Genomic DNA, 57,671 nt, shown 5'->3' with positions numbered 1-57,671 from the left:
TGTAGTTGAAGTAGGGAGTAATGGCTCGAATGAGCGAGCAGATAACCGACCAACAACTGGTCGAAAAAGTACAGCGTGGCGATAAAAATGCGTTCAACTTGTTGGTAACTCGTTACCAACATAAAGTGATGCATCTCGTTTCTCGCTATGTGAAAAATACCGGTGACGTTGCTGATGTAACGCAAGAAGCGTTTATCAAAGCATACCGTGCCTTACCTAATTTTCGTGGCGACAGTGCATTTTATACTTGGCTTTATCGCATTGCGGTAAACAGTGCCAAGAACTATCTTGTATCTCAAGGTCGCAAGCCGCCTGCAAGCGATGTCGATGCTGACGAAGCAGATTTCTACGAGGGTAGTGATGCATTAAAAGAGCAATCTACACCCGAGCGAAGCCTGTTATCTGAGGAAATTGAAGAAACCCTGTTTAAGGTAGTTGAGAAGCTGCCGGACGATTTACGTATGGCGATAACGCTGCGTGAAATTGAAGGGTTGAGCTATGAAGAAATCGCGAACGTAATGTCGTGTCCTGTGGGTACGGTGAGATCCCGTATTTTTAGGGCTCGCGAGGCGATTGATAAAGTTATTCAACCGTTGTTAGAAAATTAAAAAGAAATAAAATCAAAAAAAGATGAACTTTCTTTTTTCCACGATGACTAACAGCTGTGTTAGGGTAGTTAACGATCACTTTGATCTGGAAATGAATATATGACGCAACAGCAAGAAAAATTGTCCGCATTCATGGATGGTGAGATAGAAGGCAATGACATCATCGATGCGATTAAGCAAGATGAAGCGCTTCAGGCCAAATGGCAACGTTACCATGTGTATCGCGGTGCAATGCGAAAAGAAGCAAGTGTTGCTCCACAGTTGGACATCACCGCAAGCGTAGCAGCTGCGCTTGAAAACGAGCCAGCTATAGTCGCACCTAAACGCTCGCGCTGGCAGTCGATACCATTGATTGGCAATGTTGTTCCTTTTGCGAAGCAGTCAGGCCAGTTTGCAGTAGCCGCGTCGGTGGCAGTGGCAGTTATCTTTGGTGTTCAATACACTAATCAAGAAGCGCCTACCGAGCCATTTATGACAGCGCCAACGATTGCTCCTCAAGGTGGATTGTCTCCAGTGAGTTTGGAACAAACCAGAACGTTACCACGTAACGACATGAATGAAATGCTTGAGAAAAAGCGCAAAATTAATGCATTGATTGCTGATCATGAGCAGCAAATAAAGCTTAAGCAAGCGCAAGAGGAAGAGGGTGAAAGCGAAACAAGTGGACCAGAGCGCCCATAAGTTATCGCAGCCAGTCAACATTAGTTGGAATGTGCTTTCGCAAGTAAATTGCGACTGACATACATTTCATATTTTAATCATACCAGCATATACTGCTGGTATGTTTGTTTTAAGGCAGGAAAAAATGCGCTGTAGTTCTATCCTTGCACTTTTTTTCATTTCGGGCGCGGCTATTCAGCCCACTATTGCCCAAACTACTTCGCTGAGCGAAGAAACGAAAGCTCCTATTGCCCCAGTCCAAAACGTGAATGATGGCGACGTTGAATTAGACGCTAACTCAGAATCAAACACGAGGGCTGTTCGACTAGGTGAAGCCGATCAAGAAGAAGCAGTGCGAGAAGACGTGATTCAAGAGCAACTTGAACAAAGTCGAAGCGAGCAAAATGCATCTGCTTCTCGCTCGCGCGCGCCTCAATCGGCCAATCAGTGGCTAGCTGAACTTCAAAACATTATAACCAATGCCAATTTCCAAGTGTCTTTTGTGCAAACTATTGCAGGAAAGGAAACCGTTCCATATTTATGGCGCCACGGGATAATGGAAGATGGTTCTGAATTAGAGCAGTTAAATCTTCAAAATGGACCAGGCCGCGAGCTTATTCGTGTGAACGATGTGGTGAGTGTATTTGAGCCAGATGTACAACCCTATAGCTTGCGTTCAAAGCATATCAACGGTCCAATACCAAGTGTATTATTGTATCATCCTGAACAGCTTGCCGAAGCCTATGAGTTCGTCGCTGTGGGAAGAGCGCGGGTGGCAGGACGTTCAGCGCAACAAATTCGAATAGTCAGCCGAGATAACACGCGATTTGGTTATCAACTGTGGCTGGATGAGTCGTCTGGTATGTTGCTCAAACTGAACATGCTTGATTTGCAAGGGGCGCTATTAGAGCAGATTCAGGTCACGGCCTTTGCGATATCGCCAGAGCCTGCTGATTATTTCTCACGAATTAATTCTGCGTCGTTACCCGCGCCCATGGCGCTGAGCAACACGCCAAATCGTGCACACAAATGGGATGTCACCTATTTGCCGGCTGGCATGCGAGAAATAAAGCAAGATACAAGACGATTGGCCTTAACAGGGCAAATTGTAGAATATAAACTCTTTTCAGATGGATTGGTTGACGTATCTGTGTATGTTCAGCCTGCGGAAGATGCGTTAGGTGAAACGCTGGCGCTGCGCAATGAAGTGAGTACGTTCTTAACGTTGACAGACGGCAAAGCCCAGGTGACAGTGGTGGGAGAAATACCTTTGCAAACCGCTAACGCTATTGCTACGTCTTTACGCCCCGTCAGCAGTGTAAGTGAATAACCGCGCAATTGAGTAACAATGATAAGAGAAACCGCCACCGTAGTTGCCGTTAATGGTGATACGGTCACCGTAGAAGCAGCGATTAAATCGACCTGTAACGCATGCCAAGCACAAAGTGATTGTGGTACCGGCGTTATTTCTCGTGCGCTTGCACCGAAAACGCAGCAGTTGACGCTGCGTACTCCCATGCCTGTGCGGGTTGGCCAAGAAGTGACTGTAGGCATACCGGAAGCAGGTATTTTAAGTGCATCGGCTTGGTTGTATTTGCTACCGCTTATAGCGTTTATCGGGGCATATTCGGTGTCGATATCATTACTTAGTAGTAACGGATTTACTCACGAGTTATGGGCCATGCTACCAAGTGGGTTAGCAACCTTCTTTACCTATAAGCTAATTGCTTACAAGTTGCGTCGTGTAGAACGTACGAAATATCAACCTGTCCTATTGGGTCAACAAGAGCACAGTGCAGTAGAACATTGATTTTTTGAAGGGCTTTACGCTGCTCAATGGTTTAATACAGGACTGCTCCATACGAGGCCGTTTTATACGAGGCCAATTTATACGAGATTATAGTGTTAACTCACGCTCATCAATGTAGCCAAGTTTTGAGATAGGCCGAGGAAGTCACGTCAGGTTGCCACTTCCATTCGTTATGTTTCTTGAAAGTAATAAATTTTCCACCACGCCAATTCGCTTTTCGCGCAAGAAATGGGTAAAATCCGCACGCGCTGCGTATAACCCTTTAAGCAAGGCAAGCAGCATTTTTTGTTTAATGAATTTTTCTGCAGGTAATTTCCAGCATTATGCAACAATCGCACATTCGTAACTTCAGTATTATCGCCCACATCGACCACGGTAAGTCTACGCTGTCAGACCGTCTAATCCAGCATTGTGGAGGGCTAACAGACCGTGAAATGGCTGAACAGGTTCTCGACTCAATGGACCTGGAAAAAGAGCGCGGTATTACTATCAAAGCGCAAAGCGTAACGCTGAACTACGAAGCGCGCGACGGTGAAACTTATCAGCTTAACTTCATCGACACTCCCGGACACGTTGACTTTACCTATGAAGTATCTCGTTCTCTTGCTGCCTGTGAAGGTGCGCTTTTGGTTGTTGATGCAGGTCAGGGCGTAGAAGCACAGACATTGGCAAACTGCTATACCGCCATCGAGATGGATATGGAAGTGGTGCCTGTACTAAATAAAATCGACCTGCCTCAGGCTGAACCAGACCGCGTTGCAGAAGAAATTGAAGATATTGTTGGTATCGATGCGCTGGACGCTGTGCGCTGCTCAGCAAAAACCGGTATCGGTATTGAAGATGTACTTGAAGTTATTGTAAATAAAATTCCGCCGCCAGAAGGTGACCGCGAAGCGCCACTTAAGGCGTTGATTATCGATTCTTGGTTTGACAACTATCAAGGCGTTGTTTCACTGGTACGTATTGTCGAAGGCCAGTTGACTAAGAAAGACAAAATTCAAATTATGTCAAACGGTCAAACGCATCAGGTTGACAAAATTGGTGTATTTACGCCTAAGCCACTCGATACAGGCACATTAAGAGCCGGTGAAGTAGGCTTTATCATTGCAGGGATTAAAGATATCCAAGGCGCGCCTGTGGGCGACACCATTACCTTGGCGCGTGAGCCAGCTGACGCAATGCTTCCTGGCTTTAAAAAGGTTAAACCTCAGGTTTATGCCGGTATTTTCCCAATAAGCTCTGATGACTATGAAGACTTCCGCGACGCCCTTGCGAAACTAAGTCTGAACGACGCTTCACTATTCTATGAGCCGGAAAGCTCTGCAGCGCTAGGTTTTGGATTCCGTATTGGTTTCCTTGGCATGCTGCACATGGAAATCATTCAAGAGCGTTTAGAGCGTGAATATGACTTGGGTCTTATCACTACTGCGCCTACCGTAATATACGAAGTAGAAACGACCAAGGGCGAAACCCTTACCGTAGATAGCCCAGCTAAATTGCCTCCGGTAAATGATATCGCTGAAATTCGTGAGCCTATGGTTGAAGCCAATATTCTTGTGCCACAAGAGTATCTAGGCAACGTAATTACACTTTGCGTTGAAAAGCGCGGTATGCAAACCAACATGACATACCACGGTAAGCAAGTGGCGGTAACTTATGAACTGCCAATGGCAGAAGTGGTGCTCGATTTCTTCGACCGTTTGAAATCTACGAGCCGTGGTTTTGCATCGCTTGACTACAACTTTAAACGTTTCCAGACATCAGACATGGTGCGTGTTGATATTCTAATTAACGGTGAACGTGTAGACGCGTTAGCGGTAATTACGCACAGAGAAAACTCTCAAGGCCGTGGTCGTGAGCTGGTCGAAAAGCTTCGCGAGCTTATTCCACGACAAATGTTCGATATCGCTATTCAGGCGGCTATCGGTAACCATATTGTTGCAAGAAGTACAGTTAAACAGCTACGTAAAAACGTAATCGCGAAGTGTTACGGCGGTGACGTAAGCCGTAAGAAGAAACTACTTCAAAAGCAGAAAGAAGGTAAAAAGCGAATGAAGCAAGTGGGTAATGTTGAATTGCCACAAGATGCGTTCCTTGCAGTATTGAAGGTGGGCAAATAATGGCGAATTACTTCTCCTTGATTTTGGTGGCACTCACCTTAATAACAGGATTAATCTGGCTAGTGGATAGCCTAGTGTTTGCACCAAAGCGAAAAGCACGTTTACAGGCTGCGGCAACCGCAGAAGGAGCGGGCTATGGAGAAGATCCTCAACTGCCGTACCTTGTTGATACTTCGCAACAGATTTTTCCTGTTATTGCTTTCGTATTGGTATTACGTTCGTTTTTATATGAACCATTTCAAATTCCTTCAGGCTCAATGATGCCCACTCTGTTAGTGGGTGACTTCATTTTGGTTGAAAAGTTTGCCTACGGCGTGAAAGACCCGGTTTTCAGAAGTAAGCTTATTGAAACTGGCGTTCCAGAGCGTGGTGATGTGGTGGTTTTCAAGTACCCTGAAGAGCCTTCAATAGACTACATTAAGCGCGTGATCGGTTTACCGGGCGATACTGTGGTTTATCAAAACAAACAGGTTTATATCAAACCGAAGTGTGAGACTGGCAACAACTGTCCTAAATTGAAAGCCGTACCGCTTACGTTCCAAGAGCGTGGTGAGTTCGTACAGGACATGGCGCAGCTTATGCGTTACACCGAAGATTTAGGCACAGTAGAGCACGACATTTTGCGCCACCCAGTACGCGAGATATCGCCGGTTAATTTTTATACCCAGCCTGGAACGCGCAGCAATGAGTGGATTGTGCCAGAAGGTCAGTATTTCGTGCTAGGCGATAACCGTGACAACAGCCGCGACAGCCGTTTTTGGGGTTTTGTGCCAGATGCAAACTTGGTTGGAAAAGCGGTGGCGATTTGGATTTCATTTGAATTTGAGCGCAGCCCGTCAGACTTCCTTCCAACTTGGGTACCAACAGGTGTTCGATTTGAGCGAGCAGGTGGCATTCATTAATGCAGGGAATTGATAAATATCGTCGTCTGTACAAGGCGATAGGCTACACATTTACCAATGAAGCTTTATTGGAACAAGCGCTTACTCATCGCAGTGCGGCTAAACAGCACAACGAACGTTTAGAGTTTTTAGGCGATGCTATTTTAGGCATGATTGTAGGGGAAACACTGTTTAAACGTTTTCCGACGGTGCCTGAAGGCAAGCTTACCCGCATGCGCTCTACCTTGGTAAAAGGAGACACGCTGGCAGAACTTGCAAAGGAAGCCAGTGTGGGTGAACTACTTAACTTAGGGCCCGGTGAGCTCAAAAGCGGTGGTCATCGTAGAAGTTCGATTTTAGCCGATGCAGTTGAAGCTATTTTAGGGGCTATTTATCTCGATTCCGGTATGGACGAGGTACGAGGCGTTATAGACCGTTTATGGGAAACCCGCATTAACAAACTAGATCCTAATGCCCACCCTAAAGACAGCAAAACTCGTCTTCAGGAGTTTTTACAAGGCCGTAAACAAGCGCTACCAACCTATGAAGTGCTGTCTATTTCAGGGAAAGATCACGCACAAACATTTGAAGTTAGCTGCAAGGTAGAAAGCTTACCAGAAGCCGTAGTGGCATCTGGCAATAGCCGCCGAAAAGCAGAACAAGAAGCTGCTCGTTTAACATTGGAGAAGCTTGATGACAACGCATGATGAGTCGAATTTGCCAGAAATGCCTGATATTCAAACTCGCTGTGGCCTAGTTGCCATAGTAGGTCGCCCTAATGTGGGTAAATCGACCTTGCTCAATCGCTTGCTAGGTCAAAAAGTAAGCATTACGTCGCGTAAGCCGCAAACCACGCGCCACCGCATTCTTGGTATAGACACCGATGGTGACTATCAAGCGATTTACGTTGATACCCCAGGGCTTCACCAAGACGAAAAGCGCGCGATTAATCGCTACATGAACCGCGCGGCATCAAGCTCTTTGGCTGAAGTTGGCCTTGTGCTTTTTGTTGTCGAAGGCGATCGATTCAACGCCGAAGATGAAATGGTATTAAGTAAGGTTAAACAAGCGAACCTTCCTTGCTATCTCATCGTAAACAAGATGGATAAGGTTGAAGATAAAGAAAACTTTATGGTTCACCTTAAAAAGCTTGGCGAAAAGCACCCGTTTGAGCACATGATCCCTATCAGTGCTAAACAGGGCCGAATGGTTGACGAAATTAGAGAGTTAGTGGCCAAGTCGCTACCTAAAAGTGAGTTTTTCTTCCCGGAAGATTACATTACTGACCGCTCAAGCCGCTTTATGGCTGCTGAAATCATTCGCGAAAAGCTTATGCGCTTTACCGGCGATGAACTGCCTTACTCTACTACTGTGGAAATTGAGCAATTCAAAATGGCAGACAATGGTGTTTATCGTATCAGCGGTCTGATTTTGGTAGAGCGTGAAACCCAAAAACGCATGATCATCGGCAAAGGCGGAAAGCATTTGAAAACCATTGGTGAGCAAGCGCGTAAAGATATGGAAAACTTGTTCGACAACAAAGTATTTCTAGAACTTTGGGTGAAAGTGAAACAAGGCTGGGCAGACGATGAACGTGCTCTGCGCTCTCTAGGTTACGGTGACGACAGTAACTTCTAGTTCACGCTAATATTATCTTTATAACGCTAGTTAGCTGTAACTGGCGTTATATTAGCACGTTATATTAGCAAAGAGAGTGAGTCAGCATTTTCGCCAAGTGGTGTAGCTGATGGCTTGTGGGCAACTACCTCAGTTAGATGCGCTTATGCGAGCATTTACACGGTGGTTTATTTACTCGGTTTCAACATCACTAGCAGGCACAACAACTTCTTTTTAGGAGCGGTATATGGCAATTTCAGATATGCGCAGGCAGTACTCAAAGGGCAGTTTGAGTGAGTCAGATATTACTTCAAGTCCATTTATCATGTTCGATAAATGGTTAAAAGACGCCATAGACGCCGGAATTCCTGATCCTACTGCAATGACGGTTGCCACCGTCGATGCCAGCGGCCAACCCTCTCAGCGTATCGTTTTGTTAAAAGATGTCAGTGAAAAGGGCTTTGTGTTTTTCACTAACTTAGGCAGCCGTAAGGCACAAGAGTTAGCGGTAAACCCTAAAGTGTCGTGCCACTTTCCCTGGTTTTTTATGGAGCGTCAGGTTCGCGTATGTGGCAGCGTTGAAAAGCTTTCTGTTTCTGAGAATGCTGCTTATTTCTTTTCGCGACCGAAGGACAGTCAGCTAGCAGCGTACGCGTCAAAACAAAGCAAACCTATTGGCAGCAGGGAGCTTCTACTGACCCAGTTTAAGCAGTTAAAAGATAAGTTTGCTAACAAAGAGCTTCCCGTGCCGGACTTTTGGGGCGGTTTCAGGATCGTGCCTCATCAAATTGAGTTTTGGCAAGGTGGAGAAGATAGGCTACATGACCGCTTTGAATACAACAAAACTGAAGATGGCGCGTGGGTAACACAGCGCCTTATGCCGTAGGGAATACGTTCACCTTTCGTTCCCGCTAAAGTACTTCACTAGAATGTGAGCCCGCTTAACTATTGAGCTTGTAGATAGCGTGCGGCGAGATAGGTAACAAGGAGGCACCTAAGCCGTGATTGATAGTCATTGCCATCTCGACTTACTTGCACAAAAGAAAGATCTTAGAGTTGCATTAGAAAGCGCCAAAGCCGCAGGGCTTACCCGCATCATGGCGCCTAGCATTACCCCCGAATCTTGGCAGGCGTTACAAGCGCTCAATGAACGCTATGAAAGCCTTTTATCTATTGATACTGCGCTTGGACTCCATCCTTATTTTTTAACTGGCAGTGAGCTTGAAAAGCCAGAGCAAACACTCAAGAAGAGTCTTCGTCAACTTGAGGACGCTACGGCTAACTTGCACCCTTCGGTAAAAGCCGTGGGGGAAACAGGTATCGATGGGCATATAAGCGTGCCATTAGCGCTTCAAAAGGAAGCGCTACATAACCATTTGAAACTTGCCGATAAAGTATCGTTACCCGTAATTTTACATCACAGAAAAAGTCATCACCTGCTAGTTGAAGCATTGAAGCAAACCAAATACCAAGGTATAGGCGTTGTACATGCTTTTTCAGGAAGTATTGAAGCGGCCAAAGGGTATATTGAAAGAGGGTTTTACCTAGGTATAGGCGGTACGATTACCTATGAGCGTGCTCAAAAAACACGAAACACCCTTGGGTTTTTGTTAGAACACCATTTTGATAAATTGCTTTTAGAAACGGATGCCCCTGATATGCCCATGTGCGGTAGACAAGGAGAAGCAAACGAACCTCGTTATTTATCAGATGTCGTTGATGTTATAAGCGACCGCTATGGCATGTCACATAAAGAAATAGTGTCCACCACCACAGCGAACTACACTCGACTATTTAATATTGATGCTGGAAGTGAAGCATAGACTTCCAAACTAGCTATCTAGCGCTTCTCTTTATTTCTTTTTGATTCGATTACCTGAATAAACCATGGACGAGATTTATAAAAGGCCCGGGTTAGGTAAATACCTAGCATGAGCGCTAAAAAGACGAGAATACATGCAATAAGAGCAAGCTGGTAACGCAATGTCAGTGGACTCTCGAGGACAGCCTGCGTGTTCATGTGAATATTCACATAACCTAGTAAATTTTCATTATCGTCAGTGATAACGCCAACATAGGTTAGCGGCGTTACACTTTGCGACTGACTCATCGACACCACACTGGCAATTTGAGGCAAAGGAGCAATATACCTCCCGTCCTTATCAAACACAGACAAGGCAAGAATGTGTGGCTCGTCGACCAAAATAGAGGCGACACTTTCAATATACTCCCGTTGAGTGAGAGTATCAGATAGCGCGGAATCTACATTGTTCTCAGTTTCCGGATTCGAAAGTGCGTCAGCGATAAAGGCAGGTTGTAGCAGTTTTGCATACTGCCTTGCTATGCTCTCACCAGAGAAGCGAGTTTGAACGGTAAGCCAGTCGTTTTGGTATTGTTGGAATAACAGAAGCAATACCACTATCAAAGCAAACACCGCACTCACTACTATTGTGTGGAACAATCGCTTTAGAACTGTGTACAACGAATGCGAGTCATTCTTTGTTTGTGAAGCTGCTTTGCTTAGCCCGTCTACCAATTCGCTTTTCCATAAAGTCACGAGGGTTGCCTAACAGTAGGATAATTCGAAATAATTTAAAAGGAGATATTTTATTAGTTAGCCTAATTGGTTAGCATTAGAGCACCATTTGCCAATCACCGCAGTTTCTGTGTGCGTTATGAAAGACACTCTTCTTAATAATATCGATAATGACGATATCCATTTAGCTTCTTTTTTGTCTCATGTAGTTAGCAATAGTCACAACGACAGTGCGTATTCACATACGTTAACCGTTATTGGTCAAGCTGTAACACCTTATCTACTGCACAGCGTTTTAATTAAACTCAACGATGTGTTTACTCCTTCTAGCGCTGCTTTCCATCATTTACACAAGCAAATGGGGGATGATGTAATAGAAATTAGAGGTGCTTTGCAAAACACTGAGCTTGAGCAGATTAAGCCACTGCTGGGCGACGTATCCAAGGCATATAATGTTGATGTTGGTTTGCAGGGCTCTCGCCCCTCATTGTCTGAGCCAGGACTACTGGTCATGGACATGGATAGCACTGTCATCGCGATTGAATGTATCGATGAAATAGCTAAATTGGCGGGTGTTGGCGAGCAGGTGGCAGAAGTTACCGCTAAGGCAATGCGTGGAGAAATTGCGTTTAATGATAGCTTAACGCATAGAGTGGCCTGCTTGGAAGGCGTGCCAGTTAGTCACCTTAATCAAATTCGTGACAGCATACCTATCATGCCCGGCATTCAAGCCTTGCTCACTCACTTGAAACAGTACAATTGGAAATTAGCGATCGCCTCAGGTGGGTTCACCTTTTTCGCTGACCACCTAAAAGCAAGGCTTGGACTCGATTTTGCCATTTCTAACACGCTTGCGGTGAAAAACGAGCAGCTGACTGGAAAAGTAGAGGGTGAAATTGTCAATGCAGACGTTAAGGCGCGAACCGTAAACGCCCTTGCTGAGAAGTGGCAAATTTCAGCCAAACAAACCGTTGCTATGGGTGATGGAGCTAACGATTTGGTAATGATGGCTGAATCAGCGCTAGGCGTGGCGTGTCACGGTAAGCCACTGGTTAATGAAAAGGCAGATGTGGCAATCCGCATTGGCAGTTTACATAGCCTTCTGTATTTTCTAGACAAGTAGTTAGCGAGAGTCTGTAATACAAGCGTTAGTTTTGGGGCAATAAAACTAGCGCTTCACACTTTATCGGTTACCTTTCACCAGCCACAAGTTTCCAAAATCTTGTGATTAAAATCCTCCCGTGATGGGTCTTAACCTACGGGCTCATTTAAATTGATAAGCTTTGCGATTTCACTACGCGTTGCGCGCAATGGCCTTAGGTTGAACCGCACTTTTTAACGTTTTATTTGCCGTGATGTCTTCCACTGTAAAGCCGTATCTTATAAGTACTTCATCTGTGACATCGACTAGATGAGAGCACGCTGCAATACTCCACATTTTCTTCTCTAGCTCACGGGCTCGGTGCATGGCGTACATGGTTACGTAATTGATTTCCGTTTGCAGCATGGTCATGTCTGGCTTGCCGGTTGTGGTTAGCATGACATGAATAGCTACGAACTGGCCGCGAACCATAGCTTCTCTAATAAACGCTCGGCGCTGCTCGTTAGTTTCGAATTTATCGGAATAGCGAGGAATGATCGCCATTCGCGGCTCTTTTTGTGATGCATCGAATGAGATAAATAATTCCTGTCGCAACGGCATATTTTCAAGCTTAACGGCCTTAATGCCACTTTGTACAAAAGGTATATCTTGTTTTCTGTCTCTAAAGAGAAACTCTAAATTCACTTGACCACGTTCGGCGTATTGCGTGGTTAGCGTGGTTATGCGTTCGTCCTGCTTTCCGACAATACAAGCCTGTGGAGTGTAGCGAACACCTTCCTTACTCATTAAGAAGGATAGGGAAGTAGCGTTTCGCGCATTAATACAACGAAGCGCCTGTCCCATGCCTGGTACTTCTTCTTCGTCGTTCTCTACTTTAAGGCTGCCTTTGTTCTTTTTAATCAGTTCTTCAAAGAAGTTTCTAGCACTTTTGCCTTCGTCGCCCGGCATAGTTTTTAAATGAAGAATGTTCTTGTCGACGTTGTGATAAATGATTTCGTATTGCAAATGCATGACATCAAAGGAACTGGCAATTTCTTGCAGACGAGGGAAGGCGACTTCTACTTTGCCCTCTAAATTACCTTTATATTCTTTGCTCAACTCTATACGAAGTCCAAGTCCATGCACCGAAATATCTTCGCTGATCCCTTTGTGCACCAGTTCTTCATTATTGAAGCGAGCTTCAATTTGGGTTCTCAGCTGATAGCGACTTTCAATGCGTTGCTCTTCATATTTAAACCTGACAACCTGAACATTCGAAGGAGCGCGATTGCGCGGATGCCCAAAATTTCGCAGATGAGAGAGGTTTTCTCGATTAAACTTAAACTCGTTGTAGGTCTCTTGCCCTGTTACTGAGGTTACATCGGTTACGTGTGCCAAGAACCGCAGGTTTTTCAGCTTTGACATTAGTCGAGCCGATGGCGGAGTGTTCAGTTTTTTAACTTTATTACCTACAGAATCCGGAATGGAAAGCGGAATATGGGCCTGCTCAGGGTCAACCTCTGTTAAGGTTATTTTAAATACCCGCCAACTCGCTTTTTTAGAGCCAAACCCTAAAAATACTCGGGTTAGTACGTCTTTTTGCAAGAGTTCCTCGTAAGACGCTGAGTAAAAGTAGACCTTGTCGTTCTGCAAATGAGTAAAACTAAATACGAAAATCTCTCTTACTTCTTCTGACTTCTGCAATAAGCGCATAAGCCTTTCCTGGGTGAGTAAGAAGTTCAATCGACAGTTATCGTCTTCGTCTTGCCAATACTGCACGGTTTCGCGGTTCACTTCGTTAACCATAGCAAACCGGGGAACCAGCGTTTTATTAATGACGTCTATATACACCGGCAGCGTGGGGCTACGCGGCGAAAAGTACTGCTCACAAATCTTACTGGTAATCGCCTCAATCGTATTGCTCATATTAACTTTATATCGGCGTTTATTGCCGTGTATAAAGCTTTCTAAGAATTTGTCGAATGCGGGGCTTGGCTTTTCTTTATCTCGTTGCAAGGCAAGATAGTTAACATCGTTTTTAGTTATTATCTTTACGAGCTTATATGCAATGCCATTCTTTTTGTCCATGGCAAATTCATTCTCTAAGCCCCTAAAGAATATAAACAGCGTTTCTCCTTTTTTGAAAAACGCGTCTTTAGAGAGTTTTACCTGTAAGCCTTCAAGAGATATATCAACACTCAAACCGCGCATTGATTGATTGGCGCTATTAAATAATTCTACCGCCACAGCGAAGTTCATGCGTTCAGTGTTGCGCTGTCTGTAATCAAGCAGGTTTACGGTAGGAACTTTAAACTGCTCCAATACTGCTGAGCGCTTTTTGAGTTCAGGATTTTCTTTATCAGCGCGTTCTTGTGCGAGTTCTTTTTCGCGCATTAAGCGAAAGTTGTTTTCGGTGTTTTGTACCGCTTCGTAAACACCGTAAGTATATCGGCCAAATACCCTCAACTGCTCTTCAAACTTGTCAACAGCGACGTCATCCATGTAATGGCTACGTCCTTCGTGTACATATTTATTGCACTTTCCGTCAACATGACCACGCAAGTCTATGGTGCGCATACAGGGTTTGGCTAGGCGTTTCACTTCCATTTTGATGAGGAAGCGCTTTTCTTTCGGCACATCAGATGCAGTTTGAAGCAATACCTGGTTAAACTCAGGCTCATTAACCATGGGCTTTAGCTGTTCAATAATATCAGCATATTGCTTTAAATCTTGACTCATGAATGCGCAACTTTGTTGTTTAGTATCATTATTTTAGTTGTTATCGGCAAATCAGCAAAACTCATTAACCCGTAAAATCGTTATACTTTTGTACCAGTTTTACTGGAGGAGAACTGACCTTAGGTTTGTGCTTAATTCACCGTTGTTAAGTGTTAGAATACTCTTTTTAAGCAATGGATAAAACTGGAATATGGCAAAACGTAAAACTGCTTACGTGTGTTCTGACTGCGGTGCAGAGTTCCCTCGCTGGCAAGGTCAATGTTCAGAGTGTAAAGCGTGGAATACGATAAGTGAGTTTGTGGTTGCAAGTGCCAAAAGTGTCGCACGCCAAACCACGTCAGGCTATGCTGGGCAAACCGCTGCCAAAATTGAGACATTAAATGCAATAGATCTCGAATCACTACCGCGTTTCTCGTCAACATTTAAAGAGCTAGATAGAGTGTTAGGGGGCGGAATAGTCCCTGGGGCAGCTATGTTAATTGGTGGATCGCCAGGAGCGGGTAAGAGTACGCTTCTGCTTCAAGTAATGTGTCAGATGGCAAAAAGTGAAACCGCGCTTTATGTCACGGGGGAAGAGTCGCTTCAGCAAGTCGCCATGCGAGCAAAGCGCTTAAATCTACCTGACGACAAGCTGATGATGTTAGCCGAAACAAACGTGGAAACTATCTGCGATTTAGCCCTTACGAAAAAGCCTAAAATTATGGTTATCGACTCTATTCAGGTGATGCACGTGTCAGACGTTCAGTCTGCGCCAGGCAGTGTGTCGCAAGTACGAGAAAGCGCGGCGTATTTAACACGCTTTGCCAAGCAAAATCATATTGCTATGTTCATTGTTGGCCATGTAACAAAAGACGGTAACTTGGCGGGTCCGAAAGTTCTTGAGCACTGTATCGACAGCTCTATGATGCTGGAAGGAGAAAGTGATGGTCGCTACCGTACGCTTCGAAGTCATAAAAACCGCTTTGGTGCGGTAAATGAGCTCGGCGTGTTTGCCATGACAGAAAAAGGCCTTAAAGAGGTAAGCAACCCATCGGCCATATTCTTAAGTCGAGGTGACAATGAAACGCCAGGGTCTAGCGTTATGGTTATTTGGGAGGGCACCCGCCCGTTACTTGTAGAAATACAGGCGTTGGTAGACTATTCACAGATGTCGAACCCAAGGCGAATCGCTGTAGGGTTGGATCAGAACCGTTTGTCGATGCTGCTCGCGGTTTTGCATCGCCATGGCAATGTGCAAATGAACGATCAAGACGTTTTTGTCAACGTGGTAGGCGGTGTAAGAGTATCAGAGACCAGTGCAGACTTAGCCTTATTATTGGCCATGATTTCAAGCTTTAGAAATCGCTCGCTGCCCAGAGATTTAATTGTATTCGGCGAAGTCGGGCTAGCCGGCGAGATTCGCCCGGTTCCTAACGGAACGGAACGCATTATCGAAGCAGCGAAACATGGTTTTAAGCGGGCGATCGTGCCAAAAGCCAATGCGCCTAAGCAAGCCATTAATGGTATGAAAGTGGTGCCGGTAGCGCGCTTATCTGAGGCGTTAGACGCGCTTGAGTAATGCGAAAGGCTCAACATTTAAGTAAAGTGTTGACGGTGCCTGTTAAATTGAAAGGCCTATTAAATGGGCCTTTCCTGCATTAAACGAGTGAAACGCGTTTTTAAAGGTTAATGTGGCGCCTGATAAACCGCATCAACTAATGCATTCAGGTCTTTCTCTTCAATACTGGCGTCGTCGCTGTTTAAAGTAATTAAACGACGAAGGGCGCTAATGCTGTCTACATCCATTCGCTCAACTTTACAGCCTAATGAAACCCGTTCTTTTCTACTGTCGGCATGACGATACAACTGCGAAATAGAAAGGGTTATTACAGGACTGTCTTCATTTGCTTGGAAGGTAGCAGTGTAAGGGTCGTGACTGTCAAAAGGTAAGTGTGACAACGCCGTTTCGGTAGCTTGAAGTTTAATGCCTTGAAGCGATACGTCGCTGACTACCACATCAATACTAACGTCATTGTGTGCCAGTGTGCCATTTACATTCAGTGACACCCGTTGAAATTGGCGCTTATCCGTCATTTTTCAAATACCCAGTTATCATTAACGCTGTTATATCAGTCCGCATAGATAATTGCCCACTGAGTGGGTAATGACCTATGCGGACTGGTATTAGTATTGGCTAATTTGCGTGGGTTCGCAATGAAAAGCGAACAAATAAAAAAGCCGCTATCAGCGATAGCGGCTTTAGGCGTAAAGCAGAGATACAGATCTTACATCTCTGAATTTGTGTTATTTAGACATACGCTTATATTTAAGGCGGTGCGGTTCAACCACATCTTGTCCAAATTCTTGCTTCAACCAGCTTTCGTAGTCTGAGTAGTTACCTTCGAAGAAGTTGATGTTACCTTCATCGCGGTAATCCATAATGTGTGTTGCTACACGGTCTAGGAACCAACGGTCGTGCGAGATAACCATGGCACAGCCTGGGAACTCCAACAGCGCGTTTTCCAAGGCGCGAAGTGTTTCTACGTCTAGGTCGTTGGTTGGCTCATCCAGTAGCAATACGTTACCGCCTGCTTTAAGCAGTTTCGCAAGGTGAACACGGTTACGCTCACCACCTGACAAGTCTTTGATGAACTTCTGCTGGTCGGTGCCTTTAAAGTTAAAACGGCTGCAGTAGGCGCGGCTGTTAATTTCAAAGTTACCAATGCGAATGATATCTTGTTCGTCAGAAATTTCTTTCCACACGGTGTTGTTTTCATTCATGTGGTCGCGGAACTGTTCTACCGCAGCAATTTGAACGGTTTCACCTAAATCGATGGTGCCTGAATCAGGTTGCTCAGCACCGGTAAGCATTCTGAACAAGGTTGATTTACCTGCGCCGTTAGGGCCAACGATACCTACAATGGCACCCTTTGGTACTTTAAACGTTAAGTCGTCGATAAGTACGCGATCGCCATACGACTTTTTAAGGTTGCTTACTTCAATAACCTTGTCACCTAAGCGTTCACCTGGTGGAATGAAAAGCTCATTGGTTTCATTACGCTTTTGGTAATCGCTGGTAGATAGTTCTTCAAAGCGGGCCATACGAGCTTTACTTTTAGCATGACGACCTTTCGGGTTTGAGCGTACCCACTCAAGTTCCTGTTTCATGCTCTTCATACGTGCCGTTTCGGTACGCTCTTCTTGCTCAAGTCGGTTTTCTTTTTGCTCCAACCAAGAAGAGTAGTTACCTTCCCACGGAATACCTTCACCACGGTCAAGTTCTAAAATCCAACCTGCAACGTTATCAAGGAAGTATCTATCGTGGGTAATAGCGACTACCGTACCTTCATAATCGTGAAGGAAACGCTCTAGCCATGCGACTGATTCTGCGTCTAAGTGGTTAGTGGGTTCGTCTAGAAGCAACATTTCAGGCTTTTCTAGAAGTAGGCGGCACAGCGCTACACGGCGGCGTTCACCACCAGATAGTTTACTAACGTCCGCATCCCACGCTGGAAGGCGAAGGGCATCAGCAGCACGCTCTAATGCATTTTCTAAGTTGTGGCCATCTTTGGCTTGAATAATGGCTTCTAGCTCACCTTGCTCTTTTGCAAGGGCGTCAAAATCAGCGTCTGCTTCTGCATAAGCTGCATATACTTCATCTAGGCGAGTTAATGCGTGTTTAACGTCGGCTACGGCTTCTTCTATATTGCCGCGAACATCTTTTGTTTCATCAAGCTGAGGCTCTTGTGGAAGGTAGCCCACTTTTAAGCCCGGTTGAGGACGCGCTTCACCTTCGATGTCGGTATCTACGCCGGCCATAATGCGAAGTAAGGTAGATTTACCTGCACCGTTTAGACCTAGCACACCAATTTTGGCGCCTGGGAAAAAGCTAAGTGAGATATTTTTTAGAATGTGTCTATTAGGTGGGACGATTTTGCCCACGCGATGCATACTGTAAACGTATTGCGCCATGCTCTATCCTCGCTGAATAAGCGGTGAAAAATAAAAAAGTGATTGTGGTCTATTCTACTCGTAACAGGGTAGTTTGTGCCAGTTACTTACGCTTAGTGTATTTGTGCTTGGCGATATTTTAATCACTCATGCCAAAAAGATCGATTTATGCATCGGTTGGCGAGTTGATTTAAGGTAAACTTGTTTTTATAAGCATGAGTAAACATGGGCTTTAGGGTGAGCTAGCAAACAGCAATAAAGAACCCAAAGCGATAGACTCAACACTATTCATATCTCTGAACAGGTAATTATGATGACCGCTATGAGTAAACGCACATACAGTCTGGAAGAGCTTGCCAAACATGTAAGTGGGGAAGTGCAGGGCGATGGAAACATTACTATCTCTGCAGTAGGTACGTTATCTGGTGCAGCATCGCACCAAATTTCGTTTCTGACCAATCCTAAATACAAGCCGCAGTTAAAAGATACTCAGGCTGGTGCGGTAATTCTGCACAAAAACTTAAAAGATGATAGCCCAGTTCCAGCGTTGGTTGTAGCAAACCCTCATGCAGCGTTCGCCCTCATCGCTCAGTTGTTTGATACTACCCCTGCGGTAGCGACAGGTATTGCTGAGTCAGCGGTAATTGCGCCATCTGCCCGCATCGGCAGTGATGTATCGCTAGGCCACAATGTAATCATTGAAGAGAATGTGGTTTTAGGCGATAGAGTGACTGTAGGCGCGAATACGGTTATTCGTAGAGGTACCCATATTGGTGAAGGCTGTACCATTCACCCGAACGTAACTATCTATCATGACGTTGTGATTGGTAAGCGCGTGACAATTCATAGCCAAACAGCTATTGGTGCGGCAGGCTTTGGTTACGCAAACGATAAAGGCGTTTGGATCCCTATTCCACAAACAGGGTCGGTTCGCATTGGTGACGACAGTCAGATTGGCGCAAGCAGCAGCATTGACCGCGGCGCCATGGAAGATACGATTTTGGGCACTAACGTTATTATCGATAACCAGGTACAAATTGGCCACAACTGTATTATTGGTGATCACTCTTGTATTTGCGGCGCTACAGGAATTGCTGGTAGCTGTCATATCGGCAAGCACGTTATTATCGGTGGTGGAGTGGGCATTAATGGCCATATTAGCATTTGCGATAATGTTCAGGTGACTGGCTATACCATGATTGTACAAGATATCACTGAACCGGGTGTTTATTCTTCTGGCCAGCCAGCACAAACCAACCGTGACTGGCGCAAAAATACGGTTCGCCTTGCCAAAATTGGTAGTTTATTTGACCGTGTTAAAGCCCTGGAAAAACAGGTCTGATCTCGCGTTGGCGCAGGTATTTCGTTAAACCTGCGCCATTTATATTAATTTGGTCACAAAGCGGTATACAAGCCCCCGAAAATGACTAGAATATGGCTCGAATTTGAGCAATCAGTGCGTAACGCCATATAAAAACCGCAGTTAAGGAGCCCCCATGTTTTCTCGCGAAATGAATATAGCCGACTTCGATCCTGAATTAGCCGATGCAATGTCTAAAGAGGTTGAGCGTCAAGAACATCACATAGAGCTAATTGCCTCTGAGAACTACTGTAGCCCACGTGTAATGGAAGCACAGGGTTCGCAGCTTACTAACAAGTACGCAGAAGGCTACCCAGGCAAGCGTTACTACGGTGGTTGTGAGCACGTAGACGTTGTTGAACAACTTGCTATCGATCGTGCAAAAGCACTATTTGGTGCAGACTACGCGAACGTTCAACCGCACGCTGGTTCACAAGCTAACTCTGCCGTATTCATGGCACTACTTGACGCAGGCGATACGGTATTGGGAATGAGCCTTTCTGAAGGTGGTCACCTTACTCACGGTTCACACGTAAACTTCTCTGGTAAAACCTACAATGCTGTTCAGTATGGTCTGAACAAAGAAACCGGTGAAATCGATTACGCTCAGGTTGAGGCACTTGCTAAAGAGCACAAGCCGAAAATGATTATCGGTGGTTTCTCTGCGTATTCTGGCATTGTTGATTGGGCAAAATTCCGTGAAATCGCTGATAGCGTTGGCGCTTACTTGCTCGTAGATATGGCGCACGTAGCAGGACTTGTAGCAGCGGGCGTTTATCCAAACCCGCTTCCTCACGCTCACGTGGTAACAACGACTACTCATAAAACCCTTGCTGGCCCACGTAGTGGTTTAATCCTTTCTTCATGCGGCGATGAAGCGATTTACAAAAAGCTAAACAGCTCTGTATTCCCAGGCAACCAAGGTGGCCCTCTTTGCCACGTGATCGCAGCTAAAGCGGTTGCATTCAAAGAAGCACTACAGCCAGAATTTAAAGCGTATCAGCAGCAGGTTGTTGCAAATGCGAAAGCTATGGTTTCTGTAATGCAAGAGCGCGGTTATAACATCGTTTCTGGCGGTACTGACAACCACTTGTTCCTTCTTGACCTTATCGACAAGGACATTACAGGTAAAGATGCTGACGCAGCACTTGGTGCCGCAAATATTACGGTAAACAAAAACTCAGTGCCAAATGACCCGCGTTCACCGTTTGTAACCAGTGGTCTTCGTATTGGTAGCCCAGCGATTACTCGCCGTGGTTTCAAAGAAGAACAAGCTAAGCAAGTTGCAACATGGATTTGCGACATTCTAGATAACATGGGCGATGAGTCTGTTATCAAACGTGTTCAAGACGAAGTGGTTGCACTTTGCGCACAATTCCCTGTTTATAAATAAATAGGTTTGTGTTTTATTGCGTACTTTGGTACTAATGCTGGACTAACTAGTCTAGGTTTAATTTAGATACCTAAGTACGCAATATTTAAGGATTATTCATGTTTTGCCCGTTTTGTTCAGAACAAGAAACAAAAGTCATTGATTCTCGTTTGGTTGCAGAAGGGCAACAGGTGCGTAGACGCCGTGAATGTATGGTGTGTCACGAGCGCTTCACGACCTTTGAAAGTGCTGAGCTCGTGATGCCTCGCGTTATTAAACGCGATGGTTCTCGTGAACCGTTTAACGAGGATAAACTTCGTGCAGGCTTGCAACGCGCACTCGAAAAGCGCCCTGTGAGCACAGAAAAAGTTGAACAATGTATCCTCTCACTTAAGTCACAGTTGCGCGCAACCGGTGAACGTGAAGTGAGCAGTGAACTGCTCGGCAACCTAATTATGAAAGCCCTCAAAGAACTCGATAAAGTTGCTTATGTCCGGTTCGCCTCCGTTTATCGCTCTTTCGAAGATATTCGTGAATTCGGAGAAGAGATTGCACGATTAGGAGATTAAGTCGGCGACCTCTCAAACATCAGACACTTAGGGCTACAACAGGAATCCAAGTGAACCACGATACGGTTAAAAACGATTATTTTTGGATGGCAAAAGCCATTCAGCTTGCCCAACAAGGGCGTTTTACCACTTCTCCTAACCCTCGCGTAGGCTGTGTAATTGTTGACGAAAACAATCAATTGCTCGGTCAGGGATATCACATTCAAGCTGGTACACCCCATGCCGAAGTGCATGCATTAAGACAAGCATCTAACGCACGTCCGCAAGGCGCAAAGGGCGCGACGGCATACGTTACACTTGAACCTTGTAGTCATTTTGGGCGCACACCGCCTTGTGCTGTTGCCTTGGTAGAAGCAAAGGTAGCGCGTGTTGTTATTGCTATGACCGACCCGAATCCAAACGTATGCGGTAACGGTATTAGCATTCTGCAGGAAGCAGGCATCGAAGTGGTAAGCGAAGTGATGGCTGCTGAGGCCGCAGCGCTAAACCCTGGGTTCATTAAACGCATGCTTACCGGTAAGCCCTTTGTTCGCGTGAAATTAGGCATTAGCCTAGATGGAAAAATAGCCCTTCGAAATGGGGTGAGTCAGTGGATTACTGGAGCAGAGGCAAGACGGGATGTGCAACAGTATCGTGCACAAAGTTGCGTGGTGCTAACAGGCTCAGGTACGGTGAAAGCCGATAACCCTAGTTTGTTGGTTAGAGAACAAGAAGCACAGTTCACTAATTATCCTCTGGAACACATTCGTCAACCTGCCCGTGTTGTTGTAGATAGCAAAAGTAAGCTTACTAGAGACTACACACTTTTTAACGACGGCAATATTACGTTCACGGCGACGTCACAGGCTCACCCAGACACCGCTACTCAGCACTATCTCCAACTGGACGAAAAAGACGGTAAGCTCGACTTACATGCGCTAATGTCAGCATTGGGTGACAAGCAATACAATGAAGTCTGGGTGGAAGCAGGCCCTGGCCTTGCCGGTGCATTATTGCAAGAAGGGCTGGTGGATGAACTTATATGCTACCAAGCGCCTAAGCTTTTAGGTGATAAGGGAGTCAGTATGGTTAATTTACCCGCGTTCACGTCGCTAAATGAATGTATTTCGCTTTCGCTTATTGAAAATCGTCAAGTGGGTAACGATATTAAGCTTATCTTCCGTCCTGATGTTAGCAACACCCGTGGTTAACGCGATTAAAGAGGAACTTTATGTTTACTGGAATTATTCAAGCGCTAGGTACAATTAAGAAGCTTGATAACCGTGGCAACGATATTCGACTTACCGTTTCATCGCCTACGCTTGATATGTCTGATGTCGCACTCGGCGACAGTATTGCGACCAATGGTGTTTGCTTAACCGTTACTGATATGGGCCCCGATTATTATTGTGCAGATGTGTCGGCAGAGACCATCAAATTAACGGGCTTTGCACATTACAGCGCAGGCTCTGCGGTGAATCTTGAGAAAGCGATGCGTCCAAGCGACCGTTTAGGTGGTCATATCGTTTCCGGTCACGTTGATGGTGTAGGCGAGGTTACACAAATCATTAAGCACTCAGACTACGTAGAGTTCTGGGTAAAAGCGCCAGAAGCCTTGGCTAAATATATTGCGCATAAAGGCAGTATCACCGTTGATGGTATCAGCTTAACTGTTAACGAAGTTAATGGCGCAGAATTTATGCTTTGGATCATTCCTCATACATTGCAAGAAACCATTATGGGAAGCTATAAAGTGGGCACAGCGGTGAACTTAGAGGTTGATGTTATTGCGCGCTATTTAGAGCGATTGATGTTGGGCGACAAAGCCGCCGAACCAAAAAGCAAAGGCATTGACATGGCATTTCTTGCCGAGAATGGATTTTTAAGAAAATAACCCTACAAGAAGCACACAACATGGCATTTAACACTACACAAGAAATTATTGAAGACATTCGCCAAGGTAAAATGGTTATCTTGATGGATGACGAAGACAGGGAAAATGAAGGCGATTTGATAATGGCGGCAGAGCATGTGACGCCTGAAGCCATTAACTTTATGGTAACCCACGCTCGCGGTTTAGTGTGTTTACCAATGACGCAAGAGCGCTGTCGCACCCTGAATCTTCCGCTTATGGTGGATAAAAATGAAGCACAATTTTCTACCAACTTCACTGTGTCTATTGAAGCGGCAACCGGCGTGACTACAGGCATTTCGGCGGCAGATCGCGCAACAACCATTAAAGCTGCTGTAGCGAAAGACGCGAAAGCGACAGACATTGTACAGCCGGGTCATATTTTTCCGCTAATTGCTAAAGACGGTGGCGTGTTAAACCGCGCAGGTCACACTGAAGCTGGTGTAGATTTACCGCGTTTGGCAGGGTTAGAGCCTGCTGGGGTTATTGTAGAAATCCTCAATGAAGACGGCACGATGGCCCGTCGTCCAGAACTAGAAAAGTTTGCTGAAAAACATAATCTTAAAATCGGCACCATTGCTGATTTAATTGAATATCGCAATCTCAACGAAACCACCATTCAAAAGGTCGCTCAATGCAATATGCCAACCGAGTATGGTGATTTCGAGCTTCACACGTTTAAAGACAGCATCGACAACCAACTTCATTTCGCACTTAAAAAAGGCGAAATTAAAGAAGATGAGCCGACACTTGTACGTGTACACCTTCACAATACGTTTAGTGATCTTCTTGGGTCTACCCGCGGTATTCATCGCTCGATGACGCTTGCAGATGGCATGCGCAAAATTTCAGAAGACGGTGGCGTATTGGTGCTATTAGGTAAAGAAGAGCATATTGAAAGTCAGGTACGCCGCTTTGCCGCAGAAGACCGAGGCGAGCGCCCGACTGGCGCTGACTGGCAGGGATCGTCACGCACTATTGGTGTAGGCAGTCAAATTCTAGCATCAATGGGCGTACACAAAATGCGTCTTCTTAGTAAACCAATTAAATATCACGCACTTTCAGGTTACGGCCTTGAAGTAGTGGAGTACGTGCACGACTAGTACTTAGCTGTAGGGCGGAGCTAAAGTGGAGAGGGAGTGCTCGTCGCAAACACGCGGTGAATACATCCTTGTACGCTCCGCCACCGCATCCATGCGGTGGAGGGTTTGCGACAAGCACTCCCTTCCCACATTGAGTTAAGCTGACGTACCCGTTTACGAATAGTTGAAGTTAAAGAAACAATCGATTTAGTTTGGGCGCAGTTGTGGTATACTTCGCGCCGTTTTTTCTCGAGGAATGAATCCATGCAGGTAATTGAAGGTAATATCAGAGCAACCGGTAAGAAATTTGCTATCGTTGTATCACGCTTTAATAGCTTTGTAGTTGAAAGCTTACTTGAAGGTGCACTAGATACACTAGAGCGTCACGGTGAAGTGAGTGATGACGATATCACGTTAGTACGTGTACCTGGTGCTTACGAGTTACCTGTAGTAGCTAAGAAATTAGCTGAGAAAAAGTCATTTGACGCCATCATCGCACTAGGTGCGGTTATTCGTGGTGGTACGCCACACTTTGATTTTGTAGCAGGCGAATGTAACAAAGGTCTTGCGCAAGTTTCTCTTGAATACGGTGTACCTGTATCATTTGGCGTAATTACAACAGATTCAATTGAACAGGCTATCGAGCGTTCAGGAACCAAAGCGGGCAACAAAGGTGCAGAAGCTGCACTTGGTGCGCTGGAAATGGTTAACGTTATCGATGCTGTTGAAAAGCTTTAAGGTAAACATTAAGTGAAAGTTTCAGCTCGTCGTAAAGCCCGTGAACTCGCTCTGCAAGGCGTGTATTCATGGCAAATGAGTCACAACGATATTCAGCAGGTTGAACTGGCGCTAGCCACCAGTAACGACATGCAAAAGGTAGATATGGCGTATTTCCAAGCTCTGCTTCGCGGTGTTGCACACAACGCAAGTAAGCTTGATGCGACCATCAAGCCTTACCTTGGCCGTTTGCCTGAAGAGTTAGACGCTATTGAAAAAGCAATCTTGCGCATTGCGACGCTGGAACTGACCGAGCGCATTGACGTCCCTTACCGCGTAATTATTAATGAGGCGATTGAGCTTGCTAAAGCATTTGGTGCTGAAGAAAGTCACAAGTTCATTAATGGTGCTCTGGACAAAGCAGTGCGCACATTGCGCAAAGACGAGCGCGACTAACCTTACCGTGGCGGCATGGACTGCCGCTAAAAGGGTTTAAAAATTACCGTGAAAGAATTTGATCTTATCGGCCGCTACTTTTCAAACAGCGGCCACAAACGCAAAGACGTTGTTATTGGTATTGGTGATGACTGTGCTGTAACAACGGTTCCTGAAAACCAACAGCTTGCCGTTACCACAGATACCCTGGTTGCAGGTGTGCACTTTTTGAAAGACGCACCGGCGAAGTCTGTTGCGTATAAAACAGTGGCGGTAAACTTAAGCGACCTTGCCGCAATGGGCGCAGAGCCAGCGTGGATTAGCTTATCTCTGTCATTACCGGAAGTGGACGAAGCTTGGCTAGATGACTTTGTTTCGGGCCTTTATGAGCTAACTCAGTACTATTCTGTACAGCTTATCGGTGGCGATACGGTTAAAGGCCCAATGGCGTTCACGATTACAGCTCAAGGCTTCATACCGCCAGGTTCTGAGCTAACGCGTAGCGGCGCTAAGCCAGGTGATTGGCTTTATGTCACGGGAACGCTTGGTGACGCAGGTGCAGGTTTAGACATCCTGCAAAATAAGCTGAGTGTAAGCGGTGAAGCGAAAGATGTCTTGGTAAATCGTCATTACTTCCCAACTCCTCGCGTAGCGGTGGGCACAGCTATCCGACGTATTGCAACGTCGTGCATTGATATCTCTGATGGTTTAATTTCAGATTTAGGTCATATCCTAAAAGCGTCTAATTGCGGTGCAAATGTTCATGTAGAGCGTTTACCGTTGTCACGAGCATTAACAAGCGCGGTTACACCAGAGCAAGCTATCGAATACGCGCTGTCTGCAGGCGATGACTATGAGCTTATCTTCACTGTAAGTGAAGAGCAGCGCGGAAGTCTTGAAACCTCGTTGGCAAGCACAAACGTGAAAGCCACATGTATTGGCCAATTAACCGGTCATAACGGCACACTTTCATTGCTCAAAGACAACGAAAAGTACACACCTGTTAACGTGTCAGGTTACGAGCACGCCTTTTAGGCGGCCTATTTGTCCGACAAAAGCAATAAAAAGGAAAAAGCATGCAGGCTGAGTTTCGCGCTAGAGTGAGTATGAAAAATCCCGTGCATTTTCTCGCACTAGGCTTTGGCAGTGGACTTATTCCTTTCATGCCGGGAACCTTTGGCTCACTTGCTGCGTTGCCCCTACTTATTGCCTGTAGCCAGATTTCCCTAATTTCCTTTATCGCGCTTACGCTGATATTCTCAGTTGTAGGCATTTACCTGTGTGGCAAGACTGCTGACGATATGCAGGTTCACGATCATGGCTCTATAGTGTGGGATGAAATAGCGGGCATGTTTGTGACCTTTCTGTTTGTACCTATTTCAGCGTCCTCTTTACTTGTAGGCTTTGTTCTATTCAGGCTTTTCGATATCTTGAAGCCTTGGCCAATAGGTATCATAGATAAGCGCTTGCACGGCGGTACAGGCATTATGCTTGATGATCTTATCGCTGGCGCCATGGCATGCGGTTGTCTACATTTACTAATAGCGTTTTGGCCTGCCGCATTGGCTTTGTTTTAATTCATTACGAATATTCGCCGCCATTTTGTTAGACTTACCTCAAAGGAAAGCCAGTTGACGGTGAGCAAACTATTTACGAAAAAGCCCGCAAAATAGCGGGCTTTTTAATGTCTTAGTAATGATTTTAAAGCTTAATTAGTTAGCACTTAAACTGCTAGCCGCCGCAATAATACCTTCAGCATCTAAGCCGTGCTCTTTGTACATTTCTTGCTGTGTGCCTTGCAGTATGAAACTATCAGGCAGCCCTAACATCTTCACCGCTTTTAATACGCCATTTTGCTGCAAGTGTTCTAGTACGGCACTACCAGCTCCACCCATAATACAGCCGTCTTCCAACGTAATAAGTGCACTGTGCTCACTGGCAGCTTTTAATACTGCGTCGCCGTCTAACGGCTTAATGAAACGCATGTCGATAACGGTAGCGTCAATCGCCTCTGCAGCTTCAAGCGCGCAGGGCAGTAGGCAGCCAAAGTTTAAAATGGCGATACTTTCAGACTTGCCTTTTGATGATTCTCGACACGAACGAGATTTACCAATCTCAAGCTCTGTCATAGCTTCGTCAGGCGTGACACCCATGCCAGCACCGCGAGGGTAACGAACAGCAGCTGGTTTTTGTAGCTTGTGACCCGTGTAGAGCATTTGACGACATTCATTTTCATCTGAAGGAGCCATAACCACCATATTCGGAATACAGCGCAGGAAAGCGATATCAAACGCCCCCTGGTGAGTAGGGCCATCTGCGCCAACAATACCGGCTCTATCAATGGCAAACAATACGGGTAAGTCTTGAATCGCCACATCGTGAATGAGCTGGTCGTAGGCGCGCTGCAGGAACGACGAATAAATAGCAACAACCGCATTCATACCGTCTTTGGCAAGGCCTGCGCCAAAGGTCACCGCGTGCTGTTCAGCAATCGCAACATCGAAATACTGCTCTGGAAAACGCTGAGAAAACTCAACCATGCCTGAACCTTCGCGCATGGCTGGCGTTACCGCCATTAGCTTAGGGTCTTGTGCCGCCATATCACACAGCCATTTCCCAAAGATTGCAGAGTAGGTAGGGGCTGAAGGCTTAGATTTTGGCAAAGCGTTGTCAGCCGGATTGAATTTTGGTACCGCGTGGAACTTGATAGGGTCTTCTTCAGCAACCGCGTAACCTTTACCTTTCTTGGTGACTACGTGAAGTAGCTGCGGGCCGTCAAACTTGCGCATATTGCGTAGCGTATCGACAACACCATTTACGTCGTGGCCATCGATAGGGCCAATGTAGTTAAAGCCAAGCTCTTCAAATATCGTGCCTGGGACAACCATGCCTTTAATGTGTTCTTCTGCACGGCTGGCAAACTCCTTAATAGGAGGTACATTGCTTAGCAGCTTTTTGCCGCCATCGCGTATAGAGTTGAAAAAGTTGCCTGTAAGCAAGCGAGCTAAGTGACTGTTCAACGCCCCTACGTTTTCAGAAATAGACATTTCGTTGTCGTTAAGTACAACTACCATGTCTTTCTTGATATCACCAGCGTGATTAAGGGCTTCAAACGCCATACCAGCGGTCATAGCACCGTCGCCAATTACCGCTACAACCTTTCTGTTTTTGCCTTCTTTTTCGGCAGCCACAGCCATGCCCAGCCCTGCACTAATCGATGTAGACGAATGACCAACTGCAAAGGTGTCGTAGTCGCTCTCAGGCGGCCATGGGAAAGGGTGCAGACCATTCTTTTGGCGAATGGTGCTCATGCGCTCTGCACGACCTGTAAGGATTTTGTGCGGATAAGCTTGGTGACCTACATCCCACAGCAGTCGATCGAAGGGGGTGTCGTACACATAGTGCAAAGCGACGGTCAGTTCCACTGTGCCTAAACCAGATGCAAAATGCCCACTAGTTTGGCTTACGCTGTTAAGTAAGTACTCACGCAACTCATCGGCGAGCTCGCGTAATTTGTCTTGGGGCAACTGCCTCAATTTATCGGGTGTTTGCGCAAGCGCAAGCGTTGGGTAATGTTGGAGATCTAAACTCATGTACTTATTATCTTTTTCAACATGGCGCGTGGCTAATGGTCGCGTTTTACCAAAAGCTCGCTAAACGCGATTAAACTGTCAGTATTGTAGGGTAAACGCGCCAATGCTTGAAGTGCATTATCGTGAAGCATTTCTAATTCTTGTTTAGCGCCTGTAATACCAAGTTTGGCTGGAAAGGTATTTTTCCCTAACGCTTCGTCTGACCCCGCGGGCTTACCTAATTTTTCGCTACTGCCTTCCACATCTAAAATATCGTCTTGAACTTGGAAAGCTAGCCCAATATCCGCGGCATAAGCCATTAAGTCAATTTTAGTTTGAGGCAGTAAGCCTTCACTAACAATGGCGACCATTTCTACGCAGGCTTTTAACAATGCACCGGTTTTCAATCTATGCAGCTGTTTTAGTTCTTCTAGCGAGATGGTTTTGCCGGTGCTGGCTAAATCGATAGCTTGCCCACCGCACATACCTATGTAACCCGCACTTTTCGCAAGTACAGACAGTAACTGGCTACGCTTTGTTTCAGCATACGTGCTTAATGGCGCATCAGCTAACACTGTAAATGCAAGTGCCTGCAGTGCATCCCCAGCTAAAATAGCGGTAGCCTCATCAAAGGCAATATGGCAGGTTGGCATACCGCGGCGCAAGTCGTCGTCGTCCATGGCTGGTAAATCGTCGTGGACTAACGAGTAGGCGTGCACACATTCAATGGCCATACTAATAGCCATTTGGTCTTTTTTGGGCACGTCTAGGGTGTTACCTACTACTTGAACAAGTAGTGGCCGCATCCGTTTACCGCCAGCAAGTAAGGCGTGACGCATTGCGTCTTTCAAGCGCGGCGCGTAATCGGGTAATTCGTCAATTAATGTAAGAAGAGATGCATCAGTTTGCTGTTTAACTTGCTGATGCAAAGCAGAAAAATTCATAGATTGCCTGTTAGTTAAAAATGAACGATTTATGGCTGTTCACTTTCAGGAAGAGGGTGGAGCGTTTCTTCGCCTTGTTCACTGAGCAGTATCTTTACTTTTTGCTCGGCGTTTTCAAGAGATTGTTGGCCTTGGCGGGAAAGTGCTATACCGCGCTCAAATTTTTCTAGTGCTTTATTAAGAGGCAGATCACCGCTTTCCATTTCGTTAACGATAGCTTCTAGTTCTGATAAAGTTTCTTCAAAAGACGCTGATGCTTTTTCTGTCGTCATAAAAACACTCAATATAGTGGCCAAAATACGTATACCGCGCACATTAACCGAGGGTTGCACAAGGGTCAAATGGTTTGTCCGTATATCGCCTATATCACAGTAACATAGCTTTTTTTTCATCCAGTTCAAAAGGCAACATACAAGCAAATTGTGCTATATTCGATGCAGGGTTCACTAACCTTTCAGAAGTAACCGTGTTATTTACTGTGAAGGAAAAAGTAAGGAGCTGAAAAAGCGGTAGGTATTTTAGTTTAGAAAAAAGACAAAGCTGCGCTTTTGCATAGAACCTACTTCATAATAAACAAAATAATGTGATATTTTTCAATAATGTCGTTTTAGTATTTCTATCTTTTGCCGATAGGGTATTTGTACACTAACAGCACTGACTGCGCATAAATGGGGAAGAGTGAGTGGATTTAGCAACCGTCATAGGTATGTTGGGCGCCATTGGTTTCATAGTGATGGCTATGATTCTGGGCGGCAGCTTGGGCATGTTCATCGACGTGCAATCAATACTTATTGTATTCGGGGGAACACTATTTGTTGTCCTATCTCAGTTTACGTTGGGCCAATTCTTCAGTGCGGGTAAAGTTGCTGGCAAAGCATTCATGTTCAAAATTGAAACGCCTGAAGAGCTTATCGAGAAGATTGTTGAAATGGCAGACGCTGCGCGAAAAGGCGGGTTTCTGGCACTAGAAGAAGCGGAAATTTCAAATGAGTTCATGCAAAAAGGTGTGGACATGTTGGTTGACGGCCACGACATTGAAGTGGTGAGAGAAACGTTAGCTAAAGATATTTCTATGACAACGGAAAGGCATGAGTTCGGCGCTTCTATATTTAAAGGAATGGGTGACGTAGCGCCTGCGATGGGTATGATTGGTACTTTGATCGGTCTGGTTGCCATGCTTTCAAACATGGATGACCCTAAAGCCATCGGTCCTGCTATGGCGGTAGCGCTATTAACTACGCTTTATGGTGCCTTTTTTGCCAACGTCGTGTGTTTGCCAATTGCCTTTAAACTGGCGGTAAGAGCCGGTGAAGAGAAGTTAAACCAGAGTCTTGTTCTTGACGGTATTGTGGGTATAGCCGATGGCCAGAACCCACGTGTTATCGAAGGGGTATTAAAGAACTACCTTGCGGCGAGTAAACGCGGAAGCGCAGAGGAAGAGTAATGGCCGAAGAAGAATGCCCAAAATGTCCCCCCGAGGGGCTTCCAGCCTGGATGGGAACCTTCGCAGACCTGATGTCGTTGCTTATGTGCTTCTTCGTACTCCTTCTTTCTTTTTCGGAAATGGACGTACTGAAGTTTAAACAAATTGCGGGCTCTATGAAGTTTGCTTTTGGTGTGCAAAATAAAATTGAAGTAAAAGATATTCCAAAGGGTACCAGTGTTATTGCTATGGAATTTCGTCCGGGTAAACCTGACCCTACGCCCATTGAATCCATTCAGCAGCAAACTAACGAAATGACCCAACAAATGCTGGAATTTCAGGCTGGTAACGAAGACTCTGCCGGCGGAAGGCAGAAGCAGCGCGGCGAGCAGCGTGGCGGACAATCTCAACAAACGGCTACTGAGTCGTCTTCATCGGCTGAGCAAAGCACCGATCAGTCGCAAATGGCTGAACTGATGAAAAAAGTAGCGCAGCAATTAGAAAAACAAATTCTAGATGGTTCGGTGGAAATGGAATCGTTGGGTCAGCAGTTAACCATTCGAATTCGTGAGAACGGTTCCTTCTCGGCGGGCTCAGCCTTTTTGCAGCCCCAATTCCAACCGGTGTTGAGAAAAATCGGTACGCTGTTGGCGGATGTGCCTGGAGAAATCGAAATTTCAGGGCACAGTGACGGTCAGCATATTGCTAATGAACTCTATCGTTCTAATTGGGACTTGTCAGCGCAGCGCGCTGTAGCGGTCGCTGAAGCCATGCGGACCGCGCCAGGGTTTGACGAAAGTCGTATGTCGGTAGTGGGTAAGGCAGATACCGTTCCAATTGTAGAAAATGCCACTACACCTTCAGACCGAGCGCAAAATCGTCGCGTTGAAATTAATATTAATCAGGGTAAGCCAATGCTGTCGAAGCCTATATCAGTTGTAGATGAGTAGTGCTTTGACCTAGTGTCAGCTTCAAACAAGAAAGCGGCGCCAAAAGGGCGCCGCTTTTTTTGTCACTACTATAGATAATTAGCGTAGTTAAACACGAGCCAAATCAAGTCTGTAATGAGGCTTTGAAATCACAAGCTGAACGGTACTGATTGTTCTTTCTAAAAAACCACCTTCACAATATTTCAGGTAGTAGGTCCACATTCGCATAAAACGCTCGTCATAACCGTCGTTTAAAAGCTCATCTTTTGCAGAAATAAATGCTTCATACCAATGGTTCAATGTTTTCGCATAGTCAATCCCGATGTCGTGTAAGTCACGAATCATCATATTAGTGTACTTTTTCAGGTGAGCGTTAAGCTGGTGCTGAGAAGGTAAAAATCCACCCGGAAAGATATATTTCTGAATAAAGTCGACACTATTTGAATAGCTGTCGTAACGTCTGTCATCAATGGTTATTGACTGAAGCAGCATTAGGCCGTCGTCTTTTAAAAGTGACGAGCATTTCTCAAAGAAATTGCCTAAAAATTGTTTGCCTACAGCTTCAATCATCTCGATAGACACGAGCTTATCGTACTTGCCTTCAAGTAGGCGATAATCCTTTTTCAGCAAAGTGATTTTGCTTTCAAGTCCTTCTCGGGCAATCCATTCTTTTGCCCATGCATGCTGCTCTTCTGAAATGGTAGTGGTCGTTACGCGGCAACCATAATGCTTAGCAGCATAGACGGCTAGCCCGCCCCAGCCCGTGCCAATCTCTAGAAGATGATCGGTTTCGCTAAGCTGTAACTTGTCGCAAATGGCTTTGAGCTTGTAATTTTGTGCATCATTGAGAGTTGCATTCGGATCTGGGTATATGGCTGACGAATACATCATTGTTGGGTCAAGAAAGCGGGTATAAAGCTTATTACCCAGATCGTAATGCGCCTCGATATTTTTCTTGGCTTGGTCCTTTGTATTTCGACGTGCAAAGTGTTGAATCTTGTTGATGGGCATAGTCACCCATTTAAATTTATTCTCCCATTCGTCAAGGGTAGATAAATTCCTAGCAAACACTCTTACCACGGCTGTTACGTCGTCACTGTCCCATAACCCATCCATGAATGCTTCTCCGGCGCCCACACTTCCGCCAAGCAATAAGCGTCGATAGGCTTGTACATCCTTGATATTTACCGTTGCACGCAAATCGCTTTCGTCTGTGCCGAAACGCGCAACGACATCGCCGTTTTCTTGAATGGTTAAACTGCCAAAAGGCAGTTGTTTTAAGCATTGTAGGAATAGAGTTCTACACGCTTTATCTACAAAGGAGACCTCTGAGGTGGTCAGTAGTACAGATTCACCAAAAGACATTGTTATTGTTCCTGACTTTTTTCTGGGTGTGTATACAGTGGCGTTCGTTTAAGCAATAGTTTAAGCGCGTGCCAATAAATTCCAGCCACAGTTTTTATTGTCATACTGGGTATACGTTTAAGTGCCGCAGATAGATTCGCATTATCTAAAGTAAATTTAGTCAAATTAATCCCTGCACTGAACTCTTTGTCGTCTCTTACACAATCCATCGCAAGTGACAGTCTAGCCGACGGCTGCGATATCGACCATTTGTAGGTCATATCCATTGGATTAAACGGGGAAACATGAAAAGCTTTTGGCGTATCGTCTTGAGTATCTAGATTTACAAGGTAGTGATGACGCTCATTCCACGGCGTGTTACTTACTTCGGCAAGCATATGTGTATACTTACCTTCGGCATTGCGTAGGTAATAGAAATTCACTGGGCTGAAATACAGCCCCCACATACGCAGTTGTCCCAGCATAAAGACATCGCCTTGAAGCGTCTTCCCTCCGTTTAACTCTGTCATTCTGTCTATTACTGCCTGACCTAGAGGTAAAGAGGGATCACCTAAATAGTCTTCACGCTTGAAACGCACTCTAGCCTTGTCGTATGCAGAGAAGCGTTTTAACGTACTGGACAAGGTTTCGAGTTCGTTGCTCTCAAGCTTTAGCCAAAATAAATAAATGTCATAGTCAAATTTATGCTGAGTAGGCTTAAACCGTTGGTGATAAACCTTACCCTTGTAGATGGCACTTTCTATCACAGGGCTTCACCAAAGCGAGAACAAACATCAAGTGCGCTAGTTACGCCGTCTTCATGAAAACCGTTATACCAGTAGGCTCCACAAAAATGTAAGTTGTCTACGCCACAAATTTCATTTCTTCTTGCTTGGGCGTTGACCATGCTGGCACTGTATTGCGGATGTGCGTACTGATAACTTCGAAGAAAACTCTTTTGGTCTATTTCCGCAGTATTATTTAACGTTACACAATAGGTGCTTTGTGCTTCAAGGCGTTGAAGAATATTCATGTTATAAGTGACAGAAGCGGGGCGGGCTTCCTCACTTGCGTCTTCTTTTAAGCTGTAATTCCAACTCGCCCAAGCTAATTTTCTTTTAGGCAGCTGTGAAATATCTTTGTGCATCACCACGTCGTTTTCTGCGTAAGGGATATTTCCAAGGATATCTCGATGCAGCGAAGTCGGTGAGTGAATCATTTTTAACGCTTGGTCACTGTGGCACGCAAATACCACATGATCATACATCGCAGCGTTGCCTGAAGAGTCGGTAACCTGCCACTTATCATCGCTTTTCGCTACCGACAGAACGGCCGTCGATAGTTTTATCTTAGACTCAAATGGTGCGATTAAAGGCGGAATGTATTGGCTTGACCCACCTTTAATTGTGTACCACTGAGGACGGTCGGTAATATTGAGCAAGCCATGGTTGTTGAAAAACTGCAAAAAGAACGTGAGTGGAAACTTTCTCGTTTGCTCTAAGCTGCTGGACCAAATTGCGGCGCACATAGGCAAAATATAATAACGTGCAAAGTCATCGCTTAGTTTTAATTCTCTAATGACGTCTTCTAACGTAAGTGAAGAAGTATCACGGTTTTCTGCGACCATCGCTTTACACGTCTTGTTAAACGTCAATATGTCTTTCACGATACGCCAGAATTTAGGCCTCAGAATATTACGCCGCTGTGCAAATAAACTGTTTAAGTTATTGCCGTTGTATTCTAGGTTTGCCTTTTTACTCATTACAGAGAAGCTCATCTCTGTTGGTTGATACTCAACACTTAACTGATTAATGAGCTTTATAAAGTTAGGGTAGGTCCAATCATTAAAAACGATAAAACCTGTATCGATATGGTGAGTTTCCCCATTGTCGCTTATTTTCTTCGTTGCAGTATGACCACCTATATAGTCATTTGCTTCGTACACTGTGATATCGTGCTGCCTATTTAGAAGGTGCGCGCAGGTCAAACCAGAAATACCTGTGCCAATGATGGCAATCTTATTGTTCATTCATCTTCTCTTATTGTTTTTCTCTCATTGCCAACGACAATCGCTTTTGCAGTGGGGTTGGCAGTATATGCATAAAGCGCAGAATAAAACCAAAGAACCGAGGGAAGAAAACTGTTTGTTTGTTGCCCTCTATTCCTTTAAGCATAGCGTCAGCGGCTTCTTCAGCGCTAATTTTCATTGGCATTTCGAAATCGTTTTTATCTGTGAGGGGCGTTTCTACAAATCCAGGAGACACCGCTTGCACTTTCACGCCTTTGTGGTGAAGGTCTACTTCTAATGATTTAGTAAAATAATGTAGGGCAGCTTTGCTCGCACCGTACGCTTGCGTTCGTGTGAAAGGGAGTAGGCGAGCCATGCTGTCAACAATCACAAGCTTGTCGCCTTGCTTAAGTCGTGGAAGAAGAGCGTCTACACAATGAACAACGCCAAAGAAATTAGGTTCGAATACGCGGCGAAACATGTCTGGCTCGAAGTCGTCGATATCTACATATTCGCAGGTACCAGCGTTGAGTACAGCAATGTCAAATTTAACCGTTGCTAGCGCCCGTCGAGTATCTTCAAGATCAGTGACATCGAACTGGCATGCGCTAATATTATTGTACTTACTTAGCTCGTTGAGTGTGTCTTCATTTCGACCACAGGCAATCACTTGATAACCGCTGTTTGCAGCCTTTATTGCTAATGCTTTACCAATACCCGATGTGGCGCCAGTAATTAGAATACTTTTCACTTTGCTAGCTTCCCTTTAATTTTTTTAACGACAAAACCTAGGATGGGTACGTGCTCATAGACCATTTCGCCCAAGTCGTAATAATCTTTGTGGTAAATAATGCTGTCATCGCTGACACCAAGTTGCGTGGTGCCATCTAGCGTAATTTGCTTATCACTATCTTTCAGCGTAAGGGTCATCGTCCAGTTTGCGATATGGGTAACCTTTGAACGACTTGATGGATGCTCTTTTGTGCCATTGGGCGAGCAAGTAAAAATGTCCGCAATGTCGAACTTACAGCTTTCGGCTTGCGTCAATAAGTTGGAAAAATAGCGTTTTACTTCATCAATGCCATGGTGTGTAGTGATTGGGTCGATAAACAGTATGTCGTCGGCATAGATATGTTCTAGGTCGTCTGGAGAAATTTGACATATGTCTGTGTAAATTTTACAAAAGCGTCCAATGACGTCCATGGCCTTTCCTTAACTCATAATTCAAAATCAGATTTGCATATCGGTAATGTCGACGCTTAAAAAAATTCGCGGTTATTTTCACGTTCAAATTGCAAGTCTCTGATATGAAATCTGTTAATGTTTTATTTAAAAACTAAATTACATTAATCGTCGTGCTAAAGATCATGTTTTTCCATTTATATGTGAAAAATTTTCCCATTCGATCCTAATTGTTCTCACTTGCGTAATTATTTTCGTGTTTTCGGAAGTGCTGAGTATGAGTGTAGAACGTTTTCCTTTATTTCCTTTATCTGCGCACCTTTTGCCGGAAGGTAGAATGGCATTGCGCATTTTTGAGCCACGATACGTGCGAATGGTTAAGCAGGCATGTGCTGAAAATAAAGGCTTTGTGATGTGTATGCTTAATGCTAACGGTGACAAAAATTTGAATGAGCATATTCATAAAATAGGTACTTATGCGCAGGTTGTTGACTTCGACATGCTCGATGATGGGTTGCTTGGCATAAAGGTTGCTGGTTCTCATTTAGTTGAGGTAAGTAGCATAGAAGTTGAAAAAGATGGTCTTCGTACCGGTAGTTGCAAGGTGTTAGAACCTTGGCAGTGCGATTTGGCTCCTCAACAAATAGCGCCTATGGACGAGCGACTTAAAGAAATATTTGGAAACTACGAAGAGTTGGCATCGCTTTACGAATCACCAAAGTTTGATTGCCCTAATTGGGTATTAAATCGGTGGTTAGAATTATTGCCAGTAGACGGCTCGCAAAAACAGCACTTTTTAGCGCAAAGAGAATGTACCAGTTTATTGAACTATCTCTCTGCACTAATCGCTTAGTCGTTGAGTCGGATAAAGACATTACAAATTCGTAATCCAATATTAGCGATTTTCGCAAACGTTTTAAGTCATAACGCCGTAGAATGATACAACCAAAACGGAAAAGCGGACGAATCTTATGTTAGTTGGAATTCCTTTGGAACAAAGTAACAGCACAATCAAGCCTAAAGAGTGTGCAACTGAAATGTCTGATTACCTTGTCGCGGTTGCAGACACCCGATGCAAGCGTTCATTTGCAAGAGTGTTTAACTACTTCGCGCCTCGGCTGCGTTCTTATGCACTGAAACAGATGGGTAATGAGGCACTGGCCATGGAACTGGTACAAGATACTATGTCGAATGTGTGGCAGAAAGCGCACCTGTTCAATGCAGAAAAAGGTTCTCCGTCAACGTGGATTTTCACAATCGCACGCAATATTCGCTTTGATATGCTTCGAAAACTGCAGAATAGAAAAGAGGATGTTTGTTCTGACGATCTATGGCCAGTTTTATGCGAACAAACAGCCGATGCAAACGAGGCGCCACTTGACGAACAAGTTACTTTAGAGCAGATTGGCTATTTGTTCGAATCACTACCTGTAAAACAGAAAGCAGTGGTTGAAGCTATCTATATTGATGGCAAGTCACAACAAGAAGTCGCCGATGAGCTTTCTATTCCATTAGGTACAGTAAAGTCGCGGACACGTTTGGCACTTCAACGATTAAAGGTCATGTTAAACGATAATGATTAGGTTTCACCCAAGTGCCCAGCAACTTAAAGATTTTGTTGAGGGAACATTGTCACCTGCTATATCACTGATGGTCTCTGCACATTGTGACATGTGTGAGAAATGTCAGCGTTTTGTTGAAATTGAAACGGAAAGTCTTGCTGCTCAAATGGTTTCGAACGCCAATTCATCGGCAAGCGACAGAGCTGAAATGTCGCTTCAGTTTGGTGACATGCTATCCCAAATTACGCAGCTCCCATCATCGAAACAAAATAATGCTTTGATGGAACAGCCCACAGCGTATCGTGAGTCCGTAAAGAAGCGGGCGGCCTTGCAAACGCAGGCAAGTGCAAATACCATCGAGTTAGATGGAAGGGTATTCACTTTACCCAGAACGCTTCACCGCTACATCGATAAGACTGGTAACTGGTCAAGTTTGGTCGGGAAGCTGTGGCAGGCGCCAGTTGACCTTGGAAATCAAGGTGTAGCTAATTTTATCTTTATGGGAAGTGGTGGTAGTGTACCTGAGCACACGCACCGTGGAACGGAATATACATTAGTCATTGATGGTGAGTTCAGTGATGGGCTAAGTCGTTATGATACCGGCGACTTTATTTTCATGGATGGTGATAAAACGCACACGCCAAAATCCGAAGGTAAAGAAGGCTGCCTTGTATTTAGCATTGTTGATCAGCCATTGCACTTTACTTCGGGCCTTGCAAGATTGTTAAACCCTTTTAGTCACTTGTTTTTCCGCTAGTAATCTATCAAGCGAACGCTCAATATGTGACATCCAGATACAAAAAAACGCACAAATGTGCGTTTTTTTATTGGTTGCATAAAGCTCTAGCAAAACAGAATAGCCAAATCTAGCTAATAAATTCGCTGTCAGGGTAGTTAAGCTTTAGTGTCTTCATCGCATTGTTACGCAATTCATCTAGGCCAAGCTGCTCATAACTTGAAACCATAATTTCGAGTGCTTGTTGCACTTGAGTGGTATTCGGGAAGTGCTCTATAACATAGCGACCACGGTTTGCTGCAGCGACATAAGCCTGGCGTCTCATGTAGAAACGTGCAATAGCGATTTCATAGCGAGCCAAGCGGTCTTTAATATGAACCATGCGCTGTTTCGCATCTGCGGCATATTTGCTATCTGGATATTGTTGAATCAGTCTGCGGAAATCTTCAAACGCAGCACGAGACTTCGACGGGTCTCTATCCGTACGGTCAATATTCATTAACTCTTGGAAAAGGTTGCTATCTGATTCCATGTTAGTTAATCCACGCATGTAATACGCGTAATCAACATCTGAATGGTTTGGATTCAGACGAATAAATCTGTCGATAGTGGCAAGCGTTTCTTCGTTTTTACCTGACTTATAATAGCTATAAATAAGGTCTAGCTGTACCTGGTGGGATAGGGGACCGAACGGGTAGCGCGAATCTAGCGCGCTTAACGTTTGTGCTGCAGCGCTGAAGTTACCTACTTCCATGCTCTGCTTTGCTCTGTCGTACAGTTGCTGCGCACCCATGTTAGCTAATACGGCTTTTTCTTCATTATCTGAAGAGCTACATCCTGCGACAGATACCATAGCACCCAATAAAACGGGGGCCAGTAGACGAAATGATTTCATAATAATTCTATTTTCCTGCTAAACAGTTTTAATACTTCGCTGTCTAAGCTCATGTGTTAAACAACAACACTTTAATTGCATTCTAACGTACTAACGATGAGAAAAACCATACAAAAACGTAAACAAGGCAGTGTACAGCGTGAATACTTGTTATAATACCCTTTTTTAGACGTAATCAATGGTGTTATGACACAGTCGCCGAACACAATACAATTAGAAGCTTCAACGGAAGCTGCGCATTTTGGTTTACGGTTAGATCAGGTTTTGGCTGATTTGTTCCCTGAATATTCTCGTTCTAAGCTAAAAACTTGGATCCAAGATGGGAATGTTGCTGTAAACGGTGAAGTAATCACCGTGCCTCGCCACAAAATGCAAATGGATGAACTTGTTACTGTACAGGCCGAAATGGATGTACAAGTAACGAGCGAAGCGCAAGACATCGCGTTAAACATTGTTTATGAAGATGAACACATCCTAGTCATAAACAAACCAGCAGATTTGGTTGTGCATCCAGGTGCAGGGAACCCAAGCGGTACCGTGCTAAATGCCTTGTTAAATCATTGTCCAGAGATAGACAAAGTTCCACGTGCGGGCATTGTCCATCGCCTTGACAAAGACACGACGGGGTTAATGGTAGTAGCAAAAACAATTCCTGCTCAAACGCATCTTGTTGACCAACTTCAACGTCGGGAAATGAGTCGTGAATACGAAGCCGTTGCCTTAGGTACGATGGTCGCTGGTGGTATTGTAGATGCGCCTATTGGTAGACACGCAACAAAACGTACGCATATGGCAGTACGTGAAATGGGCAAGCCAGCGGTCACTCATTTTCGTGTTATCGAAAAATTTCGCGCATACACGCACCTGCGTTTGAAGCTTGAAACTGGCCGTACGCACCAAATCCGCGTACACATGGCCCACATCAAGCATCCTTTGCTTGGCGACCAAGTTTATGGCGGGCGTCCTCGTCTTCCTAAAGGGGCGTCAGAAGAATTTATCGCTGCGCTTCGCGGATTCCAACGTCAGGCGTTGCACGCCGCACAGCTCTCGCTGTTTCACCCTGAAACTGAAGAGTGGATGACGTGGAAAGCTCCCCTACCTCAAGATATGCAGGACTTGCTTAAAGCCGTGAAAAAGGACACCGCGGACAATCCACAAGATATGCTTTAATAAGTAAGGCGAACTTATGACATTGTCAGCTGCGAATTCACCTATTTCATCCACGCTGGATTTGATTACGCCAGCGTGGTCATGTCCCGCAAATGTTGTTGCATACACAACGACAAGAATGGGAGGTACAAGCATAGGTGATTTTGCAGGTTTGAACGTTGGCGCCCACGTGGGGGACGACCTCCTACTAGTGAAAGCCAATAGAAGCCTAATTCCACATAGTGAAAAGATCACATGGTTGGAGCAAGTGCACAGCAACCGCGTGGTGTCATTGCCGAGCGCAGATACCACCGCTGATGCGTCGTATTCTTCTTCAACATCGCATTTTTGTGCGGTGATGACCGCAGACTGCGTGCCCATTTTATTGTGTGATGAAAGCGGTCAAGAAGTGGCGGCAGTACATGCTGGTTGGAAAGGTCTCGATACTAACATTATCGGAAGTGCTGTTTCACACTTTGGCAGCGATGCAAAAAAACTCATCGCTTGGGTTGGTCCTGCAATCAGCGGGCCCTGCTACGAAGTTGATGTACAGTTGGCGAGTAAGTTTCGCCATATAGACGGTGCCATTGCTAATAGCTCTAATAGAGGGAAGTACTTATTAGATCTGCCTCTAGTGGCACAGGTGCAATTGCAGCAAGCTGGCGTTGAGAATATTACACAAAGTAACTTGTGCACTTACACTGACGAACAGCGTTTTTACTCCCATCGAAGAGCTACGCATCAAAACAAGCGCACGACTGGGCGTATAGTTAGCGTAATAGGCCTGCTTTAAATTGTTTCGAAAAAAGGCGGCAGTTTTAGTCTGATCAAACAGTTGCGCTAGATCAAACTTCATACATTATTTGTTATCTTTTTGGCTAACTTTTTAATCTCATACTTGAATCGCAATTGAGCAGCCTACATAACTAGAACATAAAGAATACCATTCCGCATAGATCATTACCCACTCAGCGAGAGTTAAAATGTTCGTAATCGCGGCGTGTTAACGCAGGTATAGTTGTTCATTAATTAGGTTGAGATTATGAGACTAGATAGATTTACCAGTAAATTTCAGCTCGCAATATCCGATGCTCAATCACTCGCATTGGGGCGAGATCATCAATACATTGAACCTGTCCATTTAATGACTGCCATGCTAAATCAGCAAGGCGGGTCAGTACGCCCTTTGCTTGACCAAGCAAACATCAATGTAAATGCGCTACGCTCAGCACTGAGCCAAGCTATTGAGCGCCTACCTCGTATTGAAGGCATTGGGGGAGATGTTCAATTAAGTAAAGACAGCGGCATTTTGCTAAATCTTTGTGACAAGATAGCGCAGCAGCGAAAAGACGAATACATCACTTCAGAAATCTTTGTTCTAGCGGCGCTACAAGATAAAGGGCGCTTGGGGGAAATCCTCAAAAGCCTGAATATCACTAAAGAAGCTATTGAAAGCGCAATAGACGACATGCGTGGTGGTCAGAAGGTCACGGATCCTAATGCTGAAGATGTACGTCAAGCGCTTGAAAAATACACGACAGATTTAACCGAGCGAGCAGAACAAGGCAAGCTCGACCCGGTCATTGGTCGAGATGATGAGATTCGCCGAACTGTTCAAGTACTGCAGCGTCGAACCAAAAACAACCCAGTACTCATTGGTGAGCCGGGTGTGGGTAAAACGGCTATTGTTGAAGGGTTGGCTCAGCGCATCATTAATGGCGAAGTGCCTGAGGGCTTAAAGAACAAGCGTGTTCTTGCCCTTGATATGGGCGCGTTAGTGGCGGGAGCTAAATATCGCGGTGAGTTTGAAGAACGCCTTAAAGCAGTGCTTAATGAGCTGGCTAAAGAAGAAGGCCGCGTGATCTTATTCGTTGACGAACTGCACACTATGGTAGGTGCAGGGAAGGGCGATGGAGCGATGGATGCAGGTAATATGCTTAAACCTGCGTTAGCCCGTGGTGAACTTCACTGCGTTGGTGCTACAACACTGGATGAATATCGTCAGTACATTGAAAAAGACGCAGCACTTGAACGTCGTTTCCAAAAAGTATTAGTTGAAGAACCGAGCGTTGAAGACACTATTGCTATTCTGCGTGGCTTAAAAGAGCGCTATGAGCTCCATCACTCGGTAGATATTACTGATCCCGCTATCGTTGCAGCGGCAAGTTTGTCGCATCGTTATATTAGCGACCGCCAATTGCCAGACAAAGCCATTGATCTTATAGACGAGGCTGCGTCTAGCATTCGATTGCAAATAGACTCCAAGCCCGAAGAGATGGATCGTCTTGAGCGTCGTATCATCCAGCTAAAATTGGAAGAGCAAGCTCTGGCCAAAGAAACAGATGATGCGAGTCATAAGCGACTTGAGATGATTGAGTTAGAGCGTGAGCAAGCGGAAACCAAGTACGCAGAGCTTGAGAAAGTGTGGCTGGATGAAAAAGACGCAATGCAGGGCACTCAAACCATTAAAGGGGAGCTTGAGCAGGCTAAACTTGACTTGGAGATAGCGCGACGTGCATCTGATTTGAATCGTATGTCGGAACTTCAGTACGGCCGTATTCCAGAGCTTGAAGCAAAGTTAGAGCAAGCGGCTGAAAACGAAACTCGCGAGACGACGTTACTTAAAAATAAAGTGACGGACGTTGAAATTGCAGATGTGCTTTCGCGATGGACGGGTATACCTGTAGCGCGAATGCTTGAGGGTGAGCGTGAGAAGCTGTTGCGTATGGAAGACGTACTTCACAAACGGGTTGTTGGACAAGAAGAAGCGGTTGAAGCGGTTTCAAACGCAATTCGCCGTTCACGTGCTGGGCTTGCGGATCCAAATCGACCTATTGGCTCATTCTTATTTTTAGGGCCAACTGGCGTGGGCAAAACTGAGCTCTGCAAAGCCTTGGCAGGCTTTATGTTCGATACTGAAGATGCCATGGTGCGTATCGATATGTCAGAATTTATGGAAAAACACTCGGTAGCACGCTTAGTGGGTGCACCTCCTGGCTATGTTGGCTACGAGGAAGGTGGCTACTTAACCGAAGCGGTGCGTCGCAAACCATACTCGGTCATTTTGTTGGATGAGGTTGAAAAGGCACATCCAGATGTATTCAATATTCTGCTTCAAGTACTAGATGACGGCCGGTTGACTGACGGACAAGGACGTACTGTAGATTTTAAAAATACCGTTGTGATCATGACGTCCAACTTAGGTTCAGATATCATTCAAGATAAGCACAACGAAAGTCAGTATGACGATATGAAAGCGTCGGTAATGAGTGTTGTAGGGCAACACTTCAGACCGGAGTTCATCAACCGCGTCGATGATATTGTAGTATTCCATCCATTAGGGAAGGAGCAAATAAAATCTATTGCTAAAATTCAGCTTGCCTCGCTTCGCGCTAGGCTCGCAGAAAAAGGTTATAAGCTTACTCTGTCTGCCGCGGCTATGGATAAATTGGCGGACGCGGGTTTCGATCCAGTGTTTGGCGCACGTCCGCTTAAGCGAGCGATACAAGTGCAGGTGGAAAATCCACTCGCGCATCAATTACTTGCTGGCGAATTAATACCGGAATCAACCATTCGTATTGATGCAGATGACAGCGGACTTTTCGTTGTCAGCAATTAAAACCAAAAGGCACTGGAGCCAGTGCCTTTTTTATTGCCAGTAGATTCCGCGAAAGACCATTAATCGGCAGCTTCATAACAAAAAACGATTTACTAAAAAGCCACTGGTCGAAGAGCGACAGATTACGCTTTCTTGTTTAATGAATTTTCCTAATACAGCTAATTAATTTTCTTGATTTAATAATGATAACGATTATCATTAACTTATTATTGAGAGGGTTAAGAGGTTGCGATGCAGTTATATAATTCAAACGAAGCGTTAGTTTCTGTGCGCTCAATGCCCCGAGATATAGCTAAGCTTTGTGCGCATTTCATATTATGCATGATTGTGAGCGCAGTCGGTGCCATAGGTACTGGTTTTGCCGTATTTGCATTGAGTGTAAATCAAGCGACATTCTCGCCTGCAGATACTATTATGTCTGCACTTACTGTGTTTTCTCTGTCTTTGTGTTTAAGTTGGTTTTCGCAAAGTTGGGGTAAGACACTTCAATCAATATCATTACTTTCACTTATCGTGTTAGCAACAAGTAGCCTTTTATTATTTTTCTATTGAGCGATTTATGCTCAATATTCTTCATCTCTTTACACAATTAACATTCAAAAAGTAAACCTCTGATTATGCGAATTTAGGAAAAAGTTAATATTCTAAACTCGGTTTATCCTCTGAGCACGAACGAATACATTATCCGCCCGTTAACGACATGTTAAATAGTTTCAGCTATTAGGACGAATAATGAAAACAAACAATAAATACACCCTACGCTTATCTGCTTGTGCATTAGCGCTAATTCTTAACCCTTCTCACGGCATAGAGTTGTTCAACGGGAAGGTCGGTAACGAACACGTTAAGGTTAGTGTTGGAGGTTATGCCAAAGTAGATGTCAGGCATGTTGAAGGGGATATTGCTTATCAGGATTACTGGATTGGTAATTTTCCTGGCGGGGAAGTAATAGAGACATCACACACAGGTTTCAATGTAGGAGAGTCACGCTTAAATATGGGCGTTTCTATAGGGGAGGTGAGTACTTTTATAGAAGTCGATATGTATGGCGGAGGCGGTAACGAAGCGGTAAGTAACTCTACTAACTTGAGATTACGTCACTTCTTCATCACCTATAAGAACTGGAGTGCGGGGCAAAACTGGAGCACCTTTATGCCGCTTCACGTTATTCCTGAGTCGTTAGATTTTGGTGGTCCTCATGTAGGAGAAGTGTTTGCAAGGCAAGTTCAGGTTAGATACACCTCTGGAAACTGGCAATTTGCCATCGAAAGCCCAGAGACCATTGGGGATGGTGATACCGACGCACCTGCCAATGCTGTAGGGCTTACAGGTGTAGCCGCTGACCCTGATGAGTCTACACCCGACTTTGTTGTACGATACAATTTAGATAGTCAATATGGGCAATATGCTTTCGGCTCTGTAATACGACTTGTCGATCAAGGAGGGGTTGAAGAAGTTACAGCAGCAGTAAATATCGCAGGCAAAATACCACTTTTTGCAAAAGATGATCTACGTTTTCAATTAACCGCGGGTAAGCCCGGTCGGTATGCTGCGGCCGGCATGACTGCTGATGTTGTTGAGGATCCTGCAACTCAAACATTGGAAACGGAAAGTACGCTGGCTTATACCGTAGCGTATCGCCATTTTTGGACTGAAACCCTCCGCAGCACTGTATTTTATGGAGCAGCTAAAACAGATATTTTGGGGCGCAAACGTTCGCACTGGGCGGTGAATGTTATTGATACGGTAGCGCCGCGCCTTGATGTTGGCCTAGAGTTTGGTGCTTATTCTATCAATGATGACAATATAGACAGCATTGACTCCAATTACATCCAAGCGTCAGCTAAGTTCGCGTTTTAAGATCGCTTCAATTATGTTTAGCGCCATGTTTTTGATGTAAACGGAGATTACTTCAATGTTTATCAATAAAAATAGGCGCTTCTATTGCTAAACGCCTCTTGAAGGTAGTTGACCAGTAGCTTTAGCTTTTTGTCAGGCTGACGCGAACGAGGATAAACGGCATAAATACCCATAGTCTTAGTTACGTACTCGGCAAGTAGAGGCGAAAGCGCCCCATCTTCGATATCTTCATGCACTAATGCCTTGGGAAGAAATGCTACACCCACACCTGCAATAGCGGCTTGCCTTAACGCATCCAAGTTATTTGACTGTATTCGCCCGCCAATTTGAACGTTATGAAGCTCTCCTTCAATATGAAACGGCCAGAAGTCTGGGCCAGTGCTATCGTACTTGTAAATTAAACAATTATGTTCAGTTAAGTCGTCAGGATGATTTGGGCGGCTTTTGTTTTTAAGATATGTGGGGCTTGCGCATACTATCCATTTTGAATCTATAAGGCGTTTAGCAATAAGAGAGGAGTCCTCAAGATGTGCTGTACGAATGGCGAGATCGTAACCTTCTTCAATGATATTGGTAACGCGATTGGTAATTGCAAGCTCTACATCCACCTCTTCGTGTAAATTGCAAAACTCGGCAATTGCGCGATTTAAGACCAGTTTTGCCGATACATTGGGCATAGTAATTCGGATTTTTCCACGCACTTCATCACTGTAACCACTGACGGCATCTTCTGCGTCTTGAATGGCTAAATTGGCGATTCTCGCCTTATTGTACAGTGTTCTTCCTGCATCAGTTAAATTGAGCTTTCGTGTAGAGCGGTAAAGCAATTGAACGTTCAAATCTGACTCTAATCGTGCGATACGCTTACTTACTACAGAATTAGTTAGGTTGAGTTTTTGAGCGACCTTTGAAAAAGAGCCTTCATCAACTACGTTCACAAAAAGGATAATATCGTCTGCTTTTGCCACTATTAGTCCAAAAATGGAAATAAACTTTGTCTTTAATGCATATATATCAACACGTGAGAAATTAGTACAGTCGCATACCTAAATTTTAACCCTGCATTAACATCGATTTTCTAACGTTAGAAACTCGAATAATTAACTAATTATAATAAGAGGAAAACTCATGAATGAGATAACCCTTGGGTTATTAGCATTGCTACCTATAACGCTTTCAGCAGTGCTGCTATTGGGTTTACAGTGGTCTGCGAAAAGAGCAATGCCAGTTGTATTAGCAAGTACAGCACTTATGGCACTTTTAGCATGGGATATGTCGGCAGTACGGGTGGGCGCTTCAATTCTACAAGGCTTAGTGATTACAGTATCTGTTTTGTGGATTGTATTTGGTGCAATTTTTCTGCTCAACACATTGAAATATACTGGAGCAATAGATGTTATCCGCCAGGGTTTCACCAACATTTCACCTGATAGAAGAGTCCAGGCAATAATCATTGCTTGGTGCTTCGGAACTTTTATTGAAGGTGCTTCTGGTTTTGGCACGCCGGCCGCTATAGCGGCTCCTTTGCTTGTTGCCATCGGTTTTCCAGCATTGGCTGCCGTACTTATTGGTATGATGATCCAAAGCACACCCGTCTCTTTCGGCGCGGTGGGAACGCCTATTGTCATTGGTGTAAACAAAGGCTTAGACGGCCAAGCGATCAGTCAGACTTTGCATGCTCAAGGCTGGCAATGGGAGCAGTTTATTCAACTAATCACCTCTGAAGTGGCAGTTATCCACGGAATTATTGGCTCATTTATGCCAGTTTTAATGGCTGTAATGCTCACTCGCTTTTTTGGCTCCAACAAATCTTGGCGCGAAGGGTTACAAATTCTACCTTTCGCCTTATTCGCGGGCGTCAGCTTTACCATTCCTTACGTATTTACCGGCATTGTATTAGGCCCTGAATTTCCATCGTTGATTGGAGGATTGGTGAGCTTGGCAGTGGTTGTTACTGCAGCTAAAAATGGTTTCTTGATGCCTAAAACAACATGGGATTTCCCGCCGAAAGCGTCATGGGACAAAGGTTGGCTGGGCAATTTGGAAATAAAAGCAGACGACATAACGTCACAAAAGGCCATGCATTGGGTTACTGCTTGGGTCCCTTATTTAGTTGTTGCACTTTTGCTCGTTATATCCAGAGTGTTTCCAACAATAAAAGAATTTACTACGTCGCTGACACTCTCATTTGACAACATACTGGGTGAAACCGGTGTAAGTGCATCAATCAGTCCGCTATATCTTCCTGGTGGGTTGTTGTTAATAGGTGCATTGGTTGCAGTAATCATTCAAAGTAAAAAGGTATCCAAGGGAGAAGTGTTGTTTAAGGCTTTCAATGATTCCAGCAAAACGTTGCTAAGTGCTGGTTTTGTATTGATGTTCACAATTCCTATGGTTAGGCTTTTTATAAACTCAGGTGTGAATGGCGCCGACATCGTCAGTATGCCGATAGCTGGCGCGCAATTGTTCGCCAATATGTTTGGCGAAGCTTTCCCATTAATTAGCCCTACTATTGGTGCATTAGGTGCATTTATCGCAGGCTCGAATACAGTATCAAATATGATGTTCAGCCAGTTTCAGTTCGAAGCAGCACTAAGCCTTCAATTGTCACCTGCACTAATTATCGCAGCGCAAGCCGTTGGGGCGGCTGCCGGAAACATGATTGCAATACACAATGTTGTAGCTGCGTCGGCAACGGTAGGATTAATGGGGCAAGAGGGAGCTACTTTAAGAAAGACTGTTATCCCAACTATATATTACGTTGCATTTGCAGGTATTTTAGTATGGTTGGGGGTTTATGTGTTTGAAGTCGGCGGTCCATTAGTCGGCACAAACTAATTTTTAATACGCATTGCACTGTTCTAAGGAGTTATACATGCAAACAACCCCAATTATTGACGCTTTTAAACGCGTGCTAGGGGAAAGCAACCTTGCCGTAGGAACGCGTCAAACTGAGCACTATCGCAAGGGATGGCGGTCAGGCGAGGGCGAAGCATTGGCTGTACTTTTTCCACATACGCTAATGCAATATTGGGAAGTGCTAAAGGTTTGCGTTGAATATAACTGCATCATTATTATGCAGGCCGCGAAAACCGGCTTGACCGAAGGCTCAACACCAAGTGGAAGCGACTACGATAGACCAGTGGTGGTTATAAATACGTTAGCAATGGACGATATTGTTCTGGTTAACGACGGAACGCAAGTATTGAGCTTTCCGGGAGCAACACTGTTCAAACTTGAAAAGGCACTAAAGCCACTCGGGCGTGCGCCTCACTCTGTAATTGGGTCGTCATGCCTAGGTGCGTCTATTGTCGGTGGTGTTGCAAACAACTCAGGTGGGGCACTTGTCAAAAGGGGACCTGCCTATACTGAGTTATCGCTGTTCGCTCAGGTGGATAAAAGCGGAGAGCTAAAGCTTGTTAATCACCTAGGGATAGATTTAGGCGACACGCCAGAAGAAATTATCGGAAACCTTTCTTCTGGCAACTTTCCAAAATCTCTACCTGAAACCAGTATGAAAGCGTCGGCAAGTGATTATGAACACATCGTTAGAGACGTAAATGCTGATACGCCGAGCCGCTTTAATGCCGATCCAACACGGCTTTACGAAGCCAGTGGATGCGCAGGTAAAATTGCTGTGTTCGCGGTGCGTTTGGATACATTCGAAGTGCCTAATGAAGAACAAACGTTTTATATCGGTACGAATGATGCCTCTGTACTTACTCGTATTCGCAGAGACATACTGACTCAATGTAAAAACGTTCCTGAGGTGGGTGAATATCTTCATAGAGAAATGTTCGATATTGCAGATGTTTACGGAAAAGATACCATCGTAAGTATTCAGCGTTTGGGAACTGACTCGCTACCTAAAATGTTTGCACTCAAAGGGCGGGTGGATGCCGTGCTCAACAAGTTACCTCTGCTTCCTCCTTACCTAAGCGATAGATTGATGCAGTTCGGTAGTAAGTTCTTTTCTGACCAAATACCCTCGAGTATAAGAACTTACCGCGACAAGTACGAGCATCATCTAATCCTTAAAATGAGCGATGGTGGCATCGAAGAGGTTAAAACACTTTTGGCCAAGCTGTTTAACGAAGAGAAGCTAGATGGTGACTTCATTACTTGTAATGAAGAAGAAGCGTCTAAGGCGTTTTTATTACGTTTTGCTGCAGCTGGCGCCGCGGTTCGCTATCAAACGTTACACCATAAGCAAGTAGGAGACATCTTAGCATTGGACATCGCATTGCGCCGCAACGATGATTTATGGGTAGAGAACCTGCCTGAGCACATCGCCAAACACGTTGAAAAGTCACTTTATTATGGACATTTTTTCTGCCATGTCTTTCATCAAGATTACATACTTAAAAAAGGCAGCGACGCCAAAAAAGTAAAAGCAGATATGTTGGCACTATTAGACAGTCGTGGCGCTAAGTATCCGGCTGAACACAATGTAGGTCATTTGTATGAAGCCGAAAGTAACTTGCAGAAATTTTACAAAGACTTAGATCCAACCAATACGTTTAACCCTGGTATTGGCAAAATGGAAAAGCACAAACGCAATTGTTCGTGCTGCCTATAGCTGCATGCGAAGAGAGCCTTATAGGCTCTCTAATAGCGTTCTTGCTTGAGGACGCTTAAAGAAAGGGCGTTCCACTTTTACTGCATATTCTAACTCTTTTTTCGCCTCTTCAATTCTATTGAGCTTGGCTAGCGTGTAGCCCAGATGATAGCGAATATTTGGGTCGTTGGCGTCTCTGGCGAACGCATCCCTCAGCATTTTAAGGCTGCCTTCATAGTCTCCTTGTAGCGCTTTGATGTGACCGTAGGTATCCAATATTTTTGCTGAGTTTGGTTGAAGCTCGTAGGCCTGACGTGCATAGTTTTTTGCAGTGACTAGCGATTCCTCGATATGCATGATCGCTAGGCGATTGTAAGCCTCAGCAGGGTTGAGTAAGTTTGGTTGCTCAACAAGTTCCTTGTAAAGCGCTATCGACTCATCGAACTCTTGAATGAAGAATAAGTATTGCGCCAACAGGTTTTTTGCCAGCAGATTGTTTTCATTCTCGCTCACCAGTTTTCTTGCCGTATTCAAGAATACATCGACAAACTGATCGTTCAGTGCGTAGTTGTAAATGGCAACAAAAGCCTGTGCAAAAGTAGCGTCTACATCTAACGCTTTTTCGAACTCTTTGATAGCAAGTTCACTGTTTCCCTTATTTGCTGCCAATCGGCCTTTCAAGAAATAATAAACCGGATTTTGTTGTTGGTTTGCGGGAATGGTTGTTAGCAATGATTGTGCTTTGTCGTTGTTTTGCATGTCGAGCAGTAGGCTCACATAGCGCAACGTGACAAACGTACTTGTATTCGCTATTTCATACGCTCGGGCCATGGCGTCTAAGGCGTTTTCATCATTATCAACTCTTCGAGCTTGATCAGCAAATGCGATAAGCTTGCCGGCATCGTCATTGATAAAATTCCTCACAATACTTAGCGTTTTTTCTGCATCGGCACGTTGACCTGCTTCTAACTGAAGCGCTGCTTTTCGAAGGAGATAATCGGCGTTGTCGAAATCGTCTTTGATTAAGAGGTCTAAGTGATAGAGCGCATTTTTTGTGTCGCCTTGTTGTTGATACAAAGATGAAACGCGCTCTCTCGCTCCAGTATTTGAAGGTGTGAGCGTCAATATATCGAGATAAATTTGCTTAGCTTCTTCTAGATTTCCTGCTTTGCTTAAATTGAACGCTTTCAGCATCAGCGTTTCATTATGTTGGGGAGACAGAGCAAGTAACTCTTCTACTAGCAGGTTAGATTTATCGACATTTCCTAAACGGCTTTCCGTGGCTGCTAAATTGAATTTCGCAGGGAAAAGCGTCGGGTTTTGCGCTAGCGCTTTTTCTATGTTGATCTTGGCTTCTTCTAATCGACCCTGTCTAATCAATATACCGGCTTTAAGATTGAAAACTTCTGCTTCGTTTGGAAACAAAGCGCTTAGTAAGTCAGCGCCTTTTAATGCATTCTTAAACTGCTGAGCTTGTAAATTCATCAATGAATAAGTGAAAAGAAAGCCGGCATTATCCTTGTAGGTAGATAAGTTATTTTCAAGAATCGATAGCGCTTCATCTTGCTTACCTCTAGCAGCCATTAATTTAATCTTAAATAGCTGGAGCTTGTTTTCATTCGGGTATTTATATTCAAGATTTTGCAAAAGTCGCTCGGCTTTAAACGCTTTGTTTTGGCGAATAAATAAGTCACCTAAAAGCAGTGCTGAGTCTGGGTCTTCCATTAACGCATCCTGATGACGTTCAAGCAGGGCAAGGGCCTGCTTATCTTGTTGAGTCGCCATGTAAACTTGGCTCAACATCAATACCGCCTGTAAGTCATCAGGCTCTTGTTGCAGATAAGCGTTAAAATCTTTCGCGGCTGTCTCCATGTTGTTATTAAAGAAGTTAGTTAAACCACTTATGTAAAGCAACATGGGCTGTGAGGTAATAAGCTCAGGATCCAGTTGAGCCATGAAGTCGTTAAGTTCTTTTAGTTTTTCGTTATCGATAGCTTGCTGGTTGTCTCTGCTTTGTAACCAGCTATTAAGTAAAATGGCGAGCGGATCATTGGGTGTATCTTGGATTATCTCATCTACGAACAGTTTTGCCGTGTCGTAGTCTTTCGCTTCTAAATACAAATCAACAAGATTCCGTAATGCAATGGGATCGTCTCGATTAAAAGTCAGCGCTTTCTGTAAGTGTGCGGTTGCAGCGTCTGTATCACCCTGTCGGTATGCGAGTTGCCCCTTCAATCGCCATGTTATTGCATTTTCTGGTTCTAACGACATAGCTTTATTTATAAGCGAGGTCGCTTTGGATAAATTTTCATTTTGAAGAGCTATGGAGGCTAAGCCATTTATTGCAGGTACAAAATTAGGCGTGCGTGAAACAATTGTATTGTAATCACGTAGGGCACACGACTCGTCTTGCAGTCTAATACATGCAGTTGCACGTATCATCAGCCACTCGCGCTCAGCATCACCTGACAGTTTGTTTAGATCAGAGAAGTCTACAATTTCTTGGTACCTGTTCAAAAACAACCAAGTGTTGCCGAGAGGCTCTGCCAGAAGGTTGATATCTGCACCCATTTCCAACGCTTCTACAAACTCCATTTCTGCTGCAGTTAAGTAGCCATTAATAAGCAGTATTTCGCCCATTAGGATTTTTGCAGCAAGGTTTTCAGGATCTTTTTGTAAGCTGTTTTTAAGGTGGATATAGGCTTCGTCGTATTCGTTTTGATTAAACGCGGTCAGTGCTTTTTCGTAGTCTTCTGACGTAGAAGCAAAACTGTTAAAAGCGATTAATGATGAGGCAACTGCAGAGACAATAGCGCGTTGTACAACACGCTTTTTATTAATAAAAAAATCCATATATACCTTCGAAACTTAGCCTAGCCGCTGGCTTAAAAATAGCATAAAAAAAGGTGGCCTAAGCCACCTTCTAAAGATACGTGTTTTCTATGCGTTTTTAAACAATTAAACGCGGCGCTTACGTCTATAAAGAACAAGACCTAAACCCAACCCCATCAGTGCTAGGGCGCCAGGCTCACTAACTTGTGTTGGTGGGGTTGTTGTAGTAGTACCTAATTCTAAGTTTAAGGCTTGGAGCTTAAAGCCAACACCCTTATACTTTTCTACAGAATCATCAAAAAAAGTATTGTAGGCTCCTATTAGCCAATATTTAGCTGAGCTAACTGCTCCAAATTTGGACTCTAAACTACTCGAAATACCATAATGGCCTACTGTACCTGATATTGAAAATGCAGCAACATCTGCCCACGTGCTTTTGTAACTTAGATTGGATAGCGCGATGTCTGCCAAGCCTGCTATAGTAACTTCGTTCGAACCATTATCTCCGTGTACAGACCTGAAACTCGCAGAGTCGAGAACAACGTTGGTATCAAAACTCAATAAAATCATGTCGAAGTCTCCGCCACCATGAAAGTTGTCGATATAGTGTGAATCTCCAGACTGGCTATTGGTAACTGTTAAGCCACCGTCCCAGTCTGTAATCGGAGCTTGTTGTATGTAGTTGTCTTCGTGACCCCATGTATCAGACCAAGCTGTAAGTCCTACTTTAATATCAACGCCATCGATCGTAATCGTGGTCGAACTTTTTGTCGCGTCTAAGGTTTGAGAAAAATTATAACTACCGTATTGATCCACGAGATCATAATTATATTCTTCTTTGCGCGAATCTGTTGCTTGAACCGAAAAACTAAAGACTACTGCAAATACCAATAAAAATTTTGATAACTTCATAACACTGCTATTTAAACCGATTATTACAAGCTTTTAGCACGAAATATGCCAGTTATCTATGGTTTTGTTTTTGTTGTACTTTTTTGTTGCATTAAGCTGGTGGGGGGTGGGGAAGTAAAAAAAACTGACAGATTTTTCAATCTGTCAGTGATCTAAAGTCTAATTTCTTTAAATGGCTTTTTTGCGGCGCCACATTACGAAAAGTGAACATGCCATAAGTAGCCCAATAGTGCCAGGCTCAGAGACTTTGGTTGGATCTGGTGTACCCGCAGTTTCTGTAACTGAAAACCCAATGTTGGCGAGTTTGAAAGCGTCGTTGTTAAATTCTCCACCAATATTTCCAAATACTGTATTGTATGCCCCTACAAGCCAATATTGTGCTGACTCAGTAAACGTGAAATCTGCACGGTGATCTAAATATTCACAACTCTCAATGTCGAATGAAGCTGACGTTAGGGCATCTTCAACAATATGACTCCATGTGTTAACGCCAGACGTTAGTTTAGAGGTGTTACTAAGCGCAGCCACAGACACTTGACTATCTCTACTATCATAAAGCCAAGAAAAACTGGCGCCAGTTAGCGTTACCGCAGAATCAAATGAGAGCAATATAAAATCATAATCTCTTTCTACATTTGTGAAGCGGTAGTTTTTCGAGTTATCGCTGCCGCTAGAGAAGTAATTGAGGTTATCAATAGCGTGGTCAGCGTCACCACGATAGTATGCTTCATCATTGTTTGTTATGCCGTAAGCCCATTTATCTGAGATTTTTTCTAACTTGGCGCCAACGACTGTTTCGCCGGTAACTCCTTGTGTGTCAGAAAAGGCGGACATATTAATATTTAATCCGTCTATTTGAACAAAGGAATTATTCGTCTGATTGGTTTGTGTCACTTTGTCATCGACTAGATCGTAGGTGTATTCTCCCAACGGAGAGTTACATACATTGCTTTGTTCGTTGCTTTGGCTCGATGACCCACAGTGAGAATAACTTTGCTTTTTATAGTAGGTAGCGAATGCTGAATTAGCACTCAGGGTAGATAGCAAAGCTGTGGAAAGTAATAGTACAGTTTGCAAAGAAAACGTTTTTTGTAGCGTTCGCATAATTGCTTTCCTATATATGAAGCGCAAAGCACTTCAAGTACAAGCCGAGTGATGTGTGCGCACATTATGTGAACACAAACTTGGTAGTACCTAATTTCAACATGGACTTGTATGATATATGAACGGTGAGCTATTTAAGGTATGTAACCGTATACCTAGTTATTAGTTGTTTGTTTAATCGTGAGCATACGCGGTCCTGAATAAATAGAAGCCAAGCGCCGGCATTGTGGTAAGAGTACGTGTAATCAATGCAAAGCTAATAACGTTTTGCAACGGCGCTATGTAAAGGAACGAGGCAGTCTTTTTACTTTGCTATGCGTTCCTGCATATCTATGAAATAATTAGTGCAATTGTATATGTAGAAGTATGAGGACATATGTCTGATCAAAAACGTAAAGGGATATACTTACTTCCCAACTTATTAACAACAGCAGGGTTGTTTTCGGGGTTCTTTGCTGTGGTTTCGTCAATGAACGGCAGGTTCGAAGCCGCGGCAGTGGCTATCTTTGTTGCTATGATTTTTGATGGCTTAGATGGGCGTGTGGCAAGAATGACGAACACGCAAAGCGACTTTGGTGCTGAGTATGACTCAATGGCAGATATGGTTTCATTTGGAATGGCACCTGCACTTGTTGCTTATAATTGGGGGTTAACTGAGCTGGGCAAGTTAGGCTGGTTAGCGGCCTTTATATATGTAGCGGGTGCAGCTCTTCGTTTAGCTCGCTTCAATACGCAAGTTGGTATTGCCGATAAGCGTTTCTTCCAAGGTCTCGCAAGTCCGGCTGCTGCGGCTGTTGTCTCTGGTCTTGTATGGGTTGGAGTTGAGTATGATGCTGTTGGTACCGACTATGGTTTAATAGTTGCTGCAGTGACCGGTTTAGCTGGTTTACTAATGGTTAGCAACTTTAAATATAATTCCTTTAAAGAAGTAAACTGGCATGGAAAGGTGCCTTTTGTAGGCCTTCTTTTAGTTCTTCTGATATTCGTTGTTGTGGCAACAGAACCCGCTTTAGTATTGTTCCTTGTTTTTGCACTATATGCGTTAGCTGGACCTATCAATACGTTTCGTACCGTTGAGAAAGTAACGTTAGACGATGTAGTGGGCGACCATGAAGAAGATGCAGACTTCAATGCCGATAAAAAGAAAAGCAATGAAAGTGTAGACAATAAGCAGGAATGATTACGTAGCAATAATCAGATGTCTTCGCTCAATAATAAAGAGGATATGCCTTTTTGAGCTGATAGAATAAGGATATACAAGCGTAAACGCATGCTTAATGTACTAATAGATTAAAAAGCGACCGAACGGTCGCTTTTTTTATATTTATTTAAAAAAGGGTGTTGACGATGCTACAGGAATGCGTAGAATGCGCGCCTCCTCAACAGGGAACGGCAAAACGCTAACAACTGATGAGGATGTCAAAAACCAAGTTTAAAAATAAATAAACAAAAGTTGTTGACAAAAAAAAGATGCGCTGTAAGATACGCATCCGCTTCGGGAGAGGCAGCTAGCAAAAGCTAGTAACGTTCTTTAAAAATTTAGACAAGACAATCTGTGTGGGCACTCGTTAAGAGTGTCACAACGACGATTCATATTTCGATATATTTAATTGAAGAGTTTGATCATGGCTCAG

At 44.5% G+C, this 57,671-nt stretch carries 52 protein-coding genes; 35 read left to right on the top strand and 17 right to left on the bottom strand.

Annotation, left to right across the window (positions count from 1 at the left end; translation table 11 throughout):
• The first annotated feature begins 29 nt into the window (after positions 1-29).
• The 10 genes from rpoE (at position 30) to BZA03_RS15120 (ending at position 9,519) form a co-directional block, all read left to right on the top strand.
• Positions 30-608: an RNA polymerase sigma factor RpoE gene (rpoE, locus tag BZA03_RS15165; RefSeq protein ID WP_012518957.1), complete on the top strand. Its 579-nt coding sequence runs from the start codon at positions 30-32 to the stop codon at positions 606-608.
• Positions 609-707: 99 nt separating this feature from the next.
• Complete coding sequence (locus BZA03_RS15160) at positions 708-1,289, top strand: sigma-E factor negative regulatory protein (RefSeq protein ID WP_110289209.1); 582 nt, start codon at positions 708-710, stop codon at positions 1,287-1,289.
• 124 nt (positions 1,290-1,413) lie between these two features.
• A complete protein-coding gene (locus BZA03_RS15155; protein ID WP_110289208.1) occupies positions 1,414-2,598 on the top strand; it encodes a MucB/RseB C-terminal domain-containing protein in 1,185 nt (394 codons plus the stop codon).
• 18 nt (positions 2,599-2,616) lie between these two features.
• A complete protein-coding gene (locus BZA03_RS15150; protein WP_101565232.1) occupies positions 2,617-3,078 on the top strand; it encodes a SoxR reducing system RseC family protein in 462 nt (153 codons plus the stop codon).
• 323 nt (positions 3,079-3,401) lie between these two features.
• On the top strand, positions 3,402-5,198 hold the full coding sequence (gene lepA, locus BZA03_RS15145; RefSeq protein ID WP_014950105.1) for a translation elongation factor 4: 1,797 nt from the start codon (positions 3,402-3,404) through the stop codon (positions 5,196-5,198).
• On the top strand, positions 5,198-6,100 hold the full coding sequence (gene lepB, locus BZA03_RS15140; protein WP_014950104.1) for a signal peptidase I: 903 nt from the start codon (positions 5,198-5,200) through the stop codon (positions 6,098-6,100). The genes lepA and lepB overlap by 1 nt, the downstream gene beginning before the upstream one ends.
• A complete protein-coding gene (rnc, locus tag BZA03_RS15135; protein ID WP_101565228.1) occupies positions 6,100-6,786 on the top strand; it encodes a ribonuclease III in 687 nt (228 codons plus the stop codon). Before lepB ends, rnc begins: the two co-directional genes overlap by 1 nt.
• A 19-nt stretch (positions 6,787-6,805) precedes the next feature.
• Complete coding sequence (gene era / locus BZA03_RS15130; protein WP_014950102.1) at positions 6,806-7,717, top strand: GTPase Era; 912 nt, start codon at positions 6,806-6,808, stop codon at positions 7,715-7,717.
• A 226-nt stretch (positions 7,718-7,943) separates the two neighbouring features.
• Positions 7,944-8,582, top strand: coding sequence for a pyridoxamine 5'-phosphate oxidase (gene pdxH, locus BZA03_RS15125; RefSeq protein WP_014979782.1), 639 nt, complete (start codon positions 7,944-7,946; stop codon positions 8,580-8,582).
• Positions 8,583-8,697: 115 nt separating this feature from the next.
• Complete coding sequence (locus BZA03_RS15120; RefSeq protein WP_110289207.1) at positions 8,698-9,519, top strand: TatD family hydrolase; 822 nt, start codon at positions 8,698-8,700, stop codon at positions 9,517-9,519.
• Between the two features lie 17 nt (positions 9,520-9,536).
• Here the strand turns inward: BZA03_RS15120 and BZA03_RS15115 are convergent, their stop codons facing one another.
• Complete coding sequence (locus tag BZA03_RS15115; protein WP_110289206.1) at positions 9,537-10,253, bottom strand: hypothetical protein; 717 nt, start codon at positions 10,251-10,253, stop codon at positions 9,537-9,539.
• 118 nt (positions 10,254-10,371) lie between these two features.
• Between BZA03_RS15115 and serB the strand changes: the two genes are divergently transcribed.
• Positions 10,372-11,355 carry a phosphoserine phosphatase SerB gene (gene serB / locus BZA03_RS15110; protein WP_110289302.1) on the top strand — a complete coding sequence of 328 codons (984 nt, stop codon included), beginning with the start codon at positions 10,372-10,374 and terminating at the stop codon, positions 11,353-11,355.
• A 171-nt stretch (positions 11,356-11,526) separates the two neighbouring features.
• Here serB and BZA03_RS15105 read toward each other — a convergent pair whose 3' ends face one another.
• Positions 11,527-14,052, bottom strand: a complete 2,526-nt coding sequence (locus BZA03_RS15105; RefSeq protein WP_110289205.1) for a PilZ domain-containing protein — start codon at positions 14,050-14,052, stop codon at positions 11,527-11,529.
• Positions 14,053-14,242: 190 nt separating this feature from the next.
• Here BZA03_RS15105 and radA point away from each other — a divergent pair, with 190 nt between their 5' ends.
• Positions 14,243-15,610, top strand: coding sequence for a DNA repair protein RadA (gene radA, locus BZA03_RS15100; RefSeq protein WP_014950096.1), 1,368 nt, complete (start codon positions 14,243-14,245; stop codon positions 15,608-15,610).
• 107 nt (positions 15,611-15,717) lie between these two features.
• Here the strand turns inward: radA and BZA03_RS15095 are convergent, their stop codons facing one another.
• On the bottom strand, positions 15,718-16,125 hold the full coding sequence (locus BZA03_RS15095) for a PilZ domain-containing protein (RefSeq protein ID WP_014950095.1): 408 nt from the start codon (positions 16,123-16,125) through the stop codon (positions 15,718-15,720).
• Between the two features lie 210 nt (positions 16,126-16,335).
• The gene (ettA, locus tag BZA03_RS15090) at positions 16,336-18,003 is read right to left on the bottom strand and encodes an energy-dependent translational throttle protein EttA (protein WP_014950094.1); all 1,668 of its coding nucleotides are present in this window, start codon (positions 18,001-18,003) and stop codon (positions 16,336-16,338) included.
• A gap of 292 nt (positions 18,004-18,295) precedes the next feature.
• Between ettA and lpxD the strand changes: the two genes are divergently transcribed.
• The 10 genes from lpxD (at position 18,296) to BZA03_RS15040 (ending at position 26,985) form a co-directional block, all read left to right on the top strand.
• Positions 18,296-19,324, top strand: a complete 1,029-nt coding sequence (lpxD, locus tag BZA03_RS15085; protein WP_110289204.1) for a UDP-3-O-(3-hydroxymyristoyl)glucosamine N-acyltransferase — start codon at positions 18,296-18,298, stop codon at positions 19,322-19,324.
• Positions 19,325-19,478: 154 nt separating this feature from the next.
• Entirely contained in the window at positions 19,479-20,735 is a 1,257-nt protein-coding gene (glyA, locus tag BZA03_RS15080; protein ID WP_110289203.1) for a serine hydroxymethyltransferase, read from the top strand.
• A 98-nt stretch (positions 20,736-20,833) separates the two neighbouring features.
• Entirely contained in the window at positions 20,834-21,283 is a 450-nt protein-coding gene (nrdR, locus tag BZA03_RS15075) for a transcriptional regulator NrdR (protein WP_012517538.1), read from the top strand.
• Positions 21,284-21,333: 50 nt separating this feature from the next.
• Positions 21,334-22,473, top strand: a complete 1,140-nt coding sequence (gene ribD / locus BZA03_RS15070) for a bifunctional diaminohydroxyphosphoribosylaminopyrimidine deaminase/5-amino-6-(5-phosphoribosylamino)uracil reductase RibD (protein WP_061486145.1) — start codon at positions 21,334-21,336, stop codon at positions 22,471-22,473.
• Between the two features lie 20 nt (positions 22,474-22,493).
• On the top strand, positions 22,494-23,156 hold the full coding sequence (locus tag BZA03_RS15065; protein ID WP_110289202.1) for a riboflavin synthase: 663 nt from the start codon (positions 22,494-22,496) through the stop codon (positions 23,154-23,156).
• Positions 23,157-23,176: 20 nt separating this feature from the next.
• A complete protein-coding gene (gene ribBA / locus BZA03_RS15060) occupies positions 23,177-24,277 on the top strand; it encodes a bifunctional 3,4-dihydroxy-2-butanone-4-phosphate synthase/GTP cyclohydrolase II (RefSeq protein ID WP_014950089.1) in 1,101 nt (366 codons plus the stop codon).
• Positions 24,278-24,520: 243 nt separating this feature from the next.
• On the top strand, positions 24,521-24,994 hold the full coding sequence (gene ribE, locus BZA03_RS15055; RefSeq protein ID WP_014950088.1) for a 6,7-dimethyl-8-ribityllumazine synthase: 474 nt from the start codon (positions 24,521-24,523) through the stop codon (positions 24,992-24,994).
• 12 nt (positions 24,995-25,006) lie between these two features.
• Positions 25,007-25,429, top strand: coding sequence for a transcription antitermination factor NusB (gene nusB / locus BZA03_RS15050; protein ID WP_012518940.1), 423 nt, complete (start codon positions 25,007-25,009; stop codon positions 25,427-25,429).
• A 48-nt stretch (positions 25,430-25,477) separates the two neighbouring features.
• Positions 25,478-26,443, top strand: a complete 966-nt coding sequence (thiL, locus tag BZA03_RS15045) for a thiamine-phosphate kinase (protein WP_014950086.1) — start codon at positions 25,478-25,480, stop codon at positions 26,441-26,443.
• A gap of 41 nt (positions 26,444-26,484) precedes the next feature.
• Positions 26,485-26,985, top strand: coding sequence for a phosphatidylglycerophosphatase A (locus BZA03_RS15040; RefSeq protein WP_014950085.1), 501 nt, complete (start codon positions 26,485-26,487; stop codon positions 26,983-26,985).
• A gap of 135 nt (positions 26,986-27,120) precedes the next feature.
• Here the strand turns inward: BZA03_RS15040 and dxs are convergent, their stop codons facing one another.
• The 3 genes from dxs to xseB are packed head-to-tail and all read right to left on the bottom strand — an operon-like array spanning position 27,121 to position 30,196.
• Positions 27,121-29,001, bottom strand: a complete 1,881-nt coding sequence (gene dxs, locus BZA03_RS15035) for a 1-deoxy-D-xylulose-5-phosphate synthase (RefSeq protein ID WP_110289201.1) — start codon at positions 28,999-29,001, stop codon at positions 27,121-27,123.
• A 32-nt stretch (positions 29,002-29,033) separates the two neighbouring features.
• Positions 29,034-29,924, bottom strand: coding sequence for a farnesyl diphosphate synthase (locus BZA03_RS15030; protein WP_014950084.1), 891 nt, complete (start codon positions 29,922-29,924; stop codon positions 29,034-29,036).
• Positions 29,925-29,953: 29 nt separating this feature from the next.
• Positions 29,954-30,196 (bottom strand): exodeoxyribonuclease VII small subunit, encoded by a 243-nt coding sequence (gene xseB / locus BZA03_RS15025; protein WP_014976981.1) that lies wholly within the window; start codon positions 30,194-30,196, stop codon positions 29,954-29,956.
• Positions 30,197-30,606: 410 nt separating this feature from the next.
• On the opposite strand from xseB, the gene pomA reads away from it, so the two are divergent.
• Both pomA and BZA03_RS15015 read left to right on the top strand, forming a co-directional pair.
• A complete protein-coding gene (pomA, locus tag BZA03_RS15020; RefSeq protein WP_014950082.1) occupies positions 30,607-31,368 on the top strand; it encodes a flagellar motor protein PomA in 762 nt (253 codons plus the stop codon).
• The gene (locus BZA03_RS15015) at positions 31,368-32,297 is read left to right on the top strand and encodes a flagellar motor protein MotB (protein ID WP_110289200.1); all 930 of its coding nucleotides are present in this window, start codon (positions 31,368-31,370) and stop codon (positions 32,295-32,297) included. Before pomA ends, BZA03_RS15015 begins: the two co-directional genes overlap by 1 nt.
• An 87-nt stretch (positions 32,298-32,384) precedes the next feature.
• On the opposite strand, the gene BZA03_RS15010 is transcribed toward BZA03_RS15015, so the two are convergent.
• The 5 genes from BZA03_RS15010 to BZA03_RS14990 are packed head-to-tail and all read right to left on the bottom strand — an operon-like array spanning position 32,385 to position 36,831.
• Positions 32,385-33,641, bottom strand: a complete 1,257-nt coding sequence (locus tag BZA03_RS15010; RefSeq protein WP_014976979.1) for a cyclopropane-fatty-acyl-phospholipid synthase family protein — start codon at positions 33,639-33,641, stop codon at positions 32,385-32,387.
• Between the two features lie 2 nt (positions 33,642-33,643).
• Positions 33,644-34,387, bottom strand: coding sequence for a DUF1365 domain-containing protein (locus tag BZA03_RS15005; protein ID WP_110289199.1), 744 nt, complete (start codon positions 34,385-34,387; stop codon positions 33,644-33,646).
• Positions 34,384-35,649, bottom strand: coding sequence for an NAD(P)/FAD-dependent oxidoreductase (locus BZA03_RS15000; RefSeq protein ID WP_110289198.1), 1,266 nt, complete (start codon positions 35,647-35,649; stop codon positions 34,384-34,386). Before BZA03_RS15000 ends, BZA03_RS15005 begins: the two co-directional genes overlap by 4 nt.
• Positions 35,650-35,659: 10 nt before the next feature.
• Positions 35,660-36,379 (bottom strand): SDR family NAD(P)-dependent oxidoreductase, encoded by a 720-nt coding sequence (locus BZA03_RS14995; RefSeq protein WP_110289197.1) that lies wholly within the window; start codon positions 36,377-36,379, stop codon positions 35,660-35,662.
• Entirely contained in the window at positions 36,376-36,831 is a 456-nt protein-coding gene (locus BZA03_RS14990) for a nuclear transport factor 2 family protein (RefSeq protein ID WP_110289196.1), read from the bottom strand. The genes BZA03_RS14995 and BZA03_RS14990 overlap by 4 nt, the downstream gene beginning before the upstream one ends.
• A 256-nt stretch (positions 36,832-37,087) precedes the next feature.
• Between BZA03_RS14990 and BZA03_RS14985 the strand changes: the two genes are divergently transcribed.
• The 3 genes from BZA03_RS14985 to BZA03_RS14975 all read left to right on the top strand — a co-directional run bounded on the left by BZA03_RS14985 (position 37,088) and on the right by BZA03_RS14975 (position 39,129).
• Positions 37,088-37,663 (top strand): LON peptidase substrate-binding domain-containing protein, encoded by a 576-nt coding sequence (locus BZA03_RS14985; RefSeq protein ID WP_014950075.1) that lies wholly within the window; start codon positions 37,088-37,090, stop codon positions 37,661-37,663.
• 118 nt (positions 37,664-37,781) lie between these two features.
• Positions 37,782-38,393, top strand: coding sequence for a sigma-70 family RNA polymerase sigma factor (locus BZA03_RS14980; protein WP_014950074.1), 612 nt, complete (start codon positions 37,782-37,784; stop codon positions 38,391-38,393).
• Positions 38,386-39,129: a ChrR family anti-sigma-E factor gene (locus tag BZA03_RS14975; protein WP_110289195.1), complete on the top strand. Its 744-nt coding sequence runs from the start codon at positions 38,386-38,388 to the stop codon at positions 39,127-39,129. The genes BZA03_RS14980 and BZA03_RS14975 overlap by 8 nt, the downstream gene beginning before the upstream one ends.
• Before the next feature lie 109 nt (positions 39,130-39,238).
• Here BZA03_RS14975 and BZA03_RS14970 read toward each other — a convergent pair whose 3' ends face one another.
• Positions 39,239-40,003: an outer membrane protein assembly factor BamD gene (locus BZA03_RS14970; protein WP_014950072.1), complete on the bottom strand. Its 765-nt coding sequence runs from the start codon at positions 40,001-40,003 to the stop codon at positions 39,239-39,241.
• A 186-nt stretch (positions 40,004-40,189) separates the two neighbouring features.
• Between BZA03_RS14970 and rluD the strand changes: the two genes are divergently transcribed.
• From rluD to BZA03_RS14945, 5 genes are all read left to right on the top strand, one after another.
• Complete coding sequence (rluD, locus tag BZA03_RS14965; RefSeq protein ID WP_014950071.1) at positions 40,190-41,173, top strand: 23S rRNA pseudouridine(1911/1915/1917) synthase RluD; 984 nt, start codon at positions 40,190-40,192, stop codon at positions 41,171-41,173.
• A gap of 16 nt (positions 41,174-41,189) precedes the next feature.
• Positions 41,190-41,945, top strand: a complete 756-nt coding sequence (gene pgeF, locus BZA03_RS14960) for a peptidoglycan editing factor PgeF (protein WP_039228263.1) — start codon at positions 41,190-41,192, stop codon at positions 41,943-41,945.
• 249 nt (positions 41,946-42,194) lie between these two features.
• The gene (gene clpB / locus BZA03_RS14955) at positions 42,195-44,771 is read left to right on the top strand and encodes an ATP-dependent chaperone ClpB (RefSeq protein WP_014950068.1); all 2,577 of its coding nucleotides are present in this window, start codon (positions 42,195-42,197) and stop codon (positions 44,769-44,771) included.
• Between the two features lie 231 nt (positions 44,772-45,002).
• On the top strand, positions 45,003-45,323 hold the full coding sequence (locus BZA03_RS14950) for a hypothetical protein (protein ID WP_110289194.1): 321 nt from the start codon (positions 45,003-45,005) through the stop codon (positions 45,321-45,323).
• Positions 45,324-45,503: 180 nt separating this feature from the next.
• Positions 45,504-46,631 carry a DcaP family trimeric outer membrane transporter gene (locus tag BZA03_RS14945; RefSeq protein WP_110289193.1) on the top strand — a complete coding sequence of 376 codons (1,128 nt, stop codon included), beginning with the start codon at positions 45,504-45,506 and terminating at the stop codon, positions 46,629-46,631.
• A 62-nt stretch (positions 46,632-46,693) separates the two neighbouring features.
• Here BZA03_RS14945 and BZA03_RS14940 read toward each other — a convergent pair whose 3' ends face one another.
• Positions 46,694-47,599 (bottom strand): LysR family transcriptional regulator, encoded by a 906-nt coding sequence (locus BZA03_RS14940; protein WP_110289192.1) that lies wholly within the window; start codon positions 47,597-47,599, stop codon positions 46,694-46,696.
• Positions 47,600-47,759: 160 nt separating this feature from the next.
• On the opposite strand from BZA03_RS14940, the gene BZA03_RS14935 reads away from it, so the two are divergent.
• A complete protein-coding gene (locus tag BZA03_RS14935; protein WP_110289191.1) occupies positions 47,760-49,469 on the top strand; it encodes an L-lactate permease in 1,710 nt (569 codons plus the stop codon).
• Positions 49,470-49,506: 37 nt separating this feature from the next.
• The gene (gene dld / locus BZA03_RS14930) at positions 49,507-51,210 is read left to right on the top strand and encodes a D-lactate dehydrogenase (protein ID WP_110289190.1); all 1,704 of its coding nucleotides are present in this window, start codon (positions 49,507-49,509) and stop codon (positions 51,208-51,210) included.
• Positions 51,211-51,228: 18 nt separating this feature from the next.
• Here the strand turns inward: dld and prsT are convergent, their stop codons facing one another.
• The 3 genes from prsT to xdp1 (BZA03_RS14915) form a co-directional block, all read right to left on the bottom strand.
• A complete protein-coding gene (prsT, locus tag BZA03_RS14925; RefSeq protein WP_110289189.1) occupies positions 51,229-54,042 on the bottom strand; it encodes an XrtA/PEP-CTERM system TPR-repeat protein PrsT in 2,814 nt (937 codons plus the stop codon).
• Between the two features lie 105 nt (positions 54,043-54,147).
• Positions 54,148-54,933: an exosortase-dependent surface protein XDP1 gene (gene xdp1 / locus BZA03_RS14920; RefSeq protein ID WP_110289188.1), complete on the bottom strand. Its 786-nt coding sequence runs from the start codon at positions 54,931-54,933 to the stop codon at positions 54,148-54,150.
• Positions 54,934-55,101: 168 nt separating this feature from the next.
• Positions 55,102-56,037, bottom strand: coding sequence for an exosortase-dependent surface protein XDP1 (xdp1, locus tag BZA03_RS14915; RefSeq protein WP_110289187.1), 936 nt, complete (start codon positions 56,035-56,037; stop codon positions 55,102-55,104).
• A gap of 376 nt (positions 56,038-56,413) precedes the next feature.
• Between xdp1 (BZA03_RS14915) and pssA the strand changes: the two genes are divergently transcribed.
• A complete protein-coding gene (pssA, locus tag BZA03_RS14910) occupies positions 56,414-57,217 on the top strand; it encodes a CDP-diacylglycerol--serine O-phosphatidyltransferase (protein WP_014950059.1) in 804 nt (267 codons plus the stop codon).
• Positions 57,218-57,671 lie beyond the last annotated feature (454 nt).

It is taken from the genome of Alteromonas sp. I10, from assembly GCF_003201515.1.
In the GTDB taxonomy this organism is placed as follows: Bacteria; Pseudomonadota; Gammaproteobacteria; order Enterobacterales; family Alteromonadaceae; genus Alteromonas; species Alteromonas macleodii.
This window is presented reverse-complemented; position numbering and strand designations above follow the sequence as displayed.

Coding starts and splice junctions, on each gene's coding strand:
- pssA (WP_014950059.1), top strand. CDS start 56,414: ATGTCTGATCAAAAACGTAAAGGGATATACTTACTTCCCAACTTATTA.
- rnc (WP_101565228.1), top strand. CDS start 6,100: ATGCAGGGAATTGATAAATATCGTCGTCTGTACAAGGCGATAGGCTAC.
- BZA03_RS14970 (WP_014950072.1), bottom strand. CDS start 40,003: ATGAAATCATTTCGTCTACTGGCCCCCGTTTTATTGGGTGCTATGGTA.
- radA (WP_014950096.1), top strand. CDS start 14,243: ATGGCAAAACGTAAAACTGCTTACGTGTGTTCTGACTGCGGTGCAGAG.
- BZA03_RS15160 (WP_110289209.1), top strand. CDS start 708: ATGACGCAACAGCAAGAAAAATTGTCCGCATTCATGGATGGTGAGATA.
- BZA03_RS14950 (WP_110289194.1), top strand. CDS start 45,003: ATGCAGTTATATAATTCAAACGAAGCGTTAGTTTCTGTGCGCTCAATG.
- serB (WP_110289302.1), top strand. CDS start 10,372: ATGAAAGACACTCTTCTTAATAATATCGATAATGACGATATCCATTTA.
- ribBA (WP_014950089.1), top strand. CDS start 23,177: ATGGCATTTAACACTACACAAGAAATTATTGAAGACATTCGCCAAGGT.
- xdp1 (WP_110289188.1), bottom strand. CDS start 54,933: ATGAAGTTATCAAAATTTTTATTGGTATTTGCAGTAGTCTTTAGTTTT.
- BZA03_RS15015 (WP_110289200.1), top strand. CDS start 31,368: ATGGCCGAAGAAGAATGCCCAAAATGTCCCCCCGAGGGGCTTCCAGCC.
- ettA (WP_014950094.1), bottom strand. CDS start 18,003: ATGGCGCAATACGTTTACAGTATGCATCGCGTGGGCAAAATCGTCCCA.
- BZA03_RS15010 (WP_014976979.1), bottom strand. CDS start 33,641: ATGTCTTTTGGTGAATCTGTACTACTGACCACCTCAGAGGTCTCCTTT.
- BZA03_RS15030 (WP_014950084.1), bottom strand. CDS start 29,924: ATGAATTTTTCTGCTTTGCATCAGCAAGTTAAACAGCAAACTGATGCA.
- pgeF (WP_039228263.1), top strand. CDS start 41,190: ATGACATTGTCAGCTGCGAATTCACCTATTTCATCCACGCTGGATTTG.
- BZA03_RS15040 (WP_014950085.1), top strand. CDS start 26,485: ATGCAGGCTGAGTTTCGCGCTAGAGTGAGTATGAAAAATCCCGTGCAT.
- ribE (WP_014950088.1), top strand. CDS start 24,521: ATGCAGGTAATTGAAGGTAATATCAGAGCAACCGGTAAGAAATTTGCT.
- pdxH (WP_014979782.1), top strand. CDS start 7,944: ATGGCAATTTCAGATATGCGCAGGCAGTACTCAAAGGGCAGTTTGAGT.
- BZA03_RS15065 (WP_110289202.1), top strand. CDS start 22,494: ATGTTTACTGGAATTATTCAAGCGCTAGGTACAATTAAGAAGCTTGAT.
- dxs (WP_110289201.1), bottom strand. CDS start 29,001: ATGAGTTTAGATCTCCAACATTACCCAACGCTTGCGCTTGCGCAAACA.
- BZA03_RS15095 (WP_014950095.1), bottom strand. CDS start 16,125: ATGACGGATAAGCGCCAATTTCAACGGGTGTCACTGAATGTAAATGGC.
- lpxD (WP_110289204.1), top strand. CDS start 18,296: ATGACCGCTATGAGTAAACGCACATACAGTCTGGAAGAGCTTGCCAAA.
- BZA03_RS14980 (WP_014950074.1), top strand. CDS start 37,782: ATGTTAGTTGGAATTCCTTTGGAACAAAGTAACAGCACAATCAAGCCT.
- prsT (WP_110289189.1), bottom strand. CDS start 54,042: ATGGATTTTTTTATTAATAAAAAGCGTGTTGTACAACGCGCTATTGTC.
- BZA03_RS15000 (WP_110289198.1), bottom strand. CDS start 35,649: ATGAACAATAAGATTGCCATCATTGGCACAGGTATTTCTGGTTTGACC.
- BZA03_RS14985 (WP_014950075.1), top strand. CDS start 37,088: ATGAGTGTAGAACGTTTTCCTTTATTTCCTTTATCTGCGCACCTTTTG.
- BZA03_RS15150 (WP_101565232.1), top strand. CDS start 2,617: ATGATAAGAGAAACCGCCACCGTAGTTGCCGTTAATGGTGATACGGTC.
- glyA (WP_110289203.1), top strand. CDS start 19,479: ATGTTTTCTCGCGAAATGAATATAGCCGACTTCGATCCTGAATTAGCC.
- xdp1 (WP_110289187.1), bottom strand. CDS start 56,037: ATGCGAACGCTACAAAAAACGTTTTCTTTGCAAACTGTACTATTACTT.
- BZA03_RS14975 (WP_110289195.1), top strand. CDS start 38,386: ATGATTAGGTTTCACCCAAGTGCCCAGCAACTTAAAGATTTTGTTGAG.
- BZA03_RS14935 (WP_110289191.1), top strand. CDS start 47,760: ATGAATGAGATAACCCTTGGGTTATTAGCATTGCTACCTATAACGCTT.
- rluD (WP_014950071.1), top strand. CDS start 40,190: ATGACACAGTCGCCGAACACAATACAATTAGAAGCTTCAACGGAAGCT.
- lepB (WP_014950104.1), top strand. CDS start 5,198: ATGGCGAATTACTTCTCCTTGATTTTGGTGGCACTCACCTTAATAACA.
- BZA03_RS14990 (WP_110289196.1), bottom strand. CDS start 36,831: ATGGACGTCATTGGACGCTTTTGTAAAATTTACACAGACATATGTCAA.
- rpoE (WP_012518957.1), top strand. CDS start 30: ATGAGCGAGCAGATAACCGACCAACAACTGGTCGAAAAAGTACAGCGT.
- nrdR (WP_012517538.1), top strand. CDS start 20,834: ATGTTTTGCCCGTTTTGTTCAGAACAAGAAACAAAAGTCATTGATTCT.
- BZA03_RS15105 (WP_110289205.1), bottom strand. CDS start 14,052: ATGAGTCAAGATTTAAAGCAATATGCTGATATTATTGAACAGCTAAAG.
- era (WP_014950102.1), top strand. CDS start 6,806: ATGCCTGATATTCAAACTCGCTGTGGCCTAGTTGCCATAGTAGGTCGC.
- clpB (WP_014950068.1), top strand. CDS start 42,195: ATGAGACTAGATAGATTTACCAGTAAATTTCAGCTCGCAATATCCGAT.
- BZA03_RS14945 (WP_110289193.1), top strand. CDS start 45,504: ATGAAAACAAACAATAAATACACCCTACGCTTATCTGCTTGTGCATTA.
- xseB (WP_014976981.1), bottom strand. CDS start 30,196: ATGACGACAGAAAAAGCATCAGCGTCTTTTGAAGAAACTTTATCAGAA.
- dld (WP_110289190.1), top strand. CDS start 49,507: ATGCAAACAACCCCAATTATTGACGCTTTTAAACGCGTGCTAGGGGAA.
- BZA03_RS15155 (WP_110289208.1), top strand. CDS start 1,414: ATGCGCTGTAGTTCTATCCTTGCACTTTTTTTCATTTCGGGCGCGGCT.
- lepA (WP_014950105.1), top strand. CDS start 3,402: ATGCAACAATCGCACATTCGTAACTTCAGTATTATCGCCCACATCGAC.